Annotated in this window: 60 protein-coding genes (2 of these 60 cut by a window edge); 33 read left to right on the top strand and 27 right to left on the bottom strand. The window is 65.7% G+C overall.

The window, feature by feature from the left end:
• The 5 genes in view from L7H23_RS15065 to L7H23_RS15045 are tightly spaced (at most 60 nt apart) and all read right to left on the bottom strand, a layout consistent with a single transcriptional unit that may run on beyond the window.
• A protein-coding gene (locus L7H23_RS15065) for a cisplatin damage response ATP-dependent DNA ligase (RefSeq protein ID WP_237836685.1) crosses the window boundary here: on the bottom strand, positions 1-438 show its start. Its footprint begins 1131 nt before the window's first position; only the first 438 of its 1569 coding nucleotides appear in the window; its start codon is at positions 436-438; its stop codon lies off the left edge, out of view.
• Positions 435-1448, bottom strand: a complete 1014-nt coding sequence (locus tag L7H23_RS15060) for a ligase-associated DNA damage response exonuclease (RefSeq protein ID WP_237836684.1) — start codon at positions 1446-1448, stop codon at positions 435-437. Before L7H23_RS15060 ends, L7H23_RS15065 begins: the two co-directional genes overlap by 4 nt.
• The gene (locus L7H23_RS15055) at positions 1448-2875 is read right to left on the bottom strand and encodes a UdgX family uracil-DNA binding protein (RefSeq protein WP_237836683.1); all 1428 of its coding nucleotides are present in this window, start codon (positions 2873-2875) and stop codon (positions 1448-1450) included. Before L7H23_RS15055 ends, L7H23_RS15060 begins: the two co-directional genes overlap by 1 nt.
• Positions 2872-4122 (bottom strand): putative DNA modification/repair radical SAM protein, encoded by a 1251-nt coding sequence (locus tag L7H23_RS15050; protein ID WP_237836682.1) that lies wholly within the window; start codon positions 4120-4122, stop codon positions 2872-2874. Before L7H23_RS15050 ends, L7H23_RS15055 begins: the two co-directional genes overlap by 4 nt.
• 60 nt (positions 4123-4182) lie before the next feature.
• The gene (locus tag L7H23_RS15045) at positions 4183-5658 is read right to left on the bottom strand and encodes a GAF domain-containing protein (RefSeq protein WP_237836681.1); all 1476 of its coding nucleotides are present in this window, start codon (positions 5656-5658) and stop codon (positions 4183-4185) included.
• Between the two features lie 270 nt (positions 5659-5928).
• On the opposite strand from L7H23_RS15045, the gene L7H23_RS15040 reads away from it, so the two are divergent.
• Positions 5929-6720, top strand: coding sequence for a response regulator (locus L7H23_RS15040; RefSeq protein ID WP_237836680.1), 792 nt, complete (start codon positions 5929-5931; stop codon positions 6718-6720).
• Between the two features lie 9 nt (positions 6721-6729).
• Here the strand turns inward: L7H23_RS15040 and L7H23_RS15035 are convergent, their stop codons facing one another.
• The 3 genes from L7H23_RS15035 to L7H23_RS15025 all read right to left on the bottom strand — a co-directional run bounded on the left by L7H23_RS15035 (position 6730) and on the right by L7H23_RS15025 (position 9562).
• The gene (locus tag L7H23_RS15035; RefSeq protein WP_237836679.1) at positions 6730-8427 is read right to left on the bottom strand and encodes a hypothetical protein; all 1698 of its coding nucleotides are present in this window, start codon (positions 8425-8427) and stop codon (positions 6730-6732) included.
• Positions 8428-8460: 33 nt separating this feature from the next.
• Positions 8461-9015 (bottom strand): sigma-70 family RNA polymerase sigma factor, encoded by a 555-nt coding sequence (locus tag L7H23_RS15030; RefSeq protein WP_237839270.1) that lies wholly within the window; start codon positions 9013-9015, stop codon positions 8461-8463.
• Positions 9016-9157: 142 nt separating this feature from the next.
• Positions 9158-9562 (bottom strand): BLUF domain-containing protein, encoded by a 405-nt coding sequence (locus L7H23_RS15025; protein ID WP_237836678.1) that lies wholly within the window; start codon positions 9560-9562, stop codon positions 9158-9160.
• A gap of 152 nt (positions 9563-9714) precedes the next feature.
• Here L7H23_RS15025 and L7H23_RS15020 point away from each other — a divergent pair, with 152 nt between their 5' ends.
• The 7 genes from L7H23_RS15020 (at position 9715) to L7H23_RS14990 (ending at position 15012) form a co-directional block, all read left to right on the top strand.
• The gene (locus L7H23_RS15020) at positions 9715-9981 is read left to right on the top strand and encodes a NepR family anti-sigma factor (protein WP_237836677.1); all 267 of its coding nucleotides are present in this window, start codon (positions 9715-9717) and stop codon (positions 9979-9981) included.
• Positions 9982-10004: 23 nt separating this feature from the next.
• On the top strand, positions 10005-10646 hold the full coding sequence (locus L7H23_RS15015; protein ID WP_237836676.1) for a sigma-70 family RNA polymerase sigma factor: 642 nt from the start codon (positions 10005-10007) through the stop codon (positions 10644-10646).
• Between the two features lie 76 nt (positions 10647-10722).
• Positions 10723-11898 (top strand): PQQ-dependent sugar dehydrogenase, encoded by a 1176-nt coding sequence (locus L7H23_RS15010; protein ID WP_237836675.1) that lies wholly within the window; start codon positions 10723-10725, stop codon positions 11896-11898.
• Positions 11899-12017: 119 nt separating this feature from the next.
• Entirely contained in the window at positions 12018-12758 is a 741-nt protein-coding gene (locus L7H23_RS15005; RefSeq protein ID WP_237836674.1) for an alpha/beta fold hydrolase, read from the top strand.
• Between the two features lie 47 nt (positions 12759-12805).
• Positions 12806-13132: a hypothetical protein gene (locus tag L7H23_RS15000; protein ID WP_237836673.1), complete on the top strand. Its 327-nt coding sequence runs from the start codon at positions 12806-12808 to the stop codon at positions 13130-13132.
• Between the two features lie 94 nt (positions 13133-13226).
• On the top strand, positions 13227-14549 hold the full coding sequence (locus L7H23_RS14995) for a S41 family peptidase (RefSeq protein ID WP_237836672.1): 1323 nt from the start codon (positions 13227-13229) through the stop codon (positions 14547-14549).
• Complete coding sequence (locus tag L7H23_RS14990; RefSeq protein WP_237836671.1) at positions 14533-15012, top strand: MarR family winged helix-turn-helix transcriptional regulator; 480 nt, start codon at positions 14533-14535, stop codon at positions 15010-15012. The genes L7H23_RS14995 and L7H23_RS14990 overlap by 17 nt, the downstream gene beginning before the upstream one ends.
• Position 15013: 1 nt before the next feature.
• Here the strand turns inward: L7H23_RS14990 and L7H23_RS14985 are convergent, their stop codons facing one another.
• The 3 genes from L7H23_RS14985 to L7H23_RS14975 are packed head-to-tail and all read right to left on the bottom strand — an operon-like array spanning position 15014 to position 17132.
• Positions 15014-15496, bottom strand: coding sequence for a GNAT family N-acetyltransferase (locus L7H23_RS14985; RefSeq protein ID WP_237836670.1), 483 nt, complete (start codon positions 15494-15496; stop codon positions 15014-15016).
• Complete coding sequence (locus L7H23_RS14980; protein WP_237836669.1) at positions 15493-15885, bottom strand: acyl-CoA thioesterase; 393 nt, start codon at positions 15883-15885, stop codon at positions 15493-15495. Before L7H23_RS14980 ends, L7H23_RS14985 begins: the two co-directional genes overlap by 4 nt.
• Positions 15882-17132 carry a threonine ammonia-lyase gene (locus L7H23_RS14975; RefSeq protein WP_237836668.1) on the bottom strand — a complete coding sequence of 417 codons (1251 nt, stop codon included), beginning with the start codon at positions 17130-17132 and terminating at the stop codon, positions 15882-15884. The genes L7H23_RS14980 and L7H23_RS14975 overlap by 4 nt, the downstream gene beginning before the upstream one ends.
• 59 nt (positions 17133-17191) lie before the next feature.
• Here L7H23_RS14975 and L7H23_RS14970 point away from each other — a divergent pair, with 59 nt between their 5' ends.
• The 4 genes from L7H23_RS14970 to L7H23_RS14955 are packed head-to-tail and all read left to right on the top strand — an operon-like array spanning position 17192 to position 22148.
• Positions 17192-18070 carry an NAD(P)-dependent oxidoreductase gene (locus L7H23_RS14970; protein ID WP_237836667.1) on the top strand — a complete coding sequence of 293 codons (879 nt, stop codon included), beginning with the start codon at positions 17192-17194 and terminating at the stop codon, positions 18068-18070.
• Entirely contained in the window at positions 18067-19731 is a 1665-nt protein-coding gene (locus tag L7H23_RS14965) for an amidohydrolase (protein ID WP_237836666.1), read from the top strand. The genes L7H23_RS14970 and L7H23_RS14965 overlap by 4 nt, the downstream gene beginning before the upstream one ends.
• On the top strand, positions 19721-20980 hold the full coding sequence (locus L7H23_RS14960; RefSeq protein ID WP_237836665.1) for an FAD-dependent oxidoreductase: 1260 nt from the start codon (positions 19721-19723) through the stop codon (positions 20978-20980). Before L7H23_RS14965 ends, L7H23_RS14960 begins: the two co-directional genes overlap by 11 nt.
• A gap of 19 nt (positions 20981-20999) precedes the next feature.
• Positions 21000-22148 carry an alpha-hydroxy acid oxidase gene (locus L7H23_RS14955; protein WP_237836664.1) on the top strand — a complete coding sequence of 383 codons (1149 nt, stop codon included), beginning with the start codon at positions 21000-21002 and terminating at the stop codon, positions 22146-22148.
• A gap of 5 nt (positions 22149-22153) precedes the next feature.
• Here L7H23_RS14955 and L7H23_RS14950 read toward each other — a convergent pair whose 3' ends face one another.
• From L7H23_RS14950 to L7H23_RS14940, 3 genes are all read right to left on the bottom strand, one after another.
• Complete coding sequence (locus L7H23_RS14950) at positions 22154-22492, bottom strand: hypothetical protein (RefSeq protein ID WP_237836663.1); 339 nt, start codon at positions 22490-22492, stop codon at positions 22154-22156.
• 50 nt (positions 22493-22542) lie between these two features.
• The gene (gene creD, locus L7H23_RS14945) at positions 22543-24039 is read right to left on the bottom strand and encodes a cell envelope integrity protein CreD (RefSeq protein ID WP_237836662.1); all 1497 of its coding nucleotides are present in this window, start codon (positions 24037-24039) and stop codon (positions 22543-22545) included.
• A gap of 187 nt (positions 24040-24226) precedes the next feature.
• Positions 24227-24982 (bottom strand): TorF family putative porin, encoded by a 756-nt coding sequence (locus L7H23_RS14940; RefSeq protein WP_237836661.1) that lies wholly within the window; start codon positions 24980-24982, stop codon positions 24227-24229.
• 260 nt (positions 24983-25242) lie between these two features.
• Here L7H23_RS14940 and ispG point away from each other — a divergent pair, with 260 nt between their 5' ends.
• The 5 genes from ispG (at position 25243) to L7H23_RS14915 (ending at position 29875) form a co-directional block, all read left to right on the top strand.
• Positions 25243-26394, top strand: a complete 1152-nt coding sequence (ispG, locus tag L7H23_RS14935; RefSeq protein ID WP_237836660.1) for a flavodoxin-dependent (E)-4-hydroxy-3-methylbut-2-enyl-diphosphate synthase — start codon at positions 25243-25245, stop codon at positions 26392-26394.
• A complete protein-coding gene (locus tag L7H23_RS14930) occupies positions 26391-26642 on the top strand; it encodes a hypothetical protein (protein WP_237836659.1) in 252 nt (83 codons plus the stop codon). The genes ispG and L7H23_RS14930 overlap by 4 nt, the downstream gene beginning before the upstream one ends.
• Positions 26643-26726: 84 nt before the next feature.
• A complete protein-coding gene (locus L7H23_RS14925) occupies positions 26727-27491 on the top strand; it encodes a hypothetical protein (protein WP_237836658.1) in 765 nt (254 codons plus the stop codon).
• An 84-nt stretch (positions 27492-27575) separates the two neighbouring features.
• Positions 27576-29393 (top strand): hypothetical protein, encoded by a 1818-nt coding sequence (locus tag L7H23_RS14920; protein ID WP_237836657.1) that lies wholly within the window; start codon positions 27576-27578, stop codon positions 29391-29393.
• On the top strand, positions 29390-29875 hold the full coding sequence (locus L7H23_RS14915; protein ID WP_237836656.1) for a GNAT family N-acetyltransferase: 486 nt from the start codon (positions 29390-29392) through the stop codon (positions 29873-29875). Before L7H23_RS14920 ends, L7H23_RS14915 begins: the two co-directional genes overlap by 4 nt.
• On the opposite strand, the gene L7H23_RS14910 is transcribed toward L7H23_RS14915, so the two are convergent.
• The 4 genes from L7H23_RS14910 to L7H23_RS14895 all read right to left on the bottom strand — a co-directional run bounded on the left by L7H23_RS14910 (position 29864) and on the right by L7H23_RS14895 (position 33927).
• Positions 29864-30982, bottom strand: a complete 1119-nt coding sequence (locus tag L7H23_RS14910) for a S41 family peptidase (protein ID WP_237836655.1) — start codon at positions 30980-30982, stop codon at positions 29864-29866. The two genes, L7H23_RS14915 and L7H23_RS14910, sit on opposite strands and share 12 nt — an antisense overlap.
• Before the next feature lie 77 nt (positions 30983-31059).
• Complete coding sequence (locus L7H23_RS14905) at positions 31060-31257, bottom strand: hypothetical protein (RefSeq protein ID WP_237836654.1); 198 nt, start codon at positions 31255-31257, stop codon at positions 31060-31062.
• 10 nt (positions 31258-31267) lie between these two features.
• Entirely contained in the window at positions 31268-32410 is a 1143-nt protein-coding gene (locus L7H23_RS14900; protein WP_237836653.1) for an acyltransferase family protein, read from the bottom strand.
• Positions 32410-33927: a carboxyl transferase domain-containing protein gene (locus L7H23_RS14895; protein ID WP_237836652.1), complete on the bottom strand. Its 1518-nt coding sequence runs from the start codon at positions 33925-33927 to the stop codon at positions 32410-32412. Before L7H23_RS14895 ends, L7H23_RS14900 begins: the two co-directional genes overlap by 1 nt.
• Positions 33928-33983: 56 nt before the next feature.
• Here L7H23_RS14895 and L7H23_RS14890 point away from each other — a divergent pair, with 56 nt between their 5' ends.
• The 4 genes from L7H23_RS14890 (at position 33984) to L7H23_RS14875 (ending at position 36811) form a co-directional block, all read left to right on the top strand.
• Positions 33984-34478: a thioredoxin family protein gene (locus L7H23_RS14890; protein ID WP_237836651.1), complete on the top strand. Its 495-nt coding sequence runs from the start codon at positions 33984-33986 to the stop codon at positions 34476-34478.
• Positions 34479-34488: 10 nt separating this feature from the next.
• Complete coding sequence (locus L7H23_RS14885) at positions 34489-35268, top strand: SDR family oxidoreductase (RefSeq protein WP_237836650.1); 780 nt, start codon at positions 34489-34491, stop codon at positions 35266-35268.
• The gene (locus tag L7H23_RS14880; RefSeq protein ID WP_237836649.1) at positions 35265-35825 is read left to right on the top strand and encodes a hypothetical protein; all 561 of its coding nucleotides are present in this window, start codon (positions 35265-35267) and stop codon (positions 35823-35825) included. Before L7H23_RS14885 ends, L7H23_RS14880 begins: the two co-directional genes overlap by 4 nt.
• Before the next feature lie 83 nt (positions 35826-35908).
• A complete protein-coding gene (locus L7H23_RS14875) occupies positions 35909-36811 on the top strand; it encodes a DMT family transporter (protein WP_237836648.1) in 903 nt (300 codons plus the stop codon).
• A gap of 130 nt (positions 36812-36941) precedes the next feature.
• On the opposite strand, the gene L7H23_RS14870 is transcribed toward L7H23_RS14875, so the two are convergent.
• Complete coding sequence (locus tag L7H23_RS14870; RefSeq protein WP_237836647.1) at positions 36942-37895, bottom strand: L-threonylcarbamoyladenylate synthase; 954 nt, start codon at positions 37893-37895, stop codon at positions 36942-36944.
• Between the two features lie 51 nt (positions 37896-37946).
• On the opposite strand from L7H23_RS14870, the gene L7H23_RS14865 reads away from it, so the two are divergent.
• The 7 genes from L7H23_RS14865 to L7H23_RS14835 all read left to right on the top strand — a co-directional run bounded on the left by L7H23_RS14865 (position 37947) and on the right by L7H23_RS14835 (position 47197).
• Positions 37947-39689, top strand: coding sequence for an acyl-CoA dehydrogenase (locus L7H23_RS14865; RefSeq protein ID WP_237836646.1), 1743 nt, complete (start codon positions 37947-37949; stop codon positions 39687-39689).
• 116 nt (positions 39690-39805) lie between these two features.
• The gene (locus L7H23_RS14860) at positions 39806-42097 is read left to right on the top strand and encodes an EAL domain-containing protein (protein ID WP_237836645.1); all 2292 of its coding nucleotides are present in this window, start codon (positions 39806-39808) and stop codon (positions 42095-42097) included.
• Positions 42098-42752: 655 nt separating this feature from the next.
• Positions 42753-44705 (top strand): ribonucleoside-diphosphate reductase subunit alpha, encoded by a 1953-nt coding sequence (locus tag L7H23_RS14855; RefSeq protein WP_237836644.1) that lies wholly within the window; start codon positions 42753-42755, stop codon positions 44703-44705.
• A 44-nt stretch (positions 44706-44749) separates the two neighbouring features.
• Positions 44750-45106 (top strand): HNH endonuclease signature motif containing protein, encoded by a 357-nt coding sequence (locus L7H23_RS14850; RefSeq protein ID WP_237836643.1) that lies wholly within the window; start codon positions 44750-44752, stop codon positions 45104-45106.
• A 7-nt stretch (positions 45107-45113) separates the two neighbouring features.
• Positions 45114-46178: a ribonucleotide-diphosphate reductase subunit beta gene (locus L7H23_RS14845; RefSeq protein WP_237836642.1), complete on the top strand. Its 1065-nt coding sequence runs from the start codon at positions 45114-45116 to the stop codon at positions 46176-46178.
• A gap of 130 nt (positions 46179-46308) precedes the next feature.
• Positions 46309-46539 carry a hypothetical protein gene (locus tag L7H23_RS14840; RefSeq protein WP_237836641.1) on the top strand — a complete coding sequence of 77 codons (231 nt, stop codon included), beginning with the start codon at positions 46309-46311 and terminating at the stop codon, positions 46537-46539.
• Positions 46540-46672: 133 nt separating this feature from the next.
• Positions 46673-47197: a hypothetical protein gene (locus L7H23_RS14835; protein WP_237836640.1), complete on the top strand. Its 525-nt coding sequence runs from the start codon at positions 46673-46675 to the stop codon at positions 47195-47197.
• Positions 47198-47521: 324 nt separating this feature from the next.
• Here L7H23_RS14835 and L7H23_RS14830 read toward each other — a convergent pair whose 3' ends face one another.
• Entirely contained in the window at positions 47522-48016 is a 495-nt protein-coding gene (locus L7H23_RS14830; protein WP_237836639.1) for a hypothetical protein, read from the bottom strand.
• 54 nt (positions 48017-48070) lie between these two features.
• The gene (locus L7H23_RS14825; RefSeq protein WP_237836638.1) at positions 48071-48577 is read right to left on the bottom strand and encodes a hypothetical protein; all 507 of its coding nucleotides are present in this window, start codon (positions 48575-48577) and stop codon (positions 48071-48073) included.
• 101 nt (positions 48578-48678) lie between these two features.
• Here L7H23_RS14825 and L7H23_RS14820 point away from each other — a divergent pair, with 101 nt between their 5' ends.
• Complete coding sequence (locus L7H23_RS14820; RefSeq protein ID WP_237836637.1) at positions 48679-49218, top strand: DUF4440 domain-containing protein; 540 nt, start codon at positions 48679-48681, stop codon at positions 49216-49218.
• A 264-nt stretch (positions 49219-49482) separates the two neighbouring features.
• On the opposite strand, the gene L7H23_RS14815 is transcribed toward L7H23_RS14820, so the two are convergent.
• Complete coding sequence (locus tag L7H23_RS14815; RefSeq protein ID WP_237836636.1) at positions 49483-49884, bottom strand: nuclear transport factor 2 family protein; 402 nt, start codon at positions 49882-49884, stop codon at positions 49483-49485.
• Between the two features lie 170 nt (positions 49885-50054).
• Between L7H23_RS14815 and L7H23_RS14810 the strand changes: the two genes are divergently transcribed.
• Together L7H23_RS14810 and L7H23_RS14805 are read left to right on the top strand one after the other, a co-directional pair.
• A complete protein-coding gene (locus L7H23_RS14810; RefSeq protein WP_237836635.1) occupies positions 50055-50213 on the top strand; it encodes a hypothetical protein in 159 nt (52 codons plus the stop codon).
• Between the two features lie 119 nt (positions 50214-50332).
• Positions 50333-50800, top strand: coding sequence for a hypothetical protein (locus L7H23_RS14805; protein ID WP_237836634.1), 468 nt, complete (start codon positions 50333-50335; stop codon positions 50798-50800).
• Between the two features lie 204 nt (positions 50801-51004).
• Here the strand turns inward: L7H23_RS14805 and L7H23_RS14800 are convergent, their stop codons facing one another.
• The gene (locus tag L7H23_RS14800) at positions 51005-51244 is read right to left on the bottom strand and encodes a DUF2171 domain-containing protein (protein ID WP_237836633.1); all 240 of its coding nucleotides are present in this window, start codon (positions 51242-51244) and stop codon (positions 51005-51007) included.
• Between the two features lie 139 nt (positions 51245-51383).
• Between L7H23_RS14800 and L7H23_RS14795 the strand changes: the two genes are divergently transcribed.
• Positions 51384-52049 carry a hypothetical protein gene (locus tag L7H23_RS14795; protein WP_237836632.1) on the top strand — a complete coding sequence of 222 codons (666 nt, stop codon included), beginning with the start codon at positions 51384-51386 and terminating at the stop codon, positions 52047-52049.
• On the opposite strand, the gene L7H23_RS14790 is transcribed toward L7H23_RS14795, so the two are convergent.
• The 3 genes from L7H23_RS14790 to L7H23_RS14780 form a co-directional block, all read right to left on the bottom strand.
• Positions 51989-52609 carry a thermonuclease family protein gene (locus tag L7H23_RS14790; protein ID WP_237836631.1) on the bottom strand — a complete coding sequence of 207 codons (621 nt, stop codon included), beginning with the start codon at positions 52607-52609 and terminating at the stop codon, positions 51989-51991. The genes L7H23_RS14795 and L7H23_RS14790 overlap by 61 nt on opposite strands.
• 283 nt (positions 52610-52892) lie before the next feature.
• Entirely contained in the window at positions 52893-53204 is a 312-nt protein-coding gene (locus tag L7H23_RS14785; protein WP_237836630.1) for a hypothetical protein, read from the bottom strand.
• 56 nt (positions 53205-53260) lie between these two features.
• Positions 53261-53947: a DsbA family oxidoreductase gene (locus L7H23_RS14780; protein ID WP_237836629.1), complete on the bottom strand. Its 687-nt coding sequence runs from the start codon at positions 53945-53947 to the stop codon at positions 53261-53263.
• 328 nt (positions 53948-54275) lie between these two features.
• Between L7H23_RS14780 and L7H23_RS14775 the strand changes: the two genes are divergently transcribed.
• Complete coding sequence (locus L7H23_RS14775) at positions 54276-54596, top strand: 1-deoxy-D-xylulose-5-phosphate synthase (protein ID WP_237836628.1); 321 nt, start codon at positions 54276-54278, stop codon at positions 54594-54596.
• A 162-nt stretch (positions 54597-54758) separates the two neighbouring features.
• On the opposite strand, the gene L7H23_RS14770 is transcribed toward L7H23_RS14775, so the two are convergent.
• On the bottom strand, positions 54759-54952 hold the 3' end of the coding sequence (locus tag L7H23_RS14770) for a hypothetical protein (protein WP_237836627.1). The gene runs 226 nt beyond the window's last position; 194 of the gene's 420 nt are visible here — the last part of the coding sequence; the start codon falls outside the window, past its right edge — the gene reads right to left on this strand; its stop codon occupies positions 54759-54761.

Below are 54952 nucleotides of genomic sequence, written 5' to 3'. Positions count from 1 at the left end.
CACCCCGACGCGCATCCCGCCGAGCGCGAGCTTGAGCAGCGCATAGCGCCCGTCGGCATCTAACCGGTCGAGAAGCGACGCGACGACCGCAGGGGCATCGCTGCGGGTGGCAGCCGCGAGCGCATCAACCGCCTCTGACACGCCGAGACCAGCCTTCTTTCCCGGCGCATCGGGCCAGAGCAGCGCCGCGGTCTCCGCCGTATCGCCGACGAAGTGCCGCGACAGGCGGAACAATTCCTCGTCGACACGGGTCGCGAGCAGCGCGCGCACCGTCCCCGCCTTCACCGCCGGAAAATCGAGGCTCTCGGTCAGCGCGGCGATCGCCCAGCCGCGATCGGGATCGGGGGTATGGCGCAGATAATCGACAATCAGCGCCAGCTTGCTGTTGCGCGAGCGCGTGTAGATCAGCCGGTCGATCAGGGCCGCGAAGCGCTTCACGCCTCTTCCTCCAGATCACGCCCCACAAGGTGCAGTGCGCGCGCCTTGCGCTGGGTGAGTTCGCACCAGCGGAGCAGCCCGTCCTCGCTGCCGTGGGTGATCCAGCTCTCCTTGGGATTCACCTCCGAAATCGTCGCCGTCAGCTCGTCCCAGTCGGCATGGTCCGAAATGACGAGCGGCAGTTCGACCATCCGCTGCCGCGCGCGCTGGCGCACGCGCATCCAGCCCGACGCCATCGCGGTCACCGGATCGGGCAGCCGCCGCGACCAGCGATCATTGAGCGCCGACGGCGGCGCGAGCACGATCTGCCCCGCCATCTCGGCCTTGTCGGTTTCGCTCACCAGCCTCAGTTCGCCGAGGTCGACGTCATGCACCGCATAAAGCTGGCACATCTTCTCAAGCGCACCGTGGATATAGATCGGCGCGTCCCATCCCGCGCGACGAAGCTCGGCAATAACCCGCTGCGCCTTCCCCAGCGCATAGGCACCGACGAGCACCGAACGATCGGGCTCGGCACGCACCGCACCGATCAGCTTGGCGATCTCGTCGCCGGTCGGCGGATGACGGAACACCGGCAGGCCGAAGGTCGCTTCGGTGACGAAGATATCGCACGGCACGACCTCGAACGGCACGCAGGTCGGGTCGGCGCGGCGCTTGTAGTCGCCGGTGACGACGATGCGCTCGCCGGCATATTCCATCAATATCTGCGCGCTGCCGAGCACATGACCCGCGGGATGGAAGCTGAAGCGCACCCCGCCGCGCTCGAAGCCGTCGCCGTATGCGAACGCCTGATTGTGGCTCGCCTCGACGTCGACGCCATAGCGCAGCGCCATGATCGCCAGCGTCTCGGGCGTCGCGAAGACCGATCCATGCCCGCTCCGCGCATGGTCGGCGTGGCCATGCGTCACCGCGGCGCGCTCGACGGGGCGCGACGGGTCGATCCACAGGTCGGCGGGCTTCACATAGATGCCGCCCGGATGCGGCTCGATCCAGGTCTTCGCCTTCGCCATCAGGCGGCGAGTTTCCGCGCGAGCGCGAGGTCGGCGACGAACAGTTCGCGCTCCTTCGCGGCCCGCTCACGGTCGGGCAGACGCAGCAGAAAAGAAGGATGGATCGTCGCGATCAGCTTCGTGCCCCCTTCCAGCTCGTGCACCGCGCCGCGCATCGACTTGATGCTCGCGCTCTTCCCCGTCACCCCGCGCAGCGCGCTCGCGCCCAGCGTGACGATGATGTCGGGCTGCACCAGCGCGCGCTCCTTGTCGAGCCACCAGCGGCACACGTCGATCTCGGCAGTCGTCGGATTCTGGTGGAGGCGGCGCTTGCCGCGCGGCTCGAACTTGAAATGCTTGACCGCGTTGGTGAGGAACAGCCGCCGCCTCTCGAGCCCCGCATCATACAGCACTTCGTTGAGCAACTGCCCGGCGGGCCCGACAAAGGGTTTGCCTTCCAGATCCTCGCGGTCGCCCGGCTGCTCGCCGACGAGCATGATCTTCGCCGCCCCCGGCCCCTCGCCCGCGACCGCCTGCGTCGCGTTGCAGTGGAGCGGACAGCGCGTGCAGCGATCGACCGCCTTCGCCAGATCGGCCAGCGTCTCGATCTCGTCGCCAAGGGTCAGTTCGTCCTGCACGCGCGTCCGCCACTTTCCGGTCAAGGGGTTCGCCATCGAAACGGCCGCTTCGCGCATGCGTTCCACCCGCGCCTCGGCCCCCGCAATCAACGGCGCAATATCCTGTGCCTCGGGCAGGTTCCGCCAGTATTTCTTCGGCATTTCGGCACGCATCGCCTCGATCTTCACCCGTGCAGGATTGAAGATCGCGCCATAATAGGTTCGCCACTGATCCTCGACGACGTCGCTGTCGGGCACCTCGTCCTTCGTCCCGCCGGGGCCGTAGCTCAGCATTTCGTCCTGCCAGATCGCGCGCGCATCCGGCGTCACGATCGCCCAGTCCATCCCGTAGAAACGCCGCTGGAAGAAGGGCGCGGTGAGCCTGAGAATGCGGTGCGACGGTTCGAACCACGCCGCAAAGCTCTCGCGCCCGTCCTCCTCGCCGAGCCGACGGAAGCGCACGAAGGCGTGCATCTTGTGCACGTCGCGGCGGATCGCCTTGTCGGCCTTGCGCAGCCAGTCGACTTCCGGGTCGGTCGTCCGCGCAAGCAGATGCCGGTCGTGGAGCGCGCGCCACACGATCCGATAGAGCCGCCCCGGCACTTCGGCGTCGCGGTGGCAGATCACCCGGTCGGCAATCTCGACCAGTTCGCGCGGCAAGCTGAGTTGACCTGCGGGCGCTGAGCCAATCTCGTCACCGAACAACGACGCGCCCTCTTCGCTTCCGCGCCAACTCACATCCTCGGGCGCGACGCCGCCCGCAAGCAACCCGCGCGCGGCGCTCCGCCATTCGGCAAAATCGCCGGGCGTCTTGAGAACGACCTCTTTCACAGCGCGAGCGCCAGTTGCTCCGCCGGCGGCGCGAAGCGTGCGCGCAGGTCGGCGCTGTCGGTGAGCTTGCCCGGCCGCCAGTCGGGCGTCACGATGAAGGGCAGCACCTTCTTCACCGACGCCGTCAGCTTCGCGAGGTCGCCGAGCCGGAACTTACCCAGCCGCCGCGCCGCGACGATGCGGTCGACGGCTTTCGTTCCCAGTCCCGGCACGCGCAGCAGCAATTCGCGCGGCGCGCGGTTGATATCGAGCGGAAAGACGTCGCGCCGCATCAGCGCCCATGCGAGCTTGGGATCGATCGCGAGGTCGAGCATGCCCCCGCTGGCGCCCTCCATGATCTCGGCGCGCTCGAAGCCATAGAAGCGGAGCAGCCAGTCGGCCTGATACAGTCGATGCTCGCGCATCAGCGGCGGGCGTACCGGCGGCAGGTCGCGGCTCGCATCGGGGATCGGACTGTAGGCCGAATAATAGACCCGGCGGAGCTGATAGCCCGAATAGAGGTTCGTCGCGGTCTTCAATATATCGTCGTCGCGTGCCGCATCCGCCCCGACGATCATCTGCGTCGATTGCCCCGCGGGGGCGAAGCGCGGCGGTTTCGCCTTGCCGATCAACCGGCTCTTCGCCGCCTCGATCGCGTCGGACTCGCCGACGCGCACCGACGCCATCGTCTTGCGGATCGTCTCGGGCTTCTTTTCGGGCGCGAAGCTCGACAGCCCGGCGTCGGTCGGCAGCTCGACATTGGTCGACAGCCGGTCGGCATAGAGCCCCGCCAGCGCGACCAGCCCCGGATCCGCCCCTGCAATCGTCTTCAGATGGATATAGCCCTGAAAGCGATGCTCCTCGCGCAAGATGCGCGCGACCTCGACAAGCTGCTCCATCGTATAGTCTTCGGACCGGATGATCCCGGACGACAGGAACAGCCCCTCGATGTAATTGCGCTTGTAGAAATCGAGCGTCAGTCGCACCACCTCCTGCGGGCTGAAGCGCGCGCGCTCGACGTTGCTCGACGCGCGGTTGATGCAGAAGCGGCAGTCATAGATGCAGAAGTTCGTCAGCAATATCTTGAGCAACGAGATGCACCGCCCGTCGGGCGCATAGCTGTGGCAGATGCCCATGCCCTCGGTCGACCCGATCCCCTTGGTGCCGGTGGAATCGCGCCTCACCGTTCCCGACGAAGCGCAGGAGGCATCATATTTCGCCGCATCGGCGAGGACGGCCAGCTTTTCGAGAATCGGTTTCGCGGACATGTCCCGTATCTAGCACGGAACAGATAGGGAACAATCTATCCTGGATCAAGTCGGGCGCGGCTAGGCCTCGCGCCACCGCGCGGGAAGCGCAATCTCGACCGTCAGGCCGCCCGGCTCCCAATGCCGTTCGATCGTTCCGCCCAGATTGTTCTTCACGCTGCGTTCCATCAGCAATGTCCCGAAACTGGTGCGCTCCGGCGGGACGACCTCGCGTCCGCCGCCGCTCTCCGCCCAGGTCAGCCGGAACCGCCGGTCCTCGCCATCCCCCTCGTCCTGCGACCAGCGCACGTCGACGCGGCCGTTTTCGCCGGTCAGCGCGCCATGCTTTGCGGCGTTGGTCGCGAGTTCGTTGAAGAAAAGCGCCATCGCGACGAGCGCGTTTTCGGGGAGCAGCAGATCGGGCCCCGACCAATGAATACGCGGAAAGGCCGCTTCGACCTCGCGCATCAGCGCATGCATCGATCCGGTCATGAAATTTGCGCTGAGCAGCACGTTCTGCGCGCGGTTGAGCGCGTCGAGCCGGCTGCTGATCCGCTCGACATAGTCGTCGACGTCGCTCGCGGCATGGCGGGTCAGCGAGATGATCGCGCTGACGGTCGCGAACAGGTTGCGCATGCGGTGATGCAGCTCGCGCATCAGCAGGTTGGCATTTTCCTGCCGGCTCTTCTGCTCGGTGATGTCGATGCTGACGCCGGTCAATGTCGCGCTCCCGGGCTGTCCGTCCCAGTCGCCGCGCACCGCATTCCAGCGCACCCCGCGCTCCGGGTTCAGGACCCGATATTCGGCAAGGTAAGGCGTGCGGTTCGCAATCGACTCTTCGAGGATGGCACGGAGCGCTGCGCGGTCGTCGGGATGGACGAGATCGAAGAAGCCGTTGCCCGTCGCGAGAGTCGCCTCGAACCCTGATCCCCAAAGCTCCGCACCGGCGCCCTGCGTGGACAGGCGATCGGTACGCGCATCATATTGCCAGGTCGCGATCCCCGAAAAATTGAGCGCGCGCTCCAGCATGTGTCGCGCCTCGTCGCGCTCGGCGACGGTGCGACGCAGTCCGGCTTCGGCCATGATGATTGCAGCGAAATCCTCAAGCCGCTCTATCTCGCGAGCGTCAGGCGCCGGTCGCTCTTTCCGGTCGATAACGCACAGCGTGCCGAGGATCGCGCCATTATAGGCGCGCAGCGGTACGCCGGCGTAAAAGCGCAGAAAAGGCTCGCCCGTAACGAGCGGATTGTCGCGGAGGCGCGCATCGACAAGCGGGTCGGTAACGACGAGCGCCTGTTCGTCCGTAACCACAAACTGGCACATGCCGGCATTTCGCGGCAATTCGGGGACGTTTACGCCGTAGGACGATTTGAACCACTGGCGCTTGTCATCGACCAGCGAGACGAGCGCGATCGGCACGTCGAACAGGTCGGCGACCAGTTTGGTTACCCGGTCGAACGCGGGCTCGCGATCGGTATCCATGATGCGATATTCGCGCAATGTGTCGAGCCGCCAGCGTTCGCGCTCTGCCGGATCCAGATCCGCTCCGTCCGCCAAATTCCGCCCCTCGCTTCCCGCCGATGCCGACGCATCGATATCCGCTGTGGGCCGCTCTGCCATGAAAATGGTCCCTGTAAAAGCAAGGCAGCCCGGCCGCCAAGGAAAGTGGATGAAATCCGTCCCTTACGCGTCGGCCCGATCGCGTCCCGGCTGACTCTACGCATCGCGGCGCGAACGGTTGCAAACGGAAACGGCCCTTTTCGGACAGGTCGGGGGAACCGTCGTTGCGAGCGCAGCGTATAATCTTTCACTAGAGGGAGATCATGCATGAGCTTGGGTGAAGAAATCCGCGGGCATCTGCCGTTCCTGCGCCGTTACGCGCGCGCGCTGACGGGAAGCCAGATGCATGGCGACAATTTCGTTCATACGACCCTCGAAGTCATCGTCGCCGCCCCCGACGAATTCCGCACCTGCGACGACACGCGCATCGATCTTTACCGCAATTTCCACCGTATCTGGGAAAGCGCCTTCATCTCCGACGGCGAAGGCGATGACGAAAGCGATCCGCTCGTCCGCGCGGCGAACCGCAAGTTGCGCCGCATCACGCCGCTCGGCCGCCAGATGTTGTTGCTCACGGCGCTCGAGGGTTTTTCGGTCGGCGAAACCGCGCTGATCACCGGCGCCGACAATGACATCGTCGAAAGCCTGCTTGCCGAGGCGGCCGGCGAGATGGACCGCGAAGCGCGCACCTCGGTTCTGATTATCGAGGACGAACCGCTGATCGCGATGGATCTCGAACAGATCGTCCGCGGGCTCGGCCACGAGGTCGCCGGTGTCGCGACGACGCACGAAGATGCGGTCGCGGCGTTCGAGAACACCGATGCGGGACTTGTCCTTGCCGACATCCAGCTTGCCGACGGCTCGTCGGGGATCGACGCGGTGCAGGACATTCTTGCGATCGCGCCCGTGCCCGCGATTTTCATCACCGCCTTCCCCGAGCGTCTGCTCACCGGCAATCGCGTCGAACCGACGTTCCTGATCTCGAAGCCCTTCGGCGAAAACACCGTCCGCGCGGCAATCAGCCAGAGCCTGCTCTTCACGCCGCAGCTCGCGGCCTGACATCGGCCGTCAGGGCGCTGCCGGCGGCGAAGGTATCGCGAACAACGCTCTGCCTGCCCTGCGTTCGGGCGAGTCATAGGGGCCGAAAAGCACCGGGCTCAAAAGTTTGTGCGCAAGGTCGGCCTGGCCGCGCCGGACCAGCTCGCTGCCCAGCTGAAGGCGGACACCCGGCGCAGCCGGCACCTGCCGGACGACCTGCGCCATTCCCGCCATCGCATCGTCGGGCACCGGCTCGCCGGCGATCGCGAAGCTCTGGAAATAGGCGATGCGCGGCAGCGGCGCCTCGCCGTCGAGCGCGATCGCGCGGCCGATCGCTTCGCGCGCAGCCTTGAGGTCGCCGGCTCCCGCGCCGTCCTTCTTCGCAGCCGCCCCGCCGGCCAGTGCCAGCCCCTTCCAGCTGAGCGCCGCGACATCGTCGGGCGATTTTGCGAGCGCCTGCCCGGCTGCATCCAGACATTCACGATAGCGCCCGATCCGGCATTCGGCCTTCGCAAGAACGGCCATCGCATCGGCGTCGCCCGGAAACCTCTCCGCCTCCGAACGAAGCTGCGCGACCCAGGCATCGCTATCGGTACCCCCCGCCGCGAGCCGCGATTCCATCTCGACGCTCGCGTCGAGCATCGCCGCGCTCGCCAGCGACAGCGCCGTGATCGAAGGTATCTCGACCGGCTGTTCGGGCGGCGCGGTGCGGGCATAAGCGCGGCCCCGGCGCACCATATAGGCCGCGATCTCGAACTTCAGCTTGCGCATATCGCCAAAGACCCGGGCGGCCTCGGCCATCGGAACGCCTTGGTGGATCGCGGTCATATAGCGCTGGAACTGCACGCGCCGTTCGGGCTTGATGTCGCCAAAGACGAAAAAATGCACGAGCAGCGCGGCGTGAAAGGGTGTCCACTCCATCCGCCGCGACGGCGTCGCGAGATAGTCTCCGGTCAGCACGTCGCCGACGTTCAGGCGTCCATATGCCTTGAATATCTGGGGATTGACGAGCGAAAGCTTCGCATAGTCGAGCGCGCCGTCGCGTCCGATCTTCGCGGTCGAGAAGAGCGCGCCGATGCCGTCGAGATACCAGCGCGGATAGCCCGCGGGAACATAGCTCAGGATGAAGTGCTGGGCATAAGCGGAGAAGAGCACCGCCTCCCACGGCCGCGCGACCGGGGCGGGCGGCGTCAAGACCTCCGCACACGTCTTGCCCCCGAGCATCGCCTCATATTCGACGTCCTGGCAATCGGCGTCGCGCGCCTTCGAGGTGTCGAGTTCGATGACCTGATCGGCGCGCGGCACGACGATTACCGCGCCGTCGTCCGCCGGATCATAATAGCGCTGTTCGGCGAAGGCTCCGACATAGGGCCCCTCCTCGGACCGGACGGGACGAAGCGCCATGTCCCGATAGGCCGATGCCGAACCGATCAGGATGATCTTCGGCTTCACCGCCTCGCCGTCTTCGGGTCCGACGCGATAAAGGCGCGCAAGCAGTGCGTGCAGCTGCTCGATATCGGTCGCGGCCTTTTTCAGCTCGGCCTCGCCGCCATCGCTGAATATCACGGCATGTCGGGTTTCGGCACGCTTCCACCCGACGCGAATTTCCCGCTGGCCTTCGACGACGATCGGCTCGCCGCCGCCCGGCGGCACGGACGCGGCCCGCGCCGCCGGACACAGGGCAAGCCCGAGCGCGAGGACGGCCAGAGGTTTGATGAGAGTACGCATTCCAGCCGAACTGCTCATAGGATCAACCCGCGATTAATCCGGCGACGGCCCGCCACCGGTCAGATGATCGACATCGCCCATGATCGTGGCGAAAGCCTCGCTCGGCGCAAGCGGATCTTCGCTGCGCAGCGGCATTTCGCCGCCCTCGAGGATCGCGTGGAGCGCCGAGCGCGCACGCGACACACGGCTCTTCATCGTGCCGACAGCACAGCCGCAGATCTCCGCGCCTTCCTCATAGGACAGCTGCCCTGCGCCGATCAGGATCAGTGCCTCGCGCTGGTCGACGGGCAGCATCAGCAGCGCGCGCTGGACGTCGGCAAGGTGCAGGCTGTCGGTCTGGTCGTCGGGCGCGACGAGCAGCCGTTCGGCGGCAAGCTCGTCATATTCGGCGGTGAATTTCTTGCGCCGCATCTGCGACAGGAAACAGTTGCGCAGGATGACGAAGGCCCAGCTCTTCATGCTGGCCGGTCCCGGAATATAGCTTTCGCGCGCCTTCCACGCCTTCAACATCGTTTCCTGCACCAGGTCGTCGGCCATGTCGGCGTTGCCTGTCAGGCTCCGGCCGAAGGCGCGCAGGTGCGGCAGCATCGCCGCCAGCTCGCGCTTGAAGCTGTCGTCATCCAATGGGCGGGGCGTGTCGTCGTTGATAAATGGACCTTTGTCTGACGGCTGTTTTGACAACCTTATGCCCGGCTTAGCGCCTTGAAAATTCAATGCAAGGCCGCGCCGGTCAGGCGACTGGGCGACGCCGGCCGAGCGCGATGAAATTGTGGATTATGCGTTCGTCCTGTTCGTCGATGCGCCCTCGTGCGGCCAGCCGCGCCAGATCCTCGTCATGACCCTCGAAATCGGGATCGTAGAGCATCGACCATTCGGCGAAATCGCGATCATAGACGGTGCGGCGACGAACTTCGGTCATCCCGCTGTGCCGCGGATCGCGCCCGATCGCCGCGAGGCAGGTTTCGACCTCGTCCGCCGGCCCCTCGAGCAGCTGCATGAAATTATGCCCGTTATAGATCAGCGCCCCGGTCAGGGCATGCCGCTTGTTGTTGCGCCGCGATGCCAGCAGGATCGCGGCGATATCCTCGTCGCGGATCAGCGGATCGGCGACGCTCACATAGATGACGGAAAGCAAGGGAAGAACCTCCGGTCGCGCAGTTGCAAGACGAACGAATTGTGACCCCTCACAATGTCCTGAGTAAGGACAGTGTTGCTTCGTGGCAACGCATTCGTCGCAAAAATATCCCGTATCGGGAACCAGCGCCGTCCTTCGTCGTTGCTCCTCACATGGCAACGCATGGCAACAACAGGATCAACGGCAGCGAGCGGGTTTATCCCGAAGCCGACTCGTCGCGCCGTCCGGCCGCGACCTTCCCCGGAACCGGAAGCGACCAGTGGCATCGCACGCTGACCGGTCGCCAGTCGCCCGAACCGGTGAGCGCGAAGTTGCGGATGATCTATGGCAATATCGTTGCGGAAGAATTGCCCGACAATATGCTCGACCTGTTGTCGCAACTCGACGGCAAGAGCGCTTCGAAGAGTCCGAAGCAATAATGGCCCGAGCCCAGGCTGCGCCCATGACGCAGGACGAGACCCCGCCGCCTCGCGAACGCCGATCGGCGGACGCCTTGTCGGACAATGAGTTCAAGGCTCTCCTCGCGAATGTCATCCCGCATCTTCGCGCCTATGGCCGCAGCCTGTCGGGCAACCCCGACCTCGCCGACGACCTGACGCAGGACACGATGGTCAAGGCCTGGGCTTCGCGCGAACGCTTCGAGCGCGGAACGTCGATCAAGGCGTGGACCTTCGTCATTCTGCGCAACACCTTCCTGTCGCAGATGCGCCGCAACAAGTTCCACGGCGAATATGACGAGGTCGCGGTCGAGCGGACGCTCTCGACTCCCGCGAGCCAGGAGGACAGCGGCGAAATGGCCGACCTCCAGCGCGCGCTGATGGAATTGCCGCAGGACCAGCGCGAGGCGCTGATCCTCGTCGGCGCCGGCGGCCTGTCGTACGAGGAAGCCGCCAGCATCTGCGACTGCGCGCTCGGCACGATGAAAAGCCGCGTCTCGCGCGCCCGCGCGGCGCTCGAGGAGATCATGAACAGCGGCCACTTCAGCCAGAAGCGCGCCGATGCGCCCCCCGCGAGCGAGGCGATCGATTCGATCATGGACAGTGTCGAGGAAATCACCGCGCGGCGCGAAGCGGCGAACCGCTAGCAAACGCCGACCTCTCGACTTTGCCACCGCGGCCCGCCAGACTGTAACTTCGGTCCCCCAGCAAGCGAGCCTCCCCATGAAAAAGATTCCCGCGATCGCCCTTTCGACGGCGATGATCGTCGCCGCCTGCTCGGCGGGCACCACCAGCAACGCCGCACCCGCCGACACCGCCAAGCTCGACGCCGGTGGCGAACAGCCCGCGACCCCGCTCGCGAACGCACCGTTCGCGGTGCAGGAAATCGCCAGTTTCAGCGAACCATGGGCAATGACCTTTCTGCCGCGTGGCAAACAGGCGCTCGTCACCGAAAAATCGGGCAAGCTGAAGCTCTGGCAGGAAAGCGGCCCGGTGCTCGACGTCGCGGGCGTTCCAGCGGTGGCCTATGGCGGCCAGGGCGGCTTCGGCGATATAATCCTCGCACCCGACTTTGCGACGAGCGGCACGATCTATCTGAGCTGGGTCGAGGCCGGCCAAGGCGACACCTTCGGCGCGGTCGTCGGCAAGGCAAAATTCGTGAACGGCGCCGCCCCCCGCATCGAAGGCCTGCAGACGATCTGGAAACAGGACCCGAAAGTGCCGGGCCGCGGCCATTTCTCGCACCGCCTCGCCTTTTCGCCCGACGGCCAATATCTGTTCATCGGCTCGGGCGAGCGTCAGAAGTTCGATCCGGCGCAGGACATGAAGGCCAACCTCGGCAAGATCCTGCGCCTCAATCCCGACGGCAGCGTCCCCGCCGACAACCCCTTTGCATCGCAGGGCGGCGTGACAGCCCAGATCTGGTCGCTCGGCCACCGCAATATCCTCGGCCTCGCCTTCGACGGCAACGGCCAGCTCTGGAATCAGGAAATGGGGCCAAAGGGCGGCGACGAGGTCAATCTGGTCGAGGCAAAGGCGAACTACGGCTATCCGATCGTCTCGAACGGCGACCATTATGACGGCAAGGATATTCCCGACCACCCGACCCGCCCCGAATTCGCCGCACCGAAGCTGTGGTGGAACCCGTCGGTCTCGCCCGCCGGGCTCGCCTGGTACAATGGCGACGCCTATCCCGGCTGGAAAAACAGCCTGCTGATGGGGGCACTTTCGGGTCAGGGCCTCGTCCGCATGCAGATCGACGGCGACACGCTTCACAAGTCGGACCGCTGGGATTTCGGCCAGCGCATCCGCGAGGTCGAAGTGCGCGAGGACGGCACCGTCTGGTTGCTTACCGACGGCGAGGGCGGCAAGCTGCTCAAGCTCGTTCCCAAGGCGTAACCCTCTTCTGTCGTCACCCCGGACTTGATCCAGGGTGACGCTTCCCCATCTTTACCACAGGCAAGGGTCAGCTGGATTCCCGCTTCCGCAGGAATGACGAATATGGGATTAGACCCACGATGATCCGCGGTTTCCTCACCCGGCGCGCCGAATGGCCCGCACGCATTCCCGACCCCGACGCGCCACCGCCACTGTCGTTGCTGTGGCGCGAGGCCGGCGCGCTCGCGCGTGCGATCGGCGGGCGTATCCGGTCGATGCCCCCCGAACCCAACCCCGACAGCGAACATCCACCCGTGATGGTGCTGCCCGGTTTCCTGTCGGGCGACTGGGCGACCAAGGCGCTGCGCGCCGACCTCCGCCGGTCGGGCTTTCGCTGCTATGCCTGGGGCCTCGGCTTCAATCGCGGCGCGACCCCCGACATTATCGAGCGGATCGACACCCGCGTTCAGTGGATCATCGACCGCACCGGTCATTCCCCCGCGCTCGTCGGCTGGAGTCTCGGCGGCATCTATGCGCGCGAATATGCCAAGCATCATCCGGACAAGGTCGCGCGCGTCGTAACGCTCGGCTCGCCCTTCTCGGGCAGCCGCCGTGCCAACCGTGCGTGGCGCCTCTATCACCTGATCGCGCGCCATCCGGTCGACAATCCGCCGATCGACTTCCACCCCGCCCCGCGCCCGTCGATGCCAACGTTCGCGCTCTGGTCGAAGCATGACGGCGTCGTCGCAGTGAACAGCGCGCGCGGCCAGATCGACGAAAGCGACCGGCAGGTCGAGGTCGATTGCGGCCATATGGGGTTCGCCTATGCCCCCAATTCGGTCGCGGCGATCGTCAAGGCGTTAACCGAAGCGATAGATTAGCTGTGACACAGCGCGCCTTCACGATGCGGGGAGCAATCTGAATGCTGATGATGAGCGCCGTTCTGGCAATGATGGCGCAAAGCCCCGCACCCACCGTGGCGGCCAATTGCCCCTATGCGATCGTCATGGGCGGCCCGCGCGACCCGAAGGTTCCGGTCTATCGCTCGCCCAGCATTGGCGCCCGCAAGGTCGGCCGACTGAAACCCGGCTCGGCGGTCTATATCTGCGGCGAGAACCGCGGCTGGTTCTGGGTGCATTACAAGGATGGCCGCTATTCTTGCCGCGCCGGCGGGAACGGCCTCGACGGCCGCGCCGCCTCGACCTGCGCAAACGGCTGGCTGCCGAAGAGCCGCATCTACCTCGTATCGCGTTGATCCGAAGGCACCCGCCCATCACCGGGCTTGCCAGACTCAGTTATACAATATATTGCGCAATATATTGTATAACTGAGTCTGGAGGCAAAGGCCGATGGTGCGTTCGAGGAAATGGGGTTCGCTTCTTGTCGGCATGACGGCGCTGCTGTGCTCAGCGGCAATGGCGAGCGAAGCGCCGCTCTCCTCCATCGATCGCCGCGCCGTGGTCGAGGATCTCGGCCGCACGCTCGAGGCGAACTATGTCTTCCCCGACAAGGCGAAGACCATATCCGCAACGCTGCGCGCGCATCTCGACAAGGGCGATTATGACGACGCCAAGGACAAGGCAGCGCTCGCGGACGAGTTGACCCGCGACCTGATCGCGGCGTCGGGCGACCTCCATTTCTTCGTCGGCGTCGATCCCGGCTTCGTCGCCGATTATGCCGCAAAGCGCGACCCCGCGCTTGCCGCCGGCCTGCAGGCCAAGGAACGCCAGGCCGAACAGCGCGAGAATTTCGGCTTCACCGATCTGCGCATCCTCGACGGCAATGTCGCCTATGTCGGCCTGTCGCACTTCGCCGATCCCGAGATCGGCTATGATGCCGCTGCAGCCGCGATGCGCTTTATCGAGAACAGCGACGCCGTGATCTACGATATGCGTTACAACAACGGCGGCGCGCTCGAGATGGCGCAATTGCTCGCGAGCCAGCTCTTCCGCGGCGACAAGGATCAGGAGCTGTTCGACTATTATTACAGCGACGACGGCAAACGCGTCGAGCGCGGCCAGTGGGTGCTGCCCGCGCTGCCCGCGAAGCGGCTGACCGGAAAGCCCGTTTACATCCTGACCGGATCGACAAGCTTCTCCGCTGCCGAATGGTTCTCTTACTCGCTCCACAAGCTTGGCCGCGCGACGCTCGTCGGCGAGCGCACGGCGGGCGGTGCGCACCCCGTCGACCGCAAGCCCGTCGGCCATGATTTCTTCGTCCAGGTGCCGATCGGCCAGATCAAGGACCCCGTCGATCGTACCGACTTCGAAGGACAGGGCGTCACGCCGGACCATGCCGTGGCCTCCGCGGATGCGCTCGCCGTCGCGCATCGTCTGGCCTTGGCCGATATCGCAAAGGCCGACCCCGCTAAGAAGGACGATGCCGACTGGTTTGCCCCGACGCTCGCTGTGCCCGCCAAAGCCACGCCGGCAGACCTCAAGGCCATTGTCGGCCGCTACGAAGGCCGGCGCATCGACATCGTCGACGGCAAGCTGCTTTACACATGGCGCGAGCGCTTCCGCCTGCAGCTCGAACCGCTCGGCGGCGACCTGTTCGCGATCGAGGGCGTGCGCGACTTCCGCTTTCGCGCGCTGCGCAAAGCGGGCAAGGTCACCGCATTGCAACGCATCAACCGCGACGGAACGACGACCGACTATGCCCGCCTCGACTGACCTCCCGAATGCGCTGGACGACATCTCTTTCCTCGGCCGGCTGAGCGAAGCGCTGAGCACGCGGATCGAAGAGCAGACGCGCCCGCTGTTCGACGCTGCCGGTATCGTCGTGCCGGTCAAATCCTGTTCGCTGCTCACCGCGATCGGTCAGGCGGGTGAGGCCTCGGCGGCCGAGCTCGCGCGAACGCTCGGCCAGTCGCACCAGCTGGTCGTCCAGAAATGCCCCGCGCTGCTCCGCCTCGGCCTCGTCACCCAGCATTCCGATCCCGTCGACGCGCGGCGCAAGATTTTCCGGCTGACCGACGCTGGCCGCGATCAGCTCGCCCGCATCGCCGCCTATAGCGAGCGGATCAGCGGCGTGTACCGCAGCCTCTTCGAAGAGGTTGGCGACGTGCATGGCGCAATATTGAAAACACTGGACGCGCTCGCCAGCAAGCCTCTGCGCGAGCGTATCGGCGACTGAATCAGAGCATCCGGAACATCACCAGCGCATCGACGTCGCCGAGCGCCGGATGCGCAAACGCGCCCGGCAGCCGTCCGACGATCTCGAACCCGAGCGACTGCCACAGCCCGACGGCCCGGACATTGCTGCTCACCACGAAGTTGAACTGCATCGCGCGAAACCCCCGCGCCTTCGCGTGGCCGATCGAATGGAGACACATCGCGCGGGCTACCCCGCGCCCGGTCGCCGTTGCGCCGGTCATATAGCCCGCGTTGCAGACATGCCGGCCGCCGCCTGCCTGATTGGCGCGAAGATAATAGGTACCGAGGATGGCATCTTCATCTTCGGCGACGAAAGTCTCCTTGTCGGCCCCGAACCAGTACCCGAGCGCGTCCGCCTCGCGCATGTCGCGGTCCAGCGTATAGGTTTCGCCGGCGCGGATCACGGGTTCGAGGATCGCCCAGACTGCGGCCGCGTCACCTTGCGTGGCGGGCCGGATCCTCATTCCGCAAAGGGAGCGACGATCGCGTCGGTCACACGCAGCGGCCGTCCGCTCGCCTTGTCGAGCAGCGCCCATACCGTTCGTGCCCGGACATGCACCTTTCCGTCGGCGCCGGTGAATTCCATGAAACGGTCGAACTTCGCGCCCTGCGGCTTGTCGGCGACCCACGTCCGCGCGGTCACCGTCTCCCCGGGGCCGAGCGCGCGCAGATAGTCGATCTCGTGCCGCACGACGACCCAGATATAGGCATCCTTGTGGCTCTGCGGCGCGGCGGCATCCCAATGTCCGGTCGCAACCTGCTGGATCCACTGGACCCAGACGGCATTGTTGACATGGCCAAGCTCGTCGATGCTCTCGGGCGTCGCGACGAACTCGAGCGTGAACTCCCTCATGCGAGCTCGACGGTGGTCACCATATAGCCCGCCTCGCGGAGCGAAACGACGAGGCTGTCGAGATGCTCGCGGTCGCGCGCTTCGCACTCTATGTCGGTGATCAGCCCCTTGGCGGGCAGCGTCGTGAAGATGCGCTGGTGATAGATTTCGATGATGTTCACCTGCTTCTCGTCGAACAGCTTCATCACCTTGAACAGCGCGCCCGGCCGATCCTGCAGGCGGATGCGCAGGCGTGCGATGCGCCCCGACCGCGCGAGGTCGCGCAGCAGCACGTTCGCGAGCAGGCGCGTGTCGATATTGCCGCCAGTGAGCACCAGCCCGACCTTGCGGCCGCGGAACTCCTCGGGATGCGCCAGCATCGCTGCGAGCCCGGCAGCGCCCGCACCCTCGACCACGGTCTTTTCGATCTGCAGCAACAGGCTGACCGCGCGCTCCAGATGGCGCTCGGCCACCAGCACGATATCGTCGTTCAGCTCGGCGACGAGCTTGCGGGTGTAGCTACCCGGCTCCTTCACCGCGATGCCCTCGGCCAGCGTGTCGCCCTCGCATGCCATGTCGACACCGTTGAGTTCGGCGTACATCGACGGATAGAGCTCGGCCTGCACGCCGACGAGGCGCATGTCGTTCTTGATCCCGCGCGCCGCGGTGCCCATGCCCGCGAGCAGCCCGCCGCCGCCGATCGGCACGATCAGCGTGTCGAGTTCGGGCACGTCCTCGAGCATTTCGAGCGCGACCGTCCCCTGCCCCGCCGCGACATGCGGATGGTCGAAGGGGTGCACGAAAGTGAGGCCCCGTTCGACCTCCAGCTCGCGCGCATGCGCATAGGCATCGTCGAACGTCTCGCCATGGAGCACGATCGTCGCACCGTGGCTCGCGGTTTGCGACACCTTCACCTGCGGCGTCGTCTTCGGCATCACGATGGTCACCGGCACACCGAGCCGCTTGCCATGATAGGCGAGGCCCTGCGCATGATTGCCTGCCGACGCGGCGATCGCGCCGCGCGCCTTTGCCTCGTCGCTGAGCAGCAGCAAGGCGTTGAGCGCGCCGCGTTCCTTGTAAGCCGCAGTGAACTGCAGATTCTCGAACTTCAGCCACACCTCGGCGCCGACCAGCTCCGACAGCGTCTGCGAATGCAGCGTCGGCGTCCGGACGACCGCGCCGTCAATTCGTCCGGCCGCCGCGCGCACATCGTCCAATGTGATCGCCGGAAGGCCGGCGGCGGAGGTCAGGGTGAGTTGATCAGTCATAGCGATAGGGCCACTAGCCTATCTGGCGCGCCGCGCAAACCATGGTTATGACCTCCGGCATGAGCGAACAAACATTGCGCATCAGCTTCATCGGAACCGGCGTCATGGGCGGTCCGATGGCGGGGCACCTCGCGAAAGCGGGCCACAGCCTCACCGTCTATAACCGCACCCGGGCGAAGGCCGATGCGTGGGTTGCGCTTTATGGCGGCGTGGCGGCATCGACCCCGGCCGAGGCTGCGGCGGACGCCGACGTCGTCCTGACCTGCGTCGGCAACGACGACGACCTTGCACAGGTGACGCTCGGCCGCGACGGAGCGTTCCGGGCGATGAAGAAGGGCGCGCTGTTTATCGATCACACCACCGTTTCGGCGCGCATCGCACGCCAGCTGTCGGTCGAGGCCGACGGGCTCGGCCTGCTTTGCGTCGACGCCCCCGTCTCGGGCGGCGAGGCGGGCGCGCAGAATGGTACGCTCTCGGCGATGTGCGGCGGCACCAAGGCCGCCTTCGCCGCCGCCGAGCCGGTGATGAAGGCCTATTCGGCGCGCATGGTTCATATCGGCGGCCCCGGCGCGGGGCAGACGACAAAGATGGTCAACCAGATCGCGATCGCCGGCGTGCTGCAGGGCCTCTCCGAAGCACTCCGTTTCGCGCAAGCCTCGCGGCTCGACACCGACAAGGTGTTCGAGGCGGTCTCGGGCGGCGCCGCGGCAAGCTGGCAGATGCTCAACCGCTGGGGCACGATGGCGAAGGACGAATTCGATTTCGGTTTCGCGGTCGACTGGATGCGCAAGGATCTGGGCCTCGCGATCGAGGAGGCGCGCGTCAACGGCGCGACTTTGCCCGTCGCCAGCCTCGTCGACCAGTTCTACGCCGATGTGCAGAAGCTCGGCAACGGCCGCCGCGACACCAGCTCGCTCGTGACGAGGCTGAAGAAGTGAAGCGCCTCGCCCTCGCCTCGCTCGCGCTGCTGATCGCCACGCCCGCGCACGCCGACACGCTCGTCGACAATGTCAACGGCATCACCCTCGACAAGGACGGCAAGGTCGTCCGCTTCACGGGCATGCTCATCGACAGCCAGGGCAAGGTCAAACAGCTGCTCGACCGCAAGGACAAGCGCCCCGAGCGTCCCGACTTCAAGGAAGACGGCAAGGGCCGCACGCTGATCCCCGGCCTGATCGACGCGCACGGCCATATCATGGGGCTTGGCTTTCAGCTGATGCTGCTTGATCTCAGCGGCACGACCAGCCTCGCCGAGGCACAGGCCGCAATCAGGAAATACGCCGACGAGAATCCCGAAATGCCGTGGATCATCGGCTTCGGCTGGAATCAGGAAAAATGGGGCCTCGGCCGCTTCCCGACCGCCGCCGATCTCGACGCGGTCGTGCCGGGCCGCGCGGTGTGGCTTGAACGCGTCGACGGTCACGCCGGCTGGGCGAATAGCGCGGCGATGACCGCCGCCAAGGTAACCCCGACCACCAAGGCGCCCGACGGCGGCCGTATCGAAATGGCGGGCGGCAAGCCCAGCGGCGTCTTCGTCGACGCCGCGATGAGCCTGATCGACGGCGCCAAGCCCAAGCCGCTCGCCCGCGACCTCGACCGCGCCTTTCTGCTCGCGCAGCAGAAGCTGATGTCGCAGGGGATCACCAGCATCGCCGACATGGGCACCTCGATCGCCGAATGGCAGGCATACCGCCGCGCCGGCGACAAGAAGCAGCTCGCGATCCGTATCCTTTCCTATGGCGGCGACATCGACAATATGGCGCTGATCGCGGGCAGCGAACCGACCCCGTGGCTCTATGACGACAAGCTGCGCATGGTCGGGGTGAAGCTCTATCTCGACGGTGCGCTCGGGTCGCGCGGCGCATGGCTGAAGGCACCCTACAGCGACGCCCCCGGACAGAAGGGCCTGCCGCTCCTGACGCCCGCGCAGCTCCGCAACAAGATGGTCCGCGCGTCGATGGACAAGTTCCAGGTCGCGATCCACGCGATCGGCGATGCTGCCAATGCGGAGGCGCTCGACGCGATCGACGATCTCAGCCGCGACCTTCCCGGCGAGCGCCGCTGGCGCATCGAACATGCGCAGATCGTCGATCCCGTGGACATCCCGCGCTTCGCCCAGTTGAAGGTCATCGCGTCGATGCAGCCAACCCACCAGACGAGCGACCGGCTGATGGCCGAAGCGCGGCTCGGGCCCGACCGGCTCAAGGGCGCCTATGCGTGGCGCAGCATGGAGAAGGCCGGCGTCCGCCTCGCTTTCGGGTCGGACGTTCCGGTCGAGAGCGCGAACCCCTTTCCCGGTATCGCCGCCGCGATCTCGCGCACCGACGCCGCGGGCCAGCCGGTCGGCGGCTGGCATCCCGAGGAAACGGTGAGCCGTGAAAGCGCGCTCGACGGTTTCACCCGCACCGCAGCTTATGCCGCCTTTGCCGAAGACCGGCTCGGCACGCTGATGCCCGGGATGCGCGCCGATTTCGTGATGCTGGAATCGGATCCGTTGCTCGCGAGCCCCGACGAGATCCGCAAGATGACCCCGCTCGAAACCTGGATCGGCGGCTATCGCTATTACAAGAAGAGCGAGGGCGGGACCGTTGGCCGGTGACACACCGTCACGCCGCGCCGTCCTGACCGGTCTCGCGTCGCTTCCGATGACGACCGCAGCCGTCGCGGCCGAACGCAAGTCGAAGAAGCGCAAGCCGGCGCGTCCGAAGGTCCAGCACGTCGACGTCGCGATCATCGGCGCGGGCGTCTTCGGCGCGTGGACCGCGTGGCACCTGCTCCGCGCCGGCAAGTCGGTCCGGCTGTTCGACGCCTATGGCGCGGGCCACTGGCGTGCCTCGTCGGGGGGCGAAAGCCGCGTCATCCGCATGGGATATGGCGCGGACACCATCTATTCGGACATGGCGAAGGACTCGCTCCAGTACTGGAAAGATCTTTCGGACACCGCGAGCATGCCGATCTTCCACAACACCGGCGTGCTGTGGTTTGCGCCGCAGGGCGACACCTATACGCAGCAGTCGCTCGACTGGTTCAAGGCGAACCGCATCGATCACGATCACGGCGACGTGAACTGGCTCCAGAAGAACTGGCGCCAGATCCAGTTCTATCAGGGCGAGACCGGCATCCTCGAAAAGGACAGCGGCGCGCTGATCGCCGGGCGCGGGGTGCAGGAAGTGATCGCCGACGCGCAGATCGAGGTCGAGCGCGTCGTCATGCCCGCGCCGCTGATCGCGAAGAAGATCAAGACGCATACACTGCCCGACGGCGGCACTGCCGACCATCTCGTCTATTGCGCCGGCCCGTGGCTCGCCGAGCTCTTCCCGCAGCAGCTCGGCGGCAAGATCGTCGCGACGCGGCAGGAAGTCTATCATTTCGGCGCGCCGCAGGGCGACACGCGCTTCACCCCCGCCGAGCTTCCGGTCTGGGCCGACTTCAACAACGGGCGCATCGTCTATGGCATCCCCGACCTCGAAGGCGCCGGGTTCAAGATCGCGATCGACGTCCATGGCCCGGTCGTCGACCCCGATACGCAGGACCGCGCCCCGACCCCGGCGGGTATCGCCGAGGCGCGCGCCTATATCGCGCAGCGCTTTCCCGGCCTGACCGACGCCCCGCTCATCGGCGCGCGCGTCTGCCAGTATGAGAACAGTTCGAACGGCGACTATCTGATCGACCGGCTGCCCGGACAGGACCGCATCTGGCTGGTCGGCGGCGGGTCGGGACACGGGTTCAAGAACGGACCCGCGGTCGGCAAGCGCGTCGCCGCGCATATCCTCGACCCGATGCTGCCGGTCGAACCGCGCTTCAGCTACGCCACCAAGGGTGCGGTCGCGGCGCGGACAGTATTCTAGCTTACGACGGGGGACCGGGGTGCGCCTGACCGATTGCCATAATATCGACGACTTCCGCGCGCTTGCGAAGCGCCGCCTGCCCTGGCCGGTGTTCGACTATATCGACGGCGCCGCCGACGACGAGGTCACGCGCCGCCGCAACCGCGACGCCTTCGACCGCTGCGACCTCGTCCCCCGCGTGCTGGCCGGGGTCGAGAGCATCGACATGAAGACGACGCTGTTCGGGCGCGAGATGGCGATGCCGCTTTTCCTCTCGCCGACCGCGCTCCAGCGCCTGTTCCACTGGCAGGGCGAGCGCGCCGTGCTCCGCGCGGCGGCGAACGCCGGCACCGTCGCCGGCATCTCCAGCCTCGCGACGATCGGCCTCGCCGAGGCGGGCGCGCTGACCGACGGCCCCAAGCTCTTCCAGCTCTATGTCCACCACGACGAGGGGCTCAACAAGGCGATGCTCGACGCCGCGCGCGACGCGAAGTTCGACGCGGTCGCGCTGACCGTCGACACGATCGTCGGCGGCAATCGCGAACGCTGCCTGCGCTCGGGCTTCACCTCGCCGCCGCGTTTCACGGCGCGCAACATGCTGAGCTATGCGATCAAGCCCGGCTGGGGCCTGAACTATGTCCTTCGCGAAAAGTTCAGCCTGCCGAACCTCGCGACGCATGTGTCCGAGGGATCGAGCGTGCCCAAGTCGGTCGCCGAATATTTCACCTCGATGCTCGACCAGAGCCTCGACTGGAAACGCGCCGAGGCGATCCGCAAGCAATGGGACGGTCCCTTCTGCCTGAAGGGCATCGCCGCGGTCGAGGATGCGAAGCGCGCGGTCGACATCGGCGCGACCGCGATCATGGTGTCAAACCACGGCGGGCGCCAGCTCGACGGCAGCATCTCGCCTTTCGATGCGCTCGCCGAGATCGTCGATGCGGTCGGCGACAGGATCGAGGTGATCTGCGACGGCGGCATCACGCGCGGCACGCATGTGCTGAAGGCGCTGTCGGTCGGCGCCAAGGCCTGTTCGGGCGGGCGCCTCTATCTCTACGCGCTCGCCGCGGCGGGCGAGGACGGCGTCAGCCGCGCCGTCGGGCTGCTCCGCGCCGAGATCGAACGCGGGATGAAATTGATGGGGGCCAAAACCCTTGCGGATCTCGGTCCCCACAATCTGCGCTGGCGGTAATCGCCCTATTCGCCGCTGACGTCGCTTGCGAGCAGCGATCCGTCCGTCTCGCTGAAACAATAGACCATATTTGCGCCCAGCACGCCGCCCTTGGGCTCAAGGCTGACGCATCGCTGGCCATTCAGCGAGAAGGATACCGGGATGCGCGTCCCGCGTTGTTTCGCGACGCTGATCCCGTTCTCCCTGGCACCCAGCTCCAGCGCTTTTGTTTCGAACGGGTCTTCGCGGTAGGTCGTCAGCAATATCCTGTCTTCAAGCTCGGCCTTCCGCCTGTCAAAGACCACGCAGAGTATTGCCGACGCGCAAATGGCACCCGCCAGAAACCACAACAAGCTCCTGCCCATAGGTCTCCTTTCGCTTGAAAGAGCCCCCGGCTTTCGCCGGGGGCCGTGGATCAGGCCGCAACAGCCCCTTCCTTCTTGCCGAGCCCGCCCCAGTCGATGTTGCGCGTCATATACATCACGCCCGCGAGCGCGAAGAACATCAGCACCGACCCGATCAGCAGCGAGTAGGCCTCGAGGTTGAGCAGCACATAGAGCAAGGCGTAAAGCCCGATCAGCATCGCCGCGAGGAAGCGCGCGCGCTTCCAGCTCTTCAGCACCGCCGCGCTATAGAAGGTCAGCAGCCCGATGATGCCCGCCGATGCGAGCATATAGGCCGGCGTGAAGCCGATCACCTCCGCAAACGCCAGCAGCAGCACGAAGAACAGCACCAGCGCCACCCCGGTCAGCAGATATTCCGCCGCCGCGACCCTTGCGCCCGCGATGATGTCGAACATCAGGAAGGCGACGAAGGTGAAGCCGATGAACAGGAAGCCGTATTTGATGCTGCGGTCGACCTGGCTGTAGAGATCGACCGGTTCGACGAGGCTTATCGCGACCGCCTTCGCGGTGCCGCCCGAACTTTCGGCGCCGGCATTGTCCGCCGCCGCCGAAACCTCGACCGCCACCGGATCGGCGTAGCGCGTACCGTTGGCGTAGTTGGTCTGCACCGGCGGCGACAGGTCGCCGGTCAGCACCTGCGCCTGTCCGAGCGCGAGGTTCGGGATCGCATAGGTCGCGGTAAAGCCGCTGCCCGTCACGCTGCGTTTCGCCGGCAGGAAGTCGCCGCCGAAGCTCGGGTTCGGCCAGCTCGACTTGACCGTCCAGCGCGTATCGACCCCGCGCGGGATCAGCTTGAAATCGCCGAGACCCCGCACGCCGATCCTGTAATCGATCTTCAGCGGCGCCGCGCCGGTCCAGTCGACGAAGGCGAATGTGCCCGAATTGCCGGTCGAGGCGAGCCCCTTGCCCGGCTGCAGCGCCACCGGCGTGCCGTTCACCGACAGGCTGTTGCCGTCGACGAGCCCGCGCGCGTCGCTGATGCCCAGACGCACTTCGGCGCGGTCGAGCATCAGCGCCTCGCGCGTCACGCCATAGCGGGCGATATCCGCAGGGAGCACGAAATCGGCGCTTCCCGAAATCTGGCTTTCATAGACGACGGTCTCATAGATCGCCTTGCGCCGCTTCTCGGGCCGGATCGTGACGTCGGCCTTGTTCGCCTGCGGCGAGAGATAGAGGTTGCGGATGAAGGTCGCGGTCCGCGTCACGTCGCGGCCATTCTCCTGCACCGTCGTCGTTTCGGTCGACCGATAGGGGATGACGATCACCGGACCGCCGATCGTCTGCTGGCCGCCCCAGCCCTGCCCGATCGAGGCTTGCGCCGTCTCGGCCTGCTGCTGGCGATCCCAGAGCAGGCCATAGACCATCAGGAGGGGCACCATCAGCGCGACCGCGATCAGCACCGCGATCACCAGCTTGACGCCGGGGCTGCGCTCGCCGCTGCGCGGCGGAGGGCCGGGAGGAAGCGAAGGCTTGTCGGGGGATTGAGAGGCTTGAGAGTTTTGAGGCATGGGGGGTCAGCTCCAACTATTCAACTCGTCGATGAAACTGCACGGTTCATCGACGATCGTCAAGCCGGGTTGCGGCGAAGCGGTTCGGAGCCTCGCGGCGCAGGAATCCGTCGCACACGAAAAAGGGGACGGCTTCCCCCCCAGAAGCCGCCCCCTCGAGCGCGTGGTCGCTGACCAGCTCAGGCGATCAGAAAGAAACGCCGAGCGTAAAGACCACGGTCGGATCGAAAAGCGTGTCGACGGCCTTGATGCCCGTCTTCTTGATGTCGGTATCGATATACTGGACCGACAGCGTTGCCGGACCCGCGGCGAACGAGGCGCCGAGCGACCAGTCGAGATAATTGCCACCCGGGGCCAGCGCACCGAGCGAGCCGTCGGTATAGCCGATCGACGAGGTCAGCGTGACCGGCGAGTCCGGAATCGCATAGCCGAGGCCGAGGTTCAGATAGATATTGTCGTCGCTGCCCAGCGAATTCTGGTCGGGGGCGTAAGCGACGGTGCCGGTTGCCGACACCGGACCGATGTCGTGCGACAGCTTGCCGATGATTTCGACATAGTTCGCCGGGCCGGCGCCCTGCTGGTGATCGGGATAGGCATAGAGCGTGACGCCGACGTCGACGGTGGTGCCGGGTGCGATCTCGGTTGCATAGCCGCCATAGAGGTCGAGCTCGAACTTGCCGTAGAGCGGGCTGTCGGGAAGCGTCGAGCCCCATGCGCCGACATAGAAGCCGCTTTCGTGGGTCAGCGTGATCGTCGGCTGAACCTCGACCTTCTCGTTCGACAGCGAAATGCCGCGGAAGCGATAGTCGGAGACGACCGAAACGCCGCCCGACAGCGTGAACGGGCCGCTGGCTTCGGCTTCTTCTTCCTGGGCGAAAGCGGGGGTCGACAGGGCCGACGCGGCGAGCAGCATGCCGTAGCAGGCTTTGGTGAGAAACTTCATGGGTGATCCCCTATCTTATCGGAACGGATCGTCCCACCTGCCGTGCGCGTCCATACCTCTATCGCGGGCCTGTGACGACGAACGGAGACTTGATTGCGGATATTGCTGCAACGCACAAACGGAAAATTGCGCGGAAAGCCGATTCCGCGAACAACTGTGTCTTTCGCGCAACAGCTGTGGCCCATGCGCTTGCGCTTTGCCAAGCGCCGCGCGGACAGCTAAAGAGCGGCGCATATCCCCCCTGCTGACGAGCCATATTCATGAGCGATCACAATCCCGGCCTGCGCCCCTGGCGCGACATCGCACGGCGCACCAGCCGCCAGATCATGGTCGGCAACGTTCCCGTCGGCGGCGGCGCCCCGATCACGGTTCAGACGATGACGAACACGCTGACGAGTGACGCGGTCGCGACGATCGACCAGATCCGCCGCTGCGAAGAGGCCGGCGCCGATCTGATCCGCGTCTCGTGCCCTGACACCGATTCGACCGCGGCGCTCGGCAAGATCGTCCGTGCCGCGCGCATCCCGATCATCGCCGACATCCACTTTCACTATAAGCGAGCATTGGAAGCCGCCGACGCCGGTGCGGCGTGCCTGCGCATCAACCCCGGCAACATCGGTTCGTCAGAGCGGGTCGGCGAGGTCGTCCGCGCCGCGAAGGCGAACGGCTGCGCGATCCGCATCGGGGTCAACGCGGGCAGCCTCGAGAAGGACCTGCTGGAGAAATATGGCGAACCCTGCCCCGAGGCGCTCGTCGAAAGCGCGCTCGACCATATCAAGCTGCTGCAGGACCACGACTTCTACGAATATAAGGTCGCGGTGAAGGCGAGCGACGTCTTTCTCGCGGTCGCGGCCTATATGCAGCTCGCCGACGCCGTCGACTGCCCGCTCCACCTCGGCATCACCGAGGCCGGCGGCCTGATCGGCGGCACCGTCAAATCGGCGCTCGGCATCGGCAATCTCCTCTGGGGCGGCGTTGGCGACACGATCCGCGTCAGCCTGTCGGCCGAACCCGAAGAGGAAGTCCGCGTCGGCTACGAAATCCTCAAGACCCTCGGCCTCCGCACCCGCGGCGTCCGCGTCGTCTCCTGTCCCAGCTGCGCGCGGCAGGGCTTCGACGTCATCCGCACCGTCCAGGCGCTCGAAGATGCGCTGAGCCACATCAAGACCCCGATGTCGCTCTCGGTCCTCGGCTGTGTCGTCAACGGCCCCGGCGAGGCGCGCGAAACCGACATCGGCATCACCGGCGGCGGCAACGGCAAGCACATGGTCTATCTATCCGGCGTCACCGACCATCATGTCGAGGATTCCGACATGATCCAGCACATCGTCAGGCTGGTCGAAGCCAAGGCGGCCGAGATCGACGCCGGCAGCGCGGTGAGCATGGACACGCTCCACGGCAAGGCGGCGTGAAGACCGGGACCGCCCTTCCGCCCGTCAGGCGCGAGAGCGAAGCCACCGGCGCGGTGGCGACCGGCGCCGCGGCGACCGGGTCGGCCGCCGCCGGCATGATGATCCTCGGCGCCGCAGCACTCGGTGCACTTGCCGTCGGGGCCCTCGCCATCGGGCATCTCCGCATCGGCAAGGCACGCATCCGCAAGCTTCGCATCGACGAACTCGAAGTCGGAAAGATCATCCGGATCGGTGACAACAAGTCCTGACATCGCGGCCCGTTTTCCTATTTCCCGCTGGCCGGAAGCCCCTGTTTTGACTAGCAATTAGGCTGGCAATAGGGGGAGGAGTGCATGACGAGCGGAAACCCGCAAAACTTGCCGGCGCGCATTGCGGCCGTTTTCCGCACCCTCTTTTCCGCGGTCGGCGAATATCTGGCGCGCAGCATCGACCTCTTCCGGATCGGCCCGCTCGTCGTCGCGCTCGTGGTCATCCCCGAATTCCTCCAGCATATCGCCGAAATCCACATCGGCATGTTCGACAGCCTCGAATATGGTCGCACCGTCGCCAACGACCCGCTGCGCATGGGCTTCGGCTATGTGAAGCTCACCGGCCTCGCGCTCGCCTTCATCGCCTCGGCGCGCTTCTGGTGGTGCCGGACGCACGGAGGGCGCTGGTACGACATCCGGCAGATCGCATGGGGGCGGCTGGTCGTCGGCTTCCTCCTGTTCATGGTGGTCGGGTCGGGCGGCAAGCTCTTTCGAATGTTCGGCGAGGAACCGCCGGTGGCCGCCACGATCGTCTTTACCCTGCTGTCGCTTCCCTTCCTGTTCGTGATGCTCGCGGGCCTGTTCGGCGATCGGGCGCTCCCCGCGAAGACGCTCGTGACAAAAAGCTGGCCCTGGGTCCTGTTGCTCGCGCTGCTCGCACCGCTGGGCTTCGCACCGCTCGCATGGCTTCACAGCAGGAACCATTATTGGGCGATGGGCGAACAGGACGCCATCATCTGGGCGCTGATGATCTTCGACTCGCTCGTCGTCGGTCTGATGGCCTCGTCGGTGGGTGCGGCCCTGTTCGTCGCCTACAATCGCTTCCGCGGGGCACAAACCGGGGCCTGAGGATTCCGATCCGCATCGCGATGCTGGCCGGCCGCCGGCGAAAGCCCGTTTGACAGCGGCAGCCGCGCACGACAGGACGAGCCAATGATGCGCCTTTTCCGCCTGATCCTGCTTCTCCTGATCGCGGCGGCGCCGATTGCGCCTTCCGCCGCGCGCGAGCCCGAACCGATCGACAGGCGCGACTTCACCTGCCCGCTCGGCGGCCAGCGATTCACCCAGGAGGTCGGCTATTCGGCTTTCGCGCTGATCACGCTTCCCGACGGTAGCTGGCTCGGCGATCCGCTGATGGATGTGCAGATACCGCGCTGCCCGGAGAACGGCCTTGTCATCCTTCCCGACTTCGCGGCGATGCAGGCGAACGCAAGCGACCGGATGATCTATGGCGACTATGATGCGGCGGAGCGTGCGCGCCTTCCGGCGCTTATCGCCGATCCGGCGTATCGGGCGCTCGCCTCCGACAATCGCTACGCGCAGGCCTATTGGCTCGCGACGCAGCTGGGCCGGCCGGCTTCGATGCGCTTCCACCTCCTCCAGCGGTCGAGCTGGGCAACGACCGATCCCGCCCTGCGCCAGCGCCGCGTCGCGGCGTTCGCGGCCGATGCCGCGGCGCTGGTCGAGGCGATGGACGAACCCCCGGCGGCGAAGCGCGCGAATCTTTTCTACGTCGTCAACGCGCTGCGCGAACTCGGCCGGTTCGACGCGGCGCTCGCGCTGCTCGACAGGATCGAGGCGGACGGCCCCATCCCCGGCATCGCCAGCCCCGATGACATGTTCGCGCCCGAACCTGCCGGAGGACCGATGCGTGCCGTCATCGTCGCCGGCGACGACGACCGTTACCCGGTCGGGCTGCTCGACCGGCGCATGGCAAACGACAAATGCTCGGGCGCCGTGCAATATCCCCCCTACGACCAGCGCACGACAAAGACCGAGGCCGCCTGCGCCCGGCGCAAGGCGGCCGCCGATGCGGAGGAGGCCGCCTTCGAGGAGGCGATGCGCGTCGGCGAGAATCCGGCCGAACGCGACCGGCTGTGCGCCGCCACGCCCGAAGACCGGCGCAGCGCCGGGCTGGCGCAGGCGTGCGACTTCGCGAAGAGCGACCGCGACGAAGCGGAGGGACGTGCGATGGCGATGCAGGGTCAGGTCACCGCCACGCGCTGTGAGGCGACCCCCGAAAATAAACGCGACGGGGCGCTCCGCTTTGCCTGCGTCAGCTATGACATATTGGTCGAATCGCGGCTCGGCCAGATGCTCGCCGCCGACGAGGATGCCTATGCCATATTGTGCGGCGGCGACGGCGAACATGACTATCCCGATCGCGACGCCCGGGTAAGTCTTGCCTGCCAGTCGGCAAGCCGCGACCGCACCGATCGCGCCGTGGAAAAGCTGCTCGAAGATGGCGCCGCGCTCGACGTGCGATGCGCAGGCGTCGGCGACGACGAAACCGACGTCGCGCTCTATCTCGCGTGCAGCAATCGCGAAAAGGCGCGGCAAGGCGCGCGAATCGAAAAGCTCGCGACCGACGATGCCGCCTACAGGCGCGAATGCGCGCGGTTCGGCGACAAGGCGCGCGACCTGCTTGCAAGCGACGCCAGCGACACCGAAATCGTCTGCTATCACGCGCGGTATCGTCGCAGCCATCCGCAAGACACGGGCAAGGGGTGGACCGTCTACGCCCCGCTCGACACGATCGACGTCGAAGATGCGGATCCGGCCACAAATGCCGCCGTCGCAGCCGCCGGCGAAGCGGCCGAAGCGGCGAGAGCAGCACTCGTCGGGATAAATCCCGCGCTGCGCGACGGCTCCGGACTCGACGTCGCGGCGCAGGCTGCCGCGACGTCGATCGTCGCAAAAGCCAAGGCCGAAAAAACCTATCCCCGCCGCCCCGAAGGACAGCTCGATTGACCCTGACCATCCGCTCTGCAACGCCTGCCGACCTGCCGCTCATCGCGCAGTTCATCCGCGACCTCGCCGACTATGAAAAGCTCGCGCACGAAGTCCGCTTCGACGAGGCGAAGCTTGGTGCGAACCTCTTCGGCCCGCGTCCCTATGCCGAGGTCGTGATCGGAGAGATCGATGGCGCGGCGCAGGGCTTCGCGCTCTTCTTCCACAATTTCTCGACCTTCGAGGGACGCCCCGGCATCTACCTCGAAGATCTGTTCGTCCGCCCTGAAGCGCGCGGCTCGGGGCTCGGCAAGGCACTGCTCGCGCATCTCGCCAAACTCTGCGTCGAGCGCGACTGCGCACGCCTCGAATGGTGGGTGCTCGACTGGAACACCCCGTCGATCGGCTTCTATCAGAGCCTCGGCGCGAAGCTGATGGACGAATGGACCGTGATGCGCGTCGACGGCGACGCGCTCACGGCCCTCGCGGGATCAGCCGCCTGACGGTTTCGCCGCGCGCGGCCTCCGCCGCTCCATCGGCCATTTCGGCATATACGCGTCGGACAGCGTCTTCGCCTCGGCGGGCGCGACGCCCAGTTCGGTCAGCGCGCGCACCAGCGCGTCGGCGGGTGCAACGGCGATGTCGGGCTGCACGCCGTCGCCTTCCCAGTCCTTGCCGGTCTTCGGGTCATAAGTGCGGCCGACCGGAATGAAGGCGCCGTATCCGCCCCCGATATCCTCGCCGCGCCCGAAGTGATTGGCGCCTGCGGTCGGCGCCCCGATCAGCACGCCGCGCCCGGTCGATTTCATGGTCAGCGCAAAATGCTCGGCGGCAGAGGCGCTCGCGCCCGAGGTGAGCACATAGATTTTCGCCCCCTTCAGTCGCTTGTCGCCATTCGGCGTCACCCAATGCTCGCGCGTCACCATCCCGGCGTCGCCCTTGACCATCCGCATCGAGGCGATGCCGTCGATCGGCGATCCGCCCTCGGCATCGACCGAGGCGCGCGTCGCCATCGTCACCAGCCGCGTCGGCTTGTCGAAGATCCATGGAAAGATGACGTCCATCTGTTCCAGCCCGCCACCATTGTGCGTGCGGATGTCGAAGATGATCGCCTTCGCGTCGGCATGGTCGGCCATGAACTTCGCCGCCTCGGCGGTCACTGCGGCATCGTTCGGGAAGACGTTGAAGCGCACGAAGGCGATCCCCGGCGCGATCCAGCCCCCCTGCTCGACCGGCGGCTTGACCGGGCGCGGGGCGGGCGCTGCGGAGCCGGGACCGGCGGGGGCCGATACCGCGCCCTCGGGAATGCGAAGTCGCAGATGGCCATCGACCGCGACGGCATTCACATCGGCGTCGATCGCGCTGCCCAGCGCTTCGCCCGACAGCGTCCGGTAGCGTCCGGCCTTGATGCCCGCGCGCAGCGCCGCGGCATAACGCTTGCCCGTCTCGGGATAGACATAGTCGCGCTCGAGCAGCGCGGCATATTTTTCGGCGATGGCATCGCCGCTGGCCTCATCGGCGGCAAGGGCCGGCGGCGGCGCGATCAGGGGCGCCGCGACCATCGCGGCCGCGATCAGCAGGCCGGGTAAAAGACGCGAAGAACGAATCATTGTTGAGCTCCAATCCAACCCCGGATCGGCAATGTGTATCACATACGTAATACAGATCAACTACAAATGTAGTCGATCTACTTTTTCCGTGCGAACCAGATCAGGACGACGCCGACCGCCACGAGAATCGCGCCGTTGCGCGTCCACACCGCATCGCCGAGCATGAAACTGCTTGCGGGCCAGTGCACGATGTCCAGCCCCTGCAGCATCCACAAGCCGCCCATCAGGATCGCCGCGACGCCGACGATCGCCATAAGCCCCTTCACTGCGCCCATGACCGCCTCCTCATTTTCGTTGCAGCCCGATCAGCGGCCGCAGCCAGCCGATGGTGCGCCCGATCGCATAGAAAAGCCAGCAGCCGAGTGCGGTGACTGCGACGAGGATGACGAACGAGGGCAGCGCCGCGACACCCGCCTGCAGAAGGTACCAGCCGGCCACGACGATGATCGTCTGGTGAATGATGTAGAAGGGAAAGACCGCCTCGGCGAGCATCGCGCGTTTCGGATGGTCGTGGTTCCACCAGCGGTCGGCGATCCCGACGAGCGCGACGATCGTCGCCCAGCCCTGTATCTGTCGCGCGACATGGAACATCGTCACCGCCCACACGGGTGCGCGCGTGTCGCCCGGCCAGGTCCATTCGACCCATCCGACGGGCAGGAATGCCAGCACGGCGAGCACGACCGCGACCGTCCAGCAGCGCGCGACCGCCCCGAACAGCACCGGCCGCACGCGCAGCAGCCAGCCCACCCCGAACGCGGCGAGATAATGAAGATGCGACGGCCCGTCGTCGAACAGCGCATGCGTCTCGTCATGATCCGGAAAGGCGCCATAGACGGCGAGCCACCACAGCATCGGGACGATCAGCAATCCCCATCCGCCGAGCAGCCGTGCCGCACCGTCGGCGATCTTTGCGCGCGCATCGCCCGGAACCACCGCGAGCAGGAAGGCCGCGAGCATCGTATAGGCCCACAGATAGACGACGAACCACAGATGCTGCCACGTCGGCAGCACGATCCCGTCGAGCTTGCCGAAGCGGAAATAATCCTGCACCCAGAAATGGAGGAAGCCATGCGCATAGCCATGCTGCCCCATCAGCTCGATCCACGGCTGCGGCGGCACCACGAAGACGATCGCAAAGGCGAGCGGGATCAGCAGCCGCGCGCTCCGCGACCGCGCAAACGCCCCCGCTCCGCCGAGCTTGGCGGTCAGCGCCGCGCTCGCATAGCCCGAGACGAGGAACAGCAAGGGCAGGCGCCAGCCGTTCGTCGCCAGCATCGGGATTGCGACCCAGTCGATCGTCGGGTCGATCTTCACATGCCAGCCCCACGGCACGAAATACATGCCGACATGATAGAAGATCAGCAGCGCGAACGCCCCGATGCGCAGCCAGTCCATGCCGAGATGGCGTCCGGCCGATGCGGTCGCCATCAGGCGAGTGCCCGCCAGGCCAGTTCGGCAAACTCGCACAGCAAGGGCCGCGTATCGCGCGGGTCGATGATATCCTCGACCCCGTATTTCTCCGCCGTCCGAAACGGCGAGCGCACGCGGTTCAATCGCTCGCGGATCGCCTCCAGATGTGCGGCCGGATCCTCCGCGGCCTCCAGCTCGCTCTTGTACGCGACCTCGACCCCGCCCTCGATCGGCAGGCTGCCCCAGTCGCCCGACGGCCAGGCGAAGCGGTACTGGAAGCGCTCGGCGTTCGACATCGCGCTCCCCGCGATCCCGTAGGCGCGGCGCACGACGACCGAGGCAAGCGGCACCGTCGCGCGGTAGATCGCGTTCATCGCCTGCACCCCGTACCGGATCGTCCCCGTCCGTTCGGCCTCGCCGCCGATCATGAAGCCGGGGTTGTCGACAAGGTGGACGATCGGCAGGCGGAACTGGTCGGCCATCTTCACGAAACGCTCGGCCTTCTCGCTCGTCTTCGCGTCCCACGATCCGCCGAGATACGACGGATCGCTCGCGAGCACCGCGACCGGATAGCCGTCAAGCCGCGCAAAGGCGGTGATCACCGCCCGCCCCCAACGCGCACCCATCTCGAAAAAGCTGCCTTGATCGAACACCGCGTTCGCGATGCGCCGCATCGAATAGACCTGTTTGGCCTCGCGCGGCACGACCGACAGCAAAGCCTCCTCGCGCCGGTCGACCGGATCGCTGCACGCTATGCGCTGCGCCCGGTCGTGGATCGACGACGGCAGGTACGACAGGAACCGCCGCGCCGCCGCGAACGCCTCGGCCTCCGATCCGACCTCGTCGTCGACGACGCCGTTGCGCGTATGGACATCGACCCCGCCCAGTTCCTCACGGTCGAGCGTGTCGCCGATCGCCGCCGCGACCGCCGGCCCCGCCGCGAACAGCTGCGACAGCCCGCGTACCATCACGCTGTAATGGCTCGCAACCACCCGCGCGGCACCCAGCCCCGCGGTTGGCCCGAGCGCGAGCGCGACCACCGGCACCGTGTCGAGGTTGGCGATGATCTGGTCCCAGCCGGGGACGTGCGGAATATAGGTATAGCCCATATCCTCCAGCGTCTTCACCGACCCGCCGCCGCCGGTGCCGTCGATCATGCGGATCAGCGGCAGCCGATATTCATGCGCCATCGCCTCGCACTGCACGAACTTGCGGTGCAGCGCCGCATCGGCCGCACCTCCGCGCACGGTGAAATCGTCGGCGCTGGCGACCACCGGCCGCCCGTCGATATTCGCGCGCCCGAAGATGAAATTGCTCGCGGCCAGATCCTCCAGCTCGCCATCGGCCCCATAGGTGCCGCGCCCCGCGATCTTGCCGATCTCGCGAAAGCTGCCCGGATCGACGATCCCCGCGAGCCTTGCCCGCGCATCCATCTTGCCGCGGCTGTGCTGGCGCGCGACCTTCTCTTCGCCGCCCATCTTCTCGGCCATCGCACGGCGTCGGCCGAGTTCGTCGATCTCTTTTTCCCAGCTCATGCAAGGGAAGCTAACTGACGTTGACGGAAACGTCATGCAAAACCTATCGTCAGCGCATGACGCGCAAACTCGGCCTCCTTCTAGCCACCGCCCTGCTCCCGCTGGCGCCCGTAGCGGCCACCGAACCGGGCACGATGCCGGGCGTCGCCGAGCCTTACAGGACCACCGCCTTCGATCCCGCCGTCGACCCGATGGCGGCGATCGACGCCGCGCTCGCCACGGCGAAAGCGTCGGGCAAACCCGTGCTGCTCGTGATGGGGACGAACGGCTGCCACGACAGCGCCTGGCTCGCGAACCTGCTCGGCACCGATCGCTTCGCGCCCGTCCGCGCGCGCTACGCGATCGTCTATGCCGATATCGGCATGCCGCACATCGAAGGCCGGGGCCGTCACCCGGAAGTACCCAAACGCTTCGGTTTCAGGATCAAGGGCACCCCGACCGTCGCGATCCTCGATGCCGACGGCCATGTCCTCAATCGCAAGAAGGCGCCCAAATGGCGCAACGCCGCGAACCGCAGCGACGACGACATCTATAACGAACTGATGAACTAGGGAGAGCGATATGGCCGATATGAATCTCGCGGGGCGCGTCGCGCTCGTCACCGGTGCCTCGCGCGGGATCGGCCGCGGCATCGCGCTCGGGCTCGCCGAAGCCGGCGCCGACGTCGCGGTCAACTACACCCGCGGCGAGGACGCCGCCGCCGAGACCGTCGCCGCGATCGAGGCGCTCGGCCGCAAGGCAAAGGCCTATCAGGCGTCGGTCGCCGACGAGGCCGCGTGCGCCGCGATGGTCGCCGCGGTCGAGGCCGATTTCGGCCCCATGTCGATCCTCGTCAACAATGCCGGCATCGCCAGCCGCGGGCTGTCGGTCGCCGACACCACGCCCGAGGAAGTCGACAAGCTGTTCGCGGTCCACGCCGCCGGCCCGCACCGCCTGTCGCGCCTCGCGCTGCCGCAGCTTCGCCAGCATGAACGCAGCGACATCATCGTGATCTCGAGCATCGCGACGTACCACAACTCGCCGAACGGCGCCCCCTACACGATGGCGAAGGCGGCGGGCGAAGCGCTCGCGATCACCCTCGCGAAGGAGGAGCTGAAAAACGGCGTCCGCGTCAACATCGTCGCCCCGGCACTCACCGTCAGCGACATGGGCGAGAAGCTCTCGCGCGCGGTTACCGGCAATGAAGACATCCATCACCTCGCGAGCAAGATGCCTTTCGGCCGCGTCGCCGTCCCCGCCGACGTCGCAGCGGCGGTCGTGTGGTTCGTCAGCGACGCGAACCCCTATTGCTCGGGGCAAAAGCTCAACATCGACGGTGCAGGGCAGGCGACCTTTCGGTGATGGCGCGCCGCTCAATTCTTGCTGGTCTCGCCGCTATGATCGGCATGGGCGCAAAACAGACGAACGCAAAGGAGGAGTCGGCCTTTCCACCGGTTCCCAAATGGCGTCCCTCCTTCGATCAGCCGCTCAACCGGATCATTGACCGCATGAACTATTATGCAAACGGGACGCGCGACTTCGCCGTCTTGCGCCATGGGACATGCGTAGTTCTGGAATCAGGGCTCAACGATGCGGCCGCCCGCACGGCGGCACTGCAAGTGATCGACAGGATTTTCAACGCACATCCCGATATGAATCCGACGCCTATGGATGACGGCAACGTCCTCGTTTCGTACAACCACCCGGCGGCGAATGTCGTCCTCAGCGATATTGCGAAGGCTCACTGGGCAGAAGTCGAGGCGAATCACCTCGACGGCCTCGCGACTTCGGAAGTGCTGATTACGCCGCTCGGGCCGAACAAGTTCGACGATTTCGGAAAGCAGGCCTTACTGGGCCGGAGCTATTTCTTCATGGATGCACAGGCGCCCGAGGTCGCCCTGATACATCGCCACGAGTGATCTGCTCGCTACCGGAAGCACTTCATCACACCATCCGGTCGCCCCGGATGTGCAAGTCCGAACCCCTCCGCTACAGCCCCGCAATGCGCCCCGATTCGCCCTCCCCCGTCGTCCCGTTCCTGATCGCCTGCGCGGGGATCGCGACCTTTTCGACGATGGACGTGCTGATGAAACAGCTGTCGATCGATCTCGGCTCGTACAACGCCGTGCTCTGGCGGACCGGGACCGGGACGATCCTCAGCGGCATCGTCTATCTCGCGACGCGCCCGGCGCTTCCCGATCGCGCCACGATGCGGATCCACGCGTGGCGCGCATTGTTCGTCGCGGGGATGGCAATCACCTTCTTCTGGGCGCTCGCGCGGCTGCCGATGGCGGAGGCGATCGCGCTCGCCTTCGTCGCCCCGCTGATGACGCTCTACATGGCGGCGATCTTCCTCGGCGAGACGATCGGGCCGCGCTCGATCGCAGCGTCGCTGCTCGGGCTTCTCGGCGTGATCGTCATCGTCGCGGGCAAGCTCGGCGGCAACGACTATGCGCCCGAGGCCTTGTGGGCGGTCGGCGCCGTGTTCCTGTCGGCGGTCTTTTACGCCTATAACCTGATCCTCGCGCGGCGGCAGGCGAAGATGGCCGAGCCGATGGAAATCGCCTTCTACCAGAATTTCTTCGTGACCCTGTTCCTCGCCTTCGGCGCGCCGTGGTTTGCCGTTTTCCCCGGCCTCGACCACGCACCCGCAATTACCGGCGCGGCGGTGCTCGCCACGCTGTCGTTGCTGCTCCTGAGCTGGGCCTATGCTCGTGCCGAGGCGCAGATTCTTGCGACGACCGAATATACCGGCTTCCTCTGGGCGATGCTGTTCGGCTGGGTCTTCTACAACGAACCCGTCACCTGGCCGACGATCGCGGGCGCGGTGCTGATCGTCGCCGCGTGCCTGATCGTCGCGCGCAAGACCCCGCACGGCGATCCGGTCGAGCCGGCGGCGGCGTGACTCGATCCTCCCCTCCCGCTTGCGGGAGGGGCAGCGAGACTTGCGGGCCCGCTCGCTAGTCGCAGCGGGGTGGGCCTTTCCCACGCCGCTGCCCACCCCCAGCCCCTCCCGCAAGCGGGAGGGGAGCAGGTCAAACCGCCGCGCGGGAAAGTCGGTCGTTGATCGCGGCGCCCAGCCCGTCCATCGGGATCGCGGCAACGGCGATCTTCGTCTTCGCGCTCGCCGCGCCTGCATGGAGCGCATCGAACAGCCGTGCCGCTGCCTCGGTCAGGTCGCCCGCTTCGCTCAGGCTGTAATCGCCCGCCAATGCCCCAAACCCGATCCCGAACTCGTCCGCCTCAAAATCGGTCGCCCCCAGCCGCACCGGCTTCCCCGGCGCATAATGGCTCGCAAGCATCCCCGGCGCGACGATCTCCGATCCTTTCACGCCGGCAACCGGCAGCCCGGTCGCGTCGCCCAGCATCTCGGCCGTCACGGGCCCCGGCCGCAGCATTTCGACCGCGCCGCCTTTCACCCGCACGATCGTCGATTCCACGCCCGCCGTCGTCGGCCCGTCGTCGATCACCAGCGCGATCCGGCCGTCGAGGCTCGCGAGCACATGTTCGGCTTTCGTCGGGCTCACCTTCCCGCTCGCATTCGCGCTAGGCGCCGCGAGCGGCGCGCCGGTTGCCGCGAGCAAGGCCTGCATCGCCCGGTGCCCCGGCACACGCAGCGCGATGGTACCCAGCCCCGCCGTCGCGATGCTCGCCACCGGACAGTCTGCGGTGCGCGGCACGACGATCGTCAGCGGCCCCGGCCAAAACCGTTCAGCGAGCTGACGCTCGACCTCGCCGAACATGCCGAGCCGCTCGGCCGCCGCCAGATCGGTCACATGGACGATCAGCGGATTGAAATCGGGCCGCCCCTTCGCGGCATAGATGCGCGCAACGGCCTCGGCATTGCGGGCATCGGCGGCGAGGCCGTAAACCGTCTCGGTCGGCACCGCGACCGGCTGCCCCTCCCCGACAAGCCCCCCGGCGCGCGCGATTGCCTCCGCGCCGAACGGGCGGATATCGGTGGTCAGGGGCGTTTGACCGTCGGCCATGCCGCGCTATAGCGCCCGCGCAACGATATTCATCAGGAAAGTCGGCACCGCATGACTTATACGCCGCCCGTCACCGAGCAACTGTTCGTCCTCGATCATATCGCGCGCATCGACGCGATGGCCGCGCATGACAAATATGCCGCCGCCACGCCCGACATGGTCGAGGCGATCGTTACCGGCATCGGCGACTTCGCGGCCGAGGTCTATGCCCCGCTCAACCGCGTCGGCGACGTCACCAACCCGAAGTGGCAGGACGGCAAGGTCACCATGCCTCCCGGGTTTCGCGACGCCTATCAGCAGTTCGTCGCGGCGGGCTGGGGCAGCCTCGACGGCCCCGGCGCCTATGGCGGGCAGGAGCTGCCCTTCACGCTCGCCGCCGTGGCGATCGAGGCGCTCGGCACCGCGAACATGGGCTTCACCCTCTGTCCGATCCTGACCGCGGGCGCGATCCATGCGCTGATGGCCTATGGCACCGAGGAGCAGCGCCAGACCTGGCTCCCCAAACTGGTCACCGGCGAGTGGAACGGCACGATGAACCTGACCGAGCCCAGCGCGGGCAGCGACGTCGGCGCACTCCGCTCGACCGCAGAGAAAGTAACCGACGGTCCGAACGCCGGCCTCTACCGGGTCAAGGGCCAGAAGATCTTCATCACCTTCGGCGAGCACGACCTCACCGACAATATCGTCCACCTCGTCCTCGCGCGGACGCCCGGTGCACCCGAGGGGACGCGGGGCATATCGCTCTTCCTCGTTCCCAAATACCGCCTCGACGATGCGGGCAATCCGACCATCCCGAACGGCGTCCACTGCGCCTCGATCGAGCACAAGCTCGGCATCCACGGCTCGCCGACCGCGGTGATGGTCTATGGCGAGGGCGAGGATTGCCTCGGCGAGATCGTCGGCGGCGAAATGGGCGGCATGAAGGCGATGTTCGTCATGATGAACAACGCGCGCCTGATGGTCGGCTGTCAGGGCGCCCAGATCGCCGAGCGTGCGCTGCAACAGGCGCAGCGCTACGCCGCCGAGCGCGTCCAGTCGTCGCTTGCGGGCGCCGCCGATCGCACCCCGGTAACGATCGAGCATCACCCCGACGTCAAGCGCATGCTCTGGCGGATGCGCGCACAGACCGAGGCCGCCCGCGCGCTTATCTATTATGCCGCGGCGCAGACCGACTTCGGCAAGCTCGGCGATGAAGCCGCCGCGCTTCGCTCGGACGTCCTCATCCCGCTGGCAAAGGCGCATGCGACCGACATCGGCTGCGAGGTCGCCAGCATCGGCGTGCAGGTCCATGGCGGCATGGGCTTCATCGAGGAAACCGGCGCCGCGCAGCATTACCGCGACGCGCGCATCGCCCCGATCTACGAGGGCACCAACGGCATCCAGGCCGCCGACCTCGTCGGGCGCAAGCTCGGCCTCGCCGGCGGCGACGGGGTGCGCAGCCTGATCGACGACATCGCGCGCGGCGCCGCCGATTTCCCGCAGCTCGCCGAACTCGCCGAGGCCTGCCGCCATGTGACCGACTGGCTCGAACAGGCGAACACCGCCGACCGGCTCGCGGGCAGCTATCCCTATCTCACCATGCTCTCGACGGCGACGTGCGGCTGGCTGATGGCCATCCAGCACCAGGCGGCAAAGGCCGGGATTGCGGCGAACGAAGGCGACCGGGCGTTCCTCGAGGCCAAGCTCGTATCGACGCGCTTCTATCTGGAGCAGATCGTCCCTGCCGCGAGCGGCCTCGCCGCTTCGGCGCTGGCTGGCGACGCGGCGCTCGCGCCATTGCCCGCGATCGCCTGACTCCCGCGGAAATCCTTGCCGTTCGCGTGACGGACGGCGGCAAGATTCCGTTCATGATTAACGCGATGCTAACCAACCGGGTCTAGGGACGTCAGCGCAATCTTGCGGAGACGTGCGTGCCCATCAAGGTCAAGACCCTGATCATCAGCTGGCGAACGATCGGCCTGTCGCTTCTGCTCGCCGTCGTGGCTGGGCTGTCGTCGGTTGCCGAACCGATCGACCGCGTCATCGAAGCCGCCGTCGGCCGTTTGGCATGGCGGCCCGTATCGGGCGACATCGTCGTCGTCGCGCTCGACGACAGGACCATGGCGCATGCGCTGCGGGGAGATTTCTCGGCGGCGCAGCATGCACGCGTCATCAATGCGATCGACCGCGCGGGGGCGCGACGGCTGTTCGTCGATTTCACCTACGAACGCCGCCAGAGCGACCGCGACCTGCCCTTGCTGACCGACGCGGTGAAACGGATGAAGAGCCGGATCATACTGGCCGCATCTGCGAAGCTGGCGGCGGGAGACCGGATCGCCATGGCCAGTTTCCCGAGCCCCGCCTTCGGCAGCGATGCGCGGATCGCGACCATCGGGTGGAAATATGAATTCTGGCAGGTGTGGCGCATTCCGTTTGCCGTGGACATCGACGGCAAGTTGATTCCGAGCTTTTCGTCGGTCCTTGCCAATCGCCAACCGCAAAGCGCGGGCGTCTACGCACTCGACTATTCGTACAATGTCGACACGATCGCCAGCTACAGCGCGATCGACGTGATGAGCGGCAAGGTCGGCAGCCGTCAGCTCGCGGGCAAGGACGTCATCTTTGCCGCGACGTCCACGACCTTTCAGGACAATCATTATCTTCCGGGCAACAATCGCGTGCCCGGGGCTTTCATCCATCTGATCGGGGCCGAAACGCTCAAGCGCGGCATGCCCGCCGATATCGGCTGGATCCCGGGCTTCGCCCTGGCGGCGCTGGCCATGCTGGGCGCGATGCTGTTCCGGCGCGCGCGCTGGTTCACCGTGGCGGCGGTATCGACGATCCTGATCCTGGTCATCGCCAAGCTTGTCCTGATGGTCTCGCTGATCAGCGTTTCGATCGGCAGCGCCTGTTTCCTCGTCGCGGCGATCGGGACCAACGTCTCGCGCACCCGTGGCCGCCGGTCGGCACAGCACGAAAATCCCGTCTCGGGCCTGCCGAACTTCGAGGCGCTGCGCAGTCAGGCCTCGTTCGGCAGCGCGACGGTGATCGCGGCCAAGGTGGTCAATTTCGAGGATCTGGCCGCCTTCATTCCCGGCGACGGGATCGGCAAGCTGGTCGAACAGGTTACCCGCCGCCTTCAGCTCGCCTCGCAGGGCACCGCGCTGCATCACGATCTCGACGGCACCTTCGCCTGGCTCGTTCCCTATTATCAGCACAGCCAGATCGAGGGGCAGCTGGCGGGGCTTGCCGCGCTGTTCAACGCACCGCTGACGATCGGCGAATTGCGCGTTGACGTCGCGATCGCGTTCGGGGTGAACGACGAGTTCGAGGGTTCGAACGCCCAGCGGCTTGCCGCCGCGCTCGTCGCTGCGGAAAAGTCGATCCGGACCCGCTCGCTGTGGACCAAATATACGCCGCGCGAGAAGGACGATGCCGGCTGGCAACTGAGCTTCCATTCGCAGCTCGAGGACGCGCTCGCCGGCGGCGACATCTGGGTCGCCTTCCAGCCGCAATATGAGGTCGCGACGCGCAAGCTCGTCGGGCTGGAGGCGCTGGTGCGCTGGACCCACCCGACGCGCGGTCCCATTCCGCCCGACGAATTCATCGTCCAGGCGGAGAAGAGCCAGGACATCTACCGGCTCACCCTGTTCGTGATGGACCAGGCGATCCGTTCGGCGGCGCAGCTGCACGCGCGCGGGTTCGACATCCATATGTCGGTCAACCTGTCGGCCACCCTGCTCGACCATAGCGACCTCGTCGGCACGATCCGCGTCATGCTCACGGCGCACCACCTGCCGCCCGAGAAGCTGACGGTCGAGATTACCGAAACCGCGCAGATCGAAAACAGCCAGCAGGCACGCCAGACGCTGGCCCAGCTTCGTCGCGCCGGCGTCCGCCTGTCGATCGACGACTATGGGACCGGGCAGTCTAACCTCGAATATCTGACCGAGATCGAGGCCGACGAAATCAAGATCGACAAGCGATTCGTGATGACGATGCGCGATTCGCAGCGGAACCTCGAAGTCGTCAAATCGACGATCGACCTCGCCCATCGTCTTGGCGCCGTCGCCGTCGCCGAAGGCATTGAAGATGCGCCGACACTTTCACTTCTCGAACAATTGGGTTGTGATGTCGGTCAAGGTTATCTGCTTGGAAAGCCGCAGCTATTTTCCGAGCTGATCGACAGCCTTTCCGCCTCCCCCCACAGCAGGTCCGCCTGACTCCCAAAATGGTGGCAATTGTAAGAGGCATTTATAGTTAAGACTCGATTTACCTTACCTATTAAGGTATATGCTCCGTTAACTGTCCTGCGTAGACAGTGACCACAGGAGATCTGAAATGGGTTGGTTTTGGAAGTTCCTGGGCGGTGGCGGCGTCGGCAACGGCGGTGCTTCGGCCTAATCGGGAATAGAATTCAAAAGGGCTCCGGACATCGTCCGGGGCCCTTTTTCTTTGCCGGCCGGAGGCGCCGGTGTGCCGCCCGAGGGGCGGCATTTTTTGTGCCTCGCGTCCGCTCGCGCCAAGGCCCGCGGAAATGCTCGCGATCCTGCCTCCGACGCCCTGTTTCGCGCGACGAGACGAATCAAAATATCGACGAGTTGAGTCCCTAATCTGTCATTTACCGTCTTGCGTCCGCTCCCAGACGTGGCACTATAGATGGTGGGTAAGCCAACGGGGGGACCCCAACAAATAGTGTTTTGCCGAAAGTGGCGGATTTCCGTCGTCCATCCCATATGGACACGGGAAAACCCCTTTTGCGCGCAAAAATATGTCCCACCGGCGGGTGATTAGATGCTAAGACCGGGGCTTCGTCCCGAGTCGAACAAGACAGGAACATACGCGCCGCTGGCGCGTCTCATATCGGGGGCGATTTAGATGGATTTTCGCGAGACGGAACGGGTGGAGACGAACGACGTGGCGACGGTGGAACTGACGAAGACAGAGGCTTTGGCCACTCCCGAATCGACGGGCGAGGCGAAGGCCGATTCGTCCGCGAAGCTCAATGATTCGGGCGAGCCCAAGGTGCATGCGCGCCGATTCGATATCGCCGTCGATCGCAGCCGCGATTCGCTGCTCACCGACTTCGGCAAGGAAACGCTCGAGGACCGCTACCTCCTCCCCGGCGAATCCTATCAGGACCTGTTCGCGCGCGTCGCCGATGCCTATGCCGACGATCAGGAGCATGCGCAGCGCCTCTACGACTATATCTCGCGTCTGTGGTTCATGCCCGCGACCCCCGTTCTCTCGAACGGCGGCACCGGCCGCGGCCTGCCGATCAGCTGCTATCTGAACTCGGTCGACGACAGCCTCGAGGGCATCGTCGGCACCTGGAACGAGAATGTCTGGCTCGCGTCGCGCGGCGGCGGCATCGGCACCTATTGGGGCGCGGTGCGCGGCATCGGCGAACCCGTCGGCCTCAACGGCAAGACCAGCGGCATCATTCCCTTCGTCCGCGTGATGGACAGCCTGACCCTCGCCATCTCGCAGGGCTCGCTCCGTCGCGGTTCGGCCGCCTGCTATCTCGACATCTCGCATCCCGAGATCGAGGAATTCCTCGAGGTCCGCAAACCCTCGGGCGACTTCAACCGCAAGGCGCTGAACCTGCACCATGGTGTCCTCATCACCGACGAGTTCATGGAGGCCGTCCGCGACGGCGCCGAATTCAACCTGCGCAGCCCCAAGGACCAGAGCGTCCGCGGCACCGTCGATGCGCGCGGCCTGTTCCAGAAGCTGGTCGAGACGCGCCTCGCGACCGGCGAGCCCTACATCATCTTCATCGACCAGGTGAACCGCATGATGCCGAAGCATCACCGCGATCTGGGGCTGAAGGTCACCACCTCGAACCTCTGCAGCGAAATCACACTGCCGACCGGCCGCGACCATCTGGGTCAGGATCGCACCGCGGTCTGCTGCCTCTCGTCGCTCAACCTCGAAACCTGGGACGAATGGAACGGCGACAAGCAGTTCATCGAGGATGTCATGCGCATGCTCGATAACGTCCTGCAGGACTATATCGACCGCGCCCCGCCCGAAATGGCGCGCGCCAAGTACAGCGCCAGCCGCGAACGCTCGGTCGGCCTCGGCGTCATGGGCTTCCACAGCTTCCTCCAGGCGCGCGGCCTGCCGTTCGAGGGCGCGATGGCGAAGTCGTCGAACCTCCGCGTCTTCAAGCATATCCGCGCGCAGGTCGATCAGGCGTCGATGCTGCTCGCCAAGGAGCGCGGCCCCTGCCCCGACGCCGCCGATCAGGGCGTGATGGAGCGGTTCAGCTGCAAGATGGCGATCGCGCCGACCGCGTCGATCAGCATCATCTGCGGCGGCACCAGCGCGTGCATCGAGCCGATCCCGGCAAACATCTACACGCACAAGACGCTCTCGGGCAGCTTCTCGATCCGCAACCCGCACCTCGAGGCGCTGCTCGTCGACAAGGCGAAGAACAGCGACAATGTGTGGAACTCGATCCTCGAACGCGGCGGCAGCGTCCAGCACCTCGACTTCCTGACGCAGGACGAGAAGGACTGCTACAAGACCAGCTTCGAGATCGACCAGCGCTGGCTGCTCGAACTCGCCGCCGACCGTACGCCCTACATCGACCAGGCGGCCTCGCTGAACCTGTTCATCCCCGCCGATGTCGAGAAATGGGATCTGCTCATGCTCCACTATCGCGCGTGGGAACTCGGCATCAAATCGCTCTATTATCTCCGCTCGAAATCGGTGCAGCGCGCCGGCTTCGCGGGCGGGGTCGAGGCCGACAACACCGCCGAGGCGCCGAAATACGAACTCAGCGCCGAAAGCACCGACTACGACGAATGTCTGGCCTGCCAATAAAGGCTTCGATCAAAGTGGTACTTTGATCGAGTTGGAGAACGATCATGGGTATATTCGGCATCAACAATCCTAACGCTCTTGCGGATATTCTGTCTGCCTACGGTAGCAAAGACAGCCGCAAGAAAATGGCTTGGGATCGGTGCCGGACTCCCGGCATTCTTCAGATAATGGCCGCCGGCGGTGGTAATCTCAAAGTCGACGACTTCGGCAATGTCATTCGCTGGGAAAATTACGGCCAGACAGACTCTGAATATGGCTGGGAAGTTGATCACATCCAGCCATCCGCTCTCGGCGGGCAGAATCACTTTGGCAATCTGCGTGCATTGCATTGGCGGGCCAATCGAAGCCTCGGTGGCTTCCTTGGGAACGCGCTAAACAACAACCCTTTTGCAACTAGGTAATCACAACATGCCTCTTCTCGAAGCCCGCAAGACCTACAAGCCCTTCGAATATCCGTGGGCGTTCGATTTCTGGAAGCGCCAGCAGCAGATCCACTGGGTGCCCGAGGAAGTGCCGCTGGGCGAGGATTGCCGCGACTGGGCGCAGAAGATCAGCGACCATGAACGCAACCTGCTGACGCAGATTTTCCGCTTCTTCACGCAGGCCGATATCGAGGTGCAGGATTGCTACCACGAAAAATACGGCCGCGTGTTCAAGCCGACCGAGATCAAGATGATGCTGACCGCGTTCAGCAACATGGAGACGGTGCATATCGCGGCGTACAGCCATCTGCTCGACACGATCGGCATGCCCGAGAGCGAATATGGCATGTTCCTCGAATATGACGAGATGCGCGCCAAGCACGACTATATGGGCACCTTCGGCGTCGACAATGACGAGGATATCGCCCGCACGCTCGCGATGTTCGGCGGCTTCACCGAAGGCCTCCAGCTCTTCGCCAGCTTTGCGATGCTGATGAACTTCCCGCGCTTCAACAAGATGAAGGGCATGGGCCAGATCGTCAGCTGGTCGATCCGCGACGAAAGCCTCCACTGCGAAGGCATCATCAAGCTGTTCCACACCTTTACCAAGGAACGCGACTGCCTGACCAAGGCGGTGAAGGAAGACATCATCGACACCTGCCAGAAGACGGTGCGGCTCGAGGATGCGTTCATCGACCTCGCGTTCGAACAGGGCCCCGTCCCCGGCATGACGCCCAAGGAGATCAAGCGCTACATCCGCTACATCGCCGACTGGCGCCTCGGGCAGCTCGGCTTCGCGCCGATCTACATGATCGAGGAGCACCCGCTCCCCTGGCTCGCCCCGCTGCTCAACGGCGTCGAGCATGCCAACTTCTTCGAAACGCGCGCGACCGAATACAGCAAGGGCGCGACGCGCGGCGACTGGAACACCGTGTGGACCAGCTTCGACAGCCGCAAGAAAGCGAAGACCAGCGACGACAGCGCGCCGGTCAACGACGCCGAAGCCGACGGCGAAGACATGTTCGCCAAAGCCGGCATCGCCGCGGAGTAAGACACCACCAAAACCCCTCCCGCCTGCGGGAGGGGCAGCAAGACTTGGGAGCTATGCTCCCTAGTCGCCGCGGGGAGGGCCAGCGACGCCGAAACCACGGCACAACGCATCAGACTCAAAGGCCCCCGAAATGACCGACAAGAAAAAACTGAAACTGCTGATCCTCAGCCAGCCCCAGCGCGCCACGCTGGAGGGCCTCTCCAACCGCCGCCCGCAAATGCCGAGCGACCCCGTCCGCGACGAACTCGTCGCGCTGGGTCTGGTCGTGCAGCAAGGCGCGAAATGGGCGCTGACCCCGACGGGCAAGAAGGTGCTGGCGGCGGGCTCGAACCGGCGAAACTCGGGCGGGTTTTCGGTATAACGCGCAACTTGGAGCCTCAATTTACCGCAATCTATGCACATTCTATCTATGATTATGAGAACATAATAGGAACATAAAAGTTGCCTTGGCAACTCGTGCTTGCAATGGATGCGAGCCCTGATAATCAGGGATCATGGATTCAGAGGCCCTACGCCTGTTGCAAATGCGCCGCGTCGAATTGATGAATGAGATTATCAGCATTCGTCTCTCGATTGAGGATCAACTGCGCCCACTTGAAGCTGAGGTTGATCAGATAGAGCGCGGAATTGCGGCCATGACCGGCGGGAAGATTGCTCCGACAGGAGCCGTCGCCAGCAAGTCTGCCGTTGCTCATTTTGCCCGCAAGAACAATCCGAACTATCAAGCAATGACAATCAAACAACTGGTTGTAGTTGCATTGAAAGAACATTTAGTGTCCGGGGCAACTGCCAACCAGATGCTCGATTTCTTTGGACATCATTGGGGGCGCGATAACATCTCGCGAACCAGCCTCAGCCCTCAATTGTCGAGATTGAAAGGCGAGGGGATCATCCAGCTACGAGGCAAGGTCTGGCATCTTGTCTCGAAAGAGAATGGGGCACCCAAAGGTGCCCCAGAAATGAGAGAGGCTGCAACCTCTCTAATCGAGAACCAAGAAGATGAGCTTCCTCTTGGTTGAACCTTGCCCTGACAGGCGCCGATCCGGGGGCGGTTCAGTCCTCCGGAAACAGATACCAGACCATACGATGGTCCGGCGTCATCGGATGGTCACCTCTATGTGACCTTACGACCGGCCCCCTTCCATAAGGGGCACGGAACAGCGGCATGGCTCCTTCCAAAAGGGCCATGCCGTTGTGCATTTATGCTATGAGAAATTTATCAGATCGTCAAGAATCCTACATAAAAGCGATTAAAAATGATTTATTAAGCAATTTTGCCAATCAGCTGCCGCAATTGAACTTTTAGGGCAGTACAAGTCCTCCTTGGCGGCTTGGGTCGCGGATCAAATCCGGGGTGACGAAGAGGAGCCATCCCCTCGCGCCGTCTTCACAGCTCCAAGGATCGCCTGACGGAGATCCCAGACAGGCCCGGCCAGATGGAAGCTATCGGTCAGATACTCCTGTCGCCCCTCCTTGGTAATGATCCGGACAGAGCGTTTCCCGAGCGGCCGATCGATCAGCACGACATCGTCGATGTCATCCAGCCGCCATGACTTGCCGCCACCCTGAAAAAGATGCGTCCCGTCATGGCGGAGATAATCGTTCCGCCGGCGCCAAAGCGTGAAGAAATAGTAAGAGCCGAACAGCGAGAGGCCGATCATCATCGGCCCCATGAACCGGCCGAATACATGATAGAACATCGAATCCGAAAACCCTTCGCCGGACAGTTCGAGCCAAAGTGAATAACCGCCGATACCAAGCGCCGCGGCCATCCAAAGCACGAGCAACCACCCGCGCAGCCGTCCCAATATCACGATGTCCTGTTCCGCTTGCGCCATCGATGAACGATAGCAGTCAGGCGATTTTGCGCCAGCCCCGGCGACTGCCCAATCTCAATTCACCGTAACCCCACCCGGCACCCCGCGCATGCCCGTTGCCGCGAACAGCACCCCGCCGCGCACCGCTTGCGGAGAGCCTTCGAGCAAGGGCAGCGGCACCAGCGCGCGCGTGACCTCGCTGTCGTCGTCGACGACCAGCCGCAGCGTCGGCAGGCCGAGCGCGCCGCGATCGGTCACCACGTCGCGGATCGCCGCCAGCGGCCACGACAGCGTGCTGCCGCGGTACAGCCGCACCCCGTCGTGGAACACATAGCTCTCGCGCTGGCGCCACAGCCGCCAGCAGGTCCGGAAGGCGAAGGCCGCGGCGATCATCAGCGCCGTCGCGACCGCATCGCCGAACAGCAGCGACCGGATCATCTCCCCCGCCCCGTCGCGGCGCACGGGCCACACCTGCCCCCATGCGAGCGCGGCAAACGCCAGCGCCGCGATCAATTGCCCCGCAAGCAGCGGCTTCGCTTTCAGCCGCGCGACGACGATGATTTGCCGGTCCCGATAGTGCATCGCCCGCACAGATAGGGATGCCGTGCACGCGGCGCCAGCACCGCCTTGCAAAACCGGCAGCCCGCTGTATTGCGATGACAACACAGTAAGGAGAATCCCTGATGCCCCTCACGCTCCTCTTCGCCGCCGCGCTCGGCGCCGCGACGCCCGCAGCCCCCGCGCCGATGCCCACCGGCGACGCGCTCACTGCCGCGATCGCCGACAAGGACGCCCGCCTGTTCTGGGCGGTGTTCGAGGGGTGTGATGCCAGGGCGCTCCCCGATCTCCTCGTCCCCGACTTCCGCATGATCCACGACAAGGGCGGCCTCGCCGAGGCGAGCCGCGACGCGATGGTCGCCGACGTCGCGAAGACCTGCGCACGCCGTCAGCCCGGCGGCGACATGGCGGGCTATAAAAACCGCCGCCTGCTCGTCCCCGGATCGCGGACGGTCCGCGCGATGGGCGACTGGGGCGCGCTTGAGGAAGCCGCGCATGTCTTCTTCGAATGGAATGCGAAGGAGAGCCGCTGGGACATGGTCGGCGGCGCGCGCTACATGCATCTGTGGCAATGGATCCCCGCCGAGCACCGCTTCCGCCTGTCGCAAAGCTACAGCTACGATCACGACGGCGCCGCGCCCTATCCGCCCGCGCCGGCACCCTGAAACGGCGGCCGAGGGAACTTTCGGCGTCGGCAGAGGTAGTTAGGGGCAGGCCGATCCGGCCCGACCACGGAGTCGATGCCATAGAACCGCGTACCCTGACCGCCTATGCGCTCATCCTGCTGCTGATTGCCGCGGCGACCGCGCTTGTCCTCTACCTGCGCCACAACACGCGCCACCGCCGGAATCAGCGGCTGCGCGACCGCCAGCGGGCGCGCCGCGAGGAACGCCGGATCGAGCGCGCCGAAACGCTCCCCTGACCCGCCGCTAACCGGCGATCAGCGCCGCGATCGTCGCGGTGTCGGCATATTCATGCATCGCCGTGACCCGTCCGGCGTCGTCGAACTCCCAGCGCGAGAAGAGCTGCAGCGTGCGCGGCGCATCGCGGCCGTTCGAGAAGTTCGCACGCCACAGCACCGCGGCGCGATGGCCCTCGACGATCGTATCGACGCGGCGGATGTCCGCGGCCTCGAGCAGGTCGGCGAGCCGCTCGATCGCGGCATGCGCGTCGCCCGGCCCGGTCGGATAGCGCGTCATCAGCTCCTCGGCGCCCTCCATCGCATAGGTCGCGCCCTCGGCCCAGATCGCGTTCATCACCTCGACATCGCCCGCCGCGCGCGCCGCAAAGGCGCGGTCGATGGTGGCGATCATATCCTCGCGTGTCGGCATCGTCCCTTTCCCCTCCCAAGGAATGTGCACGCGCACCTATAGCCGATTTCCGGCGGCGGCGGGAGTCGGCGCTCCGCCGTTATGGAGGGGACGGACCGCCCCTCCCGTGCGGCGAACCCGCTTCAACCCGCCCGTCGAAATACCATCTTGGCCGGGAAAGGAGAAAGCCGATGCAGGCCGTAACCGAGGGCGACCGCCGCAAGGAGCTCGCCGCGCTTCTGGAGCAGATCCGGGCGCACCCCGAACGCGACTGGAGCGCCACCCGCGCACGGATCGCGACGCTCAACAAGCTGATCGCCCCGCCCCGGGCCGCACTGAAGCCGCACTGAGGCGGCTCGTCGCGCCCGCTGGGCGCCCCGTCGCCCGCCGCGCAACATTCGCCGCGCGCGCCGGTTTCTCCCGCTCAAGGGGCGGCCGCTCCCGGCTGCCCGAACGACAGGAGCATATCATGCGCAAGGCATTCACTCTCGTCGCGGCGGGCGCCGCGATCCTTGCAGCCCCTGCAATCGCGCAGGTCGGCGGCGTTGTCGGCGGCACCGTCGATACGACCGCGCAGGTCGGCACCGGCACCGTCGGCAACACCGCGACCGGCATCACAGGGCAGGTCGGCAACACGGTCGACCGCGTCGATGCCACGGTGAACAGGAAGCTCGACGCGACGAATCTGACCCTCGCGACGCGCGATCAGGTGCGCGCGGGCGCACAGGTCACCGACGGAACCGGCAACAGCGTCGGCACCGTCCAGAGCATCGACGGCGACAATGCGATCGTCGTCGGAGGCGGCAAGCTCTACAATATTCCGCTGGCCTCGCTTTACAGCCAGGCCGAGGGCGTGACTGCCACGCTGGTCACCAAGCTGCCGCGCGCGGACATCAAGGCGCGCGTGCAGGGCGAGGCAAAGGCCGAAACCCGCTAGTCGCCCCCAGTAGTCGCCCCGGATCGAACCGCCCGCCCTTCGTGGGTCGCGAAGGCGGGCGCCGGGATGGAGCCGGGGCAACCCGGCTCCATTATCCTTTCCCGCAAAAGGAAATGGCCCGCGCCTCCCGACATGAAGCCGGGAGGGCGGGCCAGTTTCAGTGCCGCGGTGCCGGATCGCCCCGCGGCCATCTGATTGTCCGGATTATTCGGCTTCCTCGAACAGGTCGACCGCGTTCGCGGCGTTCGCCGACAGGCGCACCGTGTCGCCCTCGACCGCGGCGACCAGCCCGGCGGGGAGATAATGATGCTTGCCGTCGCCGCTATCGGCCTTGGTCAGCTTGATGCGCTCGCCGTCGAGATGATCGACGGTACCGATATGGACGCCGTCGGCGCCGATGACGTTCATATGTTCCTTGATCGCGCTGTGGTCGTGCTCGGCCATGATGGTCTCCTTTTCGCTTCGGGGATGGAAGCGCTGCCGATCATACGCGTAACGGGCGAGTCGGCTCCATATACCAAGGTAGGATGCCCGAAAGCCGCGCCGGCTTTCCAAGCGGCTGTTGCGACGCTAGCCTTGCGTCATGCGCATTCTCCCCTCGCTCGCCGCGTTGACGCTTCTCGCCCTGCCGCTTCCCGCCCTCGCCTGCTCGCCGGTCGCCGGTTACCGCATTCCGACCAATCTCGAACTGGTCGGTCAGGCGGACATGATCGTGCTCGCGACCGTCACCGGCGGAACCCCGGTCGAGACGGGTGCGGAGTCGATGCGCATCGACATCCGGCCCGACGCGGTTCTGAAGGGCGATCCCGCCGCCGCGCCGACGTCGCTCGCCATCGCGCTCGCGACCGATCGCTATGCCTTGCCCAGCAATCCCTACGATCTTGCCGAGGCGCATCCGCTCGCCTTCATCGGCGGTTGCTATCGCTACATGGTCCCCAAAGGATCACGCGTGCTGTTCCTGCTGCGCGGCACGGAGGAACACTGGATTCCGGCGGGCGGACCGTTCAGCCGCTGGGCCGAGGATGTCCTGACCGACGACGCTCCGTGGCTCGACGCCGTGAAATTCTATATCGACGTGCAAAAGCTTCCCGAACCCGACCGCAAGGCCGCGCTCGAAAAGCGCCGCGATGAACTGCATGCAAAGCAGGGCGACTTCGTTGCGCAGCTTCTTGCCGAAGACATCGACCGTCAACTCGCGGGCCCGAACCGGCCGCTCCGCGAAGAGCTGCCGCCGGCGCCCGAGGATTGACACCAGGGCCGGCGATACCCTTCCCAGCGCCGTGCCAGCCCCTCGTCGACCAGCGCGTCGCCCACGCTCGCGCCGCCGCGCGTCACGATCCGGAGCTTGCGATCATATTGGTCGGTGTCGCGACCGGCCGGCTCCAGTGTGAAGGCGCCCTCGTTCAACCAGTCGCGGAGGCGCCGCGTCGCCGCCCCTCCCAGCGCGCCCTCCGCGGCACAGCGCGCGGGGTGCGTTTCGGGGGTGTCGATATCGGCGATGCGATATTTTTCGCCCCCGAACCGGAAGGTATCGCCATCGACGACGCAGTTGCGCCCGCCGCCGCTGCGGCAAAATCCGAAGCGGGCGGACAGCGTATCGGTCGCGGGCGACGGCGCGGCTTCGCCGAGCAGCATAGTCTCGGTGATCGCAGCGGGCGGACTCGCGCCTGTCTGCAGCGCCGCGAAGGTCCCCGCGAGACCGCCCGCCGCAGCGAGCGCGAGCCGCAGGGCAAACCGGCCGCGCCGACGATGCGGAATTTGATACGGGCGGCGCCGTCGCCGGATTGATTGAAGGGAAGCCCGCGTCATCGTGCCACCCTAGGGCGCGATCATGGGTAAAATCCCGATCCGGCCGATCCGCTGTGGCGGCTAGTGTGCGCCGACGCATCCGCTGCGGCGCCGTTTTTGACCGATATCAAGGAGCGCGCGCGATCGGGGCTCCAGAAGCAGGCATCACCCTGAAAGGAGAGCCCCGATGCACAACCCGCTTATGCAGACCCCCGTGCTGATCTTCGCCCTGATGACCGCCAGCTTCATGCTCACGCTCGGGCCGATCGCGCTCGCCGACGTGCTGCGCGCAAAGCGATAGGCGTCAGGGCGCGCCGCGCGGCTCGTCGTCCTCGATGCCGTCCTCGCCCAGCTCGCCGTCCTCGTCGTCGTCGCTGCGCTCGCCGCGATAGGCGTCCATGTCGATCCGGCCCGACCGCTCCATCTGGCGCATATGGTCGACCAGATCCTCGCTGTCGTCATCCTCGTACCGCGCCTTCGCCTTGCGGCTTTCGCCCAGCGGGCGTTCGCGCCGCGCCGCCTCGGCCACGCTCTGCGCCTGCGCCTCTTCGTCCTCCTGCTCGCGGTTGATCGCCTCGGGAGGCAGATTGTCGGTGTTGCGGCTATTGTCGGCCATGAGCGGGCTCCTTCGAGGGACAGGGCAAATACGCGCCGGGCACCGCCGCCGTTCCGTCAGGCTGCGGCGGCCAGCACCTTGTTCTCGATCACGCGGATGAACACCTCGGGATCCTGCGCACCGGGGATCAGCATCCGGCCGCCCAGGATGAAGGCGGGAACGCCGGTGACATTGTTGTCGGCCCAATAGGCCTCCTCGGTCCGAACCATCTCGCCGAACTCGTCGCCCGCAAGGATCGCTGCCGCGCGCGCCGCGTCGAGCCCGACCGACGCCGCGATCTCGACCAGCGTCGCGCGATCGCTGACATCGCGATTGTCCGTGAAATGCGCCGTGAACAACGCGAGCTTCAGCGCGGTCTGCACGCCCGTCGCTTCGGCCTGTTCGGGCTCCTCAAGCGCGCCCGCCCAGGTCAGCAGACGGTGCGCATCGAAGCTGTTGCGCATCCGGAAACCCGGCCCGCGGTTGAAGGCGAAGCCCAGGTCGCCGGCGACCCCCGCCATCTTGCCGCTGTTCGCGCGGCTCTGCTCGGCGCTGATGCCATATTTGCGCATCACATGCGCCGCCGCATCCTCGCCCTCGGGCGGCATGTCGGGATTGAGCTCGAAGGGATGCCACTGGACGCGAAAGGCCAGCCGCCCCTCGAAATGCGCCATGACCTTCCGGAATTTCAGCCAGCCGATGATGCACCAGGGGCACATTACGTCGGAGACGATATCGACCGAAAGGCGCGGCACCTCGTTCACGGCAATCCTCCTGCCGGCGCGGCGAGCGCCTTGTCTTCGATCAGTCCGCCGGCGGCGTGCGGCGATCCTTCCCCGATCGGCGATCGGCCTGACGCCGTTCGGGACCGTCATAACCGGGATCGTCGGCCACCCGCCGGTCCCCTGCGCGCCGATCTGCCGGTCTGCGCGGTTTCTCCACTGACATACGCTTCTCCCCTCCACCACAAAGGAAAACAGAAGCGACCCGCCGTCAGTTACTCACAATCCTGTCGAAAAGACAAGGCGGCGGCTTCGGGGTGGAAAGACGCCATAGGATTGGTAGGTCTATAGCCCGAGGAGACCCCACACGATGAGCGCCAAGAAAACGCGAATAATGTATATCGAAGACAAATCGGCAGGCCTCAATGGGCCAGCAAGGATCGGCCGGGTGACTTATTCAAAAACTGGCCAGTCGATCTATTACGGAGGTCGCACCTTTCAGAGACTGGGTGGCGATGGCTTTAAGGCCAACTATTTTGACGCCGACACAGGCGATCACTTTTGGATCTCCGGCCCCCGAAAAGATGGCCAAGACCGGCTATATCCATCCAGCTCTATGCCGGTGGAAATCGACTCCGACGTTCACGATGAATATTGGAGTGACATTCGAGGACGAGCCGGCGCGCAATGACCGCAACCGGTCGTTTCCGGACCTTCGTCATCCCGGGCTTGACCCGGGATCCGCCTTTCTTTTGCGCAACGTTGAAAGACAAGGCGGACCCCGGATCAAGTCCGGGGTGACGATGAAGGATGAGCCTGCTTTCGGTCGCCAACCGACATCAGATCCTTGCGGTCAATGCACGGTATCGGGCGATACCTCTGCCACCGCGGCAGGCCGCGACAGCACCCACCAGCTTCCCGCCATCAGCGCGACCGACAGCGCCTCGATGATCATCGCTTGCACGATCCCCGAATTGACCGGATCGCCGCTCGCCACGCCCAGCAGCCGAGCCGCCAGCGCGGTGCCGTAGAGCGCGGCGGGAACGA

Origin of the sequence: Sphingopyxis sp. BSN-002 (assembly GCF_022024275.1) — a bacterium.
Taxonomy (GTDB): domain Bacteria; phylum Pseudomonadota; class Alphaproteobacteria; order Sphingomonadales; family Sphingomonadaceae; genus Sphingopyxis.
This window is presented reverse-complemented; position numbering and strand designations above follow the sequence as displayed.

Bases quoted from the DNA above. Each gene is read 5' to 3' on its own strand.
- L7H23_RS15060 (WP_237836684.1), bottom strand. From the start codon at position 1,448: ATGGCGAAGGCGAAGACCTGGATCGAGCCGCATCCGGGCGGCATCTAT.
- L7H23_RS15050 (WP_237836682.1), bottom strand. From the start codon at position 4,122: ATGTCCGCGAAACCGATTCTCGAAAAGCTGGCCGTCCTCGCCGATGCG.
- L7H23_RS15040 (WP_237836680.1), top strand. From the start codon at position 5,929: ATGAGCTTGGGTGAAGAAATCCGCGGGCATCTGCCGTTCCTGCGCCGT.
- L7H23_RS15035 (WP_237836679.1), bottom strand. From the start codon at position 8,427: ATGCGTACTCTCATCAAACCTCTGGCCGTCCTCGCGCTCGGGCTTGCC.
- L7H23_RS15030 (WP_237839270.1), bottom strand. From the start codon at position 9,015: ATGCTGCCGCACCTGCGCGCCTTCGGCCGGAGCCTGACAGGCAACGCC.
- L7H23_RS15020 (WP_237836677.1), top strand. From the start codon at position 9,715: ATGGCAACGCATGGCAACAACAGGATCAACGGCAGCGAGCGGGTTTAT.
- L7H23_RS15015 (WP_237836676.1), top strand. From the start codon at position 10,005: ATGACGCAGGACGAGACCCCGCCGCCTCGCGAACGCCGATCGGCGGAC.
- L7H23_RS15010 (WP_237836675.1), top strand. From the start codon at position 10,723: ATGAAAAAGATTCCCGCGATCGCCCTTTCGACGGCGATGATCGTCGCC.
- L7H23_RS15005 (WP_237836674.1), top strand. From the start codon at position 12,018: ATGATCCGCGGTTTCCTCACCCGGCGCGCCGAATGGCCCGCACGCATT.
- L7H23_RS15000 (WP_237836673.1), top strand. From the start codon at position 12,806: ATGATGAGCGCCGTTCTGGCAATGATGGCGCAAAGCCCCGCACCCACC.
- L7H23_RS14995 (WP_237836672.1), top strand. From the start codon at position 13,227: ATGGTGCGTTCGAGGAAATGGGGTTCGCTTCTTGTCGGCATGACGGCG.
- L7H23_RS14990 (WP_237836671.1), top strand. From the start codon at position 14,533: ATGCCCGCCTCGACTGACCTCCCGAATGCGCTGGACGACATCTCTTTC.
- L7H23_RS14985 (WP_237836670.1), bottom strand. From the start codon at position 15,496: ATGAGGATCCGGCCCGCCACGCAAGGTGACGCGGCCGCAGTCTGGGCG.
- L7H23_RS14980 (WP_237836669.1), bottom strand. From the start codon at position 15,885: ATGAGGGAGTTCACGCTCGAGTTCGTCGCGACGCCCGAGAGCATCGAC.
- L7H23_RS14975 (WP_237836668.1), bottom strand. From the start codon at position 17,132: ATGACTGATCAACTCACCCTGACCTCCGCCGCCGGCCTTCCGGCGATC.
- L7H23_RS14970 (WP_237836667.1), top strand. From the start codon at position 17,192: ATGAGCGAACAAACATTGCGCATCAGCTTCATCGGAACCGGCGTCATG.
- L7H23_RS14950 (WP_237836663.1), bottom strand. From the start codon at position 22,492: ATGGGCAGGAGCTTGTTGTGGTTTCTGGCGGGTGCCATTTGCGCGTCG.
- creD (WP_237836662.1), bottom strand. From the start codon at position 24,039: ATGCCTCAAAACTCTCAAGCCTCTCAATCCCCCGACAAGCCTTCGCTT.
- L7H23_RS14940 (WP_237836661.1), bottom strand. From the start codon at position 24,982: ATGAAGTTTCTCACCAAAGCCTGCTACGGCATGCTGCTCGCCGCGTCG.
- ispG (WP_237836660.1), top strand. From the start codon at position 25,243: ATGAGCGATCACAATCCCGGCCTGCGCCCCTGGCGCGACATCGCACGG.
- L7H23_RS14925 (WP_237836658.1), top strand. From the start codon at position 26,727: ATGACGAGCGGAAACCCGCAAAACTTGCCGGCGCGCATTGCGGCCGTT.
- L7H23_RS14920 (WP_237836657.1), top strand. From the start codon at position 27,576: ATGATGCGCCTTTTCCGCCTGATCCTGCTTCTCCTGATCGCGGCGGCG.
- L7H23_RS14910 (WP_237836655.1), bottom strand. From the start codon at position 30,982: ATGATTCGTTCTTCGCGTCTTTTACCCGGCCTGCTGATCGCGGCCGCG.
- L7H23_RS14905 (WP_237836654.1), bottom strand. From the start codon at position 31,257: ATGGGCGCAGTGAAGGGGCTTATGGCGATCGTCGGCGTCGCGGCGATC.
- L7H23_RS14900 (WP_237836653.1), bottom strand. From the start codon at position 32,410: ATGGCGACCGCATCGGCCGGACGCCATCTCGGCATGGACTGGCTGCGC.
- L7H23_RS14895 (WP_237836652.1), bottom strand. From the start codon at position 33,927: ATGAGCTGGGAAAAAGAGATCGACGAACTCGGCCGACGCCGTGCGATG.
- L7H23_RS14890 (WP_237836651.1), top strand. From the start codon at position 33,984: ATGACGCGCAAACTCGGCCTCCTTCTAGCCACCGCCCTGCTCCCGCTG.
- L7H23_RS14885 (WP_237836650.1), top strand. From the start codon at position 34,489: ATGGCCGATATGAATCTCGCGGGGCGCGTCGCGCTCGTCACCGGTGCC.
- L7H23_RS14875 (WP_237836648.1), top strand. From the start codon at position 35,909: ATGCGCCCCGATTCGCCCTCCCCCGTCGTCCCGTTCCTGATCGCCTGC.
- L7H23_RS14870 (WP_237836647.1), bottom strand. From the start codon at position 37,895: ATGGCCGACGGTCAAACGCCCCTGACCACCGATATCCGCCCGTTCGGC.
- L7H23_RS14865 (WP_237836646.1), top strand. From the start codon at position 37,947: ATGACTTATACGCCGCCCGTCACCGAGCAACTGTTCGTCCTCGATCAT.
- L7H23_RS14855 (WP_237836644.1), top strand. From the start codon at position 42,753: ATGGATTTTCGCGAGACGGAACGGGTGGAGACGAACGACGTGGCGACG.
- L7H23_RS14850 (WP_237836643.1), top strand. From the start codon at position 44,750: ATGGGTATATTCGGCATCAACAATCCTAACGCTCTTGCGGATATTCTG.
- L7H23_RS14845 (WP_237836642.1), top strand. From the start codon at position 45,114: ATGCCTCTTCTCGAAGCCCGCAAGACCTACAAGCCCTTCGAATATCCG.
- L7H23_RS14840 (WP_237836641.1), top strand. From the start codon at position 46,309: ATGACCGACAAGAAAAAACTGAAACTGCTGATCCTCAGCCAGCCCCAG.
- L7H23_RS14835 (WP_237836640.1), top strand. From the start codon at position 46,673: ATGGATTCAGAGGCCCTACGCCTGTTGCAAATGCGCCGCGTCGAATTG.
- L7H23_RS14830 (WP_237836639.1), bottom strand. From the start codon at position 48,016: ATGGCGCAAGCGGAACAGGACATCGTGATATTGGGACGGCTGCGCGGG.
- L7H23_RS14825 (WP_237836638.1), bottom strand. From the start codon at position 48,577: ATGCACTATCGGGACCGGCAAATCATCGTCGTCGCGCGGCTGAAAGCG.
- L7H23_RS14820 (WP_237836637.1), top strand. From the start codon at position 48,679: ATGCCCCTCACGCTCCTCTTCGCCGCCGCGCTCGGCGCCGCGACGCCC.
- L7H23_RS14815 (WP_237836636.1), bottom strand. From the start codon at position 49,884: ATGCCGACACGCGAGGATATGATCGCCACCATCGACCGCGCCTTTGCG.
- L7H23_RS14810 (WP_237836635.1), top strand. From the start codon at position 50,055: ATGCAGGCCGTAACCGAGGGCGACCGCCGCAAGGAGCTCGCCGCGCTT.
- L7H23_RS14805 (WP_237836634.1), top strand. From the start codon at position 50,333: ATGCGCAAGGCATTCACTCTCGTCGCGGCGGGCGCCGCGATCCTTGCA.
- L7H23_RS14800 (WP_237836633.1), bottom strand. From the start codon at position 51,244: ATGGCCGAGCACGACCACAGCGCGATCAAGGAACATATGAACGTCATC.
- L7H23_RS14795 (WP_237836632.1), top strand. From the start codon at position 51,384: ATGCGCATTCTCCCCTCGCTCGCCGCGTTGACGCTTCTCGCCCTGCCG.
- L7H23_RS14790 (WP_237836631.1), bottom strand. From the start codon at position 52,609: ATGACGCGGGCTTCCCTTCAATCAATCCGGCGACGGCGCCGCCCGTAT.
- L7H23_RS14785 (WP_237836630.1), bottom strand. From the start codon at position 53,204: ATGGCCGACAATAGCCGCAACACCGACAATCTGCCTCCCGAGGCGATC.
- L7H23_RS14775 (WP_237836628.1), top strand. From the start codon at position 54,276: ATGAGCGCCAAGAAAACGCGAATAATGTATATCGAAGACAAATCGGCA.